We start from the raw sequence: 57671 nt of genomic DNA, 5'->3' as shown, positions 1-57671 counted from the left end.
GGGCGGGCCATTGATTCACGGCAGTTTTACTTAAAACTGGTGCAGCGGGTGCTGCATCTGTGTACTACCCGTACTAACAGTGGCGTGTTGTATGAAATAGATACCCGGCTGCGGCCATCCGGCAACTCGGGGTTGTTGGCAATCCATATTCAGACATACGCTGAGTATATGCAGCAGGAAGCCTGGACCTGGGAGCATCAGGCATTGGTTCGGGCACGGGCTATTTATGGCGGTAGCGCAATACAGCAAAAGTTTGAACATATCCGCCAGCAGATATTAAGCCAACCACGTGATTTGGCCAAATTGCGTGAAGACGTGTTGCAAATGCGCGAAAAGTTGCGCCAGCACCATGGTGTAGAAGCTGCAGATCCGAAACACAGTATGGGTGGGATTGTTGATCTGGAGTTTATCAGCCAGTATCTGGTGCTGGCTTATGCTGCTGAACATGCGCAATTATATCGCTACAGTGACAATATCCGTATTCTGGATGCTGCGGCAGAGTGTGGGTTATTACCGCCACAACAAGTGCAGGCGCTGCAACAGGCTTATCAGTTGTTGCGTGGTGTGGGCCATCGCCAGACGCTGGCTCCGGCAACATTGCCAGCACAAGACAGCCTGACGCAGGCAAAACAGACGGTAGAACAATGCTGGCGGCAGCTGTTTAATCAGCTTTAGGTTTGGTATTGGCAGGGATGCAATGTTCGCTAAGATGTTCGTTGGTTTTGTCTGTGATTACCGCGGCCCGTTCACGCGGGCAGTAAAAGCTGATGACCGGTGAATGAAAATCCGGTGCTATAGCCTGTGCCACCTGATATACGGTGTCAATCAGGCTGCTGTCTACCTGAAAATACTGTTTCACTACGTAATCGCGGGGCAAGGTCCAAAACAGCTCTATGTTTTCTGCTCTGGCATATTCGGACAGTTTGGTTTTAACGGTATCACCTTCACGAAACCGGCGGTCAATAACCTGACCACGCCAGTTTGGTGCGCCCGGTACCACCACTTTAGCCCGTTGCTGTAATTGCAACGTCAGCTTATCGCTGGTGTCGGGCAGATCTAATTTGAATCTGGATAACTCTCTGGCACCATCGGCAATAGAGCCGCGGATTCTGCTGTAAAACTGGCTGAAACCGTCAGCAGCCTGGTTGACGGAATCTTTACGGATCAAAAAATCTGGTTTGGTCATGAGCAAATAGCCGAAACCACCCAACACCAGCAGCAACACTATGCTACGAAACCAGAACCACATAATTCAGCTTCCTTTGTACAATGACGGTGCATCAGGATCCGGCCGGGTTTTAAAGCGCCGGTGTAACCACATATATTGCTCAGGTGCGCGCAGTACAACCTGCTCTACCCATTGGTTTACCCGGGTAACATCTGCTTTATCGTCTCCGGTAGGAAACGGCTCCAGTGCAGGCTGCACTTCTATTTCATAACCCTGACTACCTGGCAGGCGTTGGGTAATAACCGGTATTACAGCACAATTGGCGGCATTGGCAAATAGCAAAGTACCAGTGGTTGAGGCGGTATCCTTTACTGCAAAAAACGGCACAAATTCGGCCTTGGTACGGCCATAATCCTGATCCGGCAGATAAAAACACACTTCGCCCTGATTCAGCGCCCGGATCAGGCCTTTTACATCGCGCTTGCCAATCATGTATTTATTGCTTTTGCTGCGACCATGGTAAGTCAGGTAATCCAGTAACAGGTTATTGTGGGGCCGGTAAAAACCAATACTGGGATGCGTCAAACCAAAAGCCCGGCATACGCCTTCCAGATGTAATACGTGCGGGGCAAGTAACAGCACACCTTTACCTTCAGCCCGGGCAGCGGCAATGTGTTCGTAACCTTTAAAGTGGGCAATGCGGCGTATCCGCCATTGCGGCCACCACCAGCCAATCACGGTATCAAACAGTGCTCTGCCGGTTTCAGCAAAATTGCGTTTTACCAGCGCTACCTGCTCATTTGCCGGCATCTGCGGAAAACATAATTCAATATTACGCAACGCCACCTTGCGGCGGGATTTCAGCACTTTATACAACAAGCTGCCAAAGCCTGCACCCAGTATCATCAGTACGCGGTAAGGTAACCAGCTAAGCAGCCATAGCAAAGTGGCACCGAACCAAATCAGCCAATATTGCGGTAATAAAAAACGCCAGTTGAATCGCGGAGCTTGAACCACGCCATATCCTCAACAAAAAATAATGGGCTATTGTAACGAAAATTGACGGCGGGAATAGTGAAAACTGGTAAGAGGTTCACCGCGGGGAGCGGTGAACCTGATTTAAATCAGTTCGTCAGAGCCTGATTAACTGCTGCTAAATCTTGCTCAGACAAGCTGCCAGCAGCTTGTTTTAATTGCAGCATAGTAACGATGTAAGCATAGCGTGCACTGGATAAATTACGGCGCGCTTCAAACAGGTTACGGGTGCTTTGTAGTACGTCAACTATGGTACGTGTACCTACCTCAAAACCTGCTTCAGTGGCATTTAATGCACTTTCTGCAGATACTACAGCCTGCTCTAATGCGCGGATGGAGGATATCTGTGCATTTACGCCATTAAACGACACGCGAACCTGGCGGATAACTGCGCGATGATTTAATTCCAGAGTCTGGCCAACTTCAACATAATTAGCTTTAGCGACTTCAACCCCGGCTGTTACACCACCACCGCTGTAAATAGGTACGTTCAGGTTAATACCGACAGAGCTGTTGTCTCCGCGATCAAAGCCTGAGGTTTTACTTGCACCTAACGTTGCATTTAGTCCCAGCGTTGGATAGTGGCCTGCTCTGGCCAGATCAATGTCTTTATCAGCAATATCCAGTAGCACACGTTGGCTTTTCAGTATCAGGTTATAATCTTGTGCCTGTTTGACCCAATCCTGTACTGATGCAGGAGACGGTGTGCCCGGGGCGAACTTATCAGTATTTAGCTGAGATAAAGTGTCATGGTACTGGCCGGTAATCTCACGTAAAAATTCACGTGCATTTTCCAGCTCGTTTTCTGCGGCTATTTCACGTGCTACTGCGCTGTCGTACTGCGCCTGAGCTTCATGTACGTCGGTAATAGCGGTTAAGCCCACAGCAAAACGTTGTTTAGTTTGCTCTAACTGGCGCTCAATAGCGCGCTTTTCTGCCTGCGCAAAGCCCAGATCGTCAGAGGCACCTAAAACGTTAAAGTAAGCATTGGTTACCCGTACAATCAGGTTTTGCATTTCGCTGTCGTATACTGTCTGAACCTGCAAGGCAACTTGCTCAGCACGGGATAAGCGCTTCCAGTCGCCCCAGTTAAAAAGGGTCTGCTGTAAGGTAATTTCTGCTGTAGTGGTGTTCGGACCATCAAAATTACGACTTGCTTGATCGCGACGGCCAAAACCGGCAGTGGCTGTAACGCTTGGCAGTAAAGCAGCACGCGAGACATCAATGCTTAATGCTGCTGCATCACGGGTAGCTGCGGCACGTAATACAGTGGGGTCTTTCTGTACAGCTAACTGATAAATTTCCTGCAGATCTGCTGCAGTGGCTTGCAGGCTTAGCAAACCGAAAGTGGAGGCTAACAAGGTGCTTATTAAGGTTTTTTTCATTTTTACCAATCCTGGCCAACTAAAAGGAAACTGCACGAATAATACTCTGTTACTGTAAACTAAGTAATCATTAAACGGTAAAGTTACACGCAAGAGTGTAACAGAATGTGAGTGCAGTTATGTCTAAATTCAACTTTGGTCAGTATCCTTCATTTGGCCAGCAGGATCTGGAGATTCTCGACAAAACCACGGTTTTTCAGGGTTTCTTCCGCTTAGAGCGTTATACCTTACGCCATAGATTGTTTAACGGTAGTTGGAGCGGGCCTATTCAGCGCGAAATTTTTGAGCGTGGTCATGCGGTAGTGGTGCTGCCTTACAATGCTCAAACAGATGAACTGGTGCTGATTGAGCAAATTCGTGCCGGCGCCGCAGCTACCAGCCATAGCCCCTGGTTGCTGGAAGCGGTTGCCGGTATGATTGAACCCGGCGAGAGTGCTGAGCAGGTAGCAAAACGTGAAGCCCATGAGGAAGCAGGGTTAACAATCGACGAACTTTGGCCTATGCTTAGCTACTTATCCAGCCCGGGGGGCACTACTGAACGTATTCAGCTGTTTTTAGGCCGGATAACGCAACCGGCGCAAACCGGAGTATTTGGCCTGGCAGAAGAGCATGAAGATATTAAAGTGCATGTGGTGCCGCGCACTGCTGCGATGCAATTGCTGGCTGAGCAAAAAATTGATAATGCTGCCAGTGTCATTGCACTGCAATGGCTGGCGCTTAATCTGGACAAAGTAAAGCAAACCTGGGGAGGCTAGGGTGTGGTTTAAACGCCAGAAATATGTACCAAAATTACCGGATTTTCTGGCACTGTGCGAACGTAACTATGCGCAGTTAAACCGCTATCTGGCTGAAGATACAAAAGCAGGCCAGGCTACGGTAATTCAGGTATCGGATCTGCATTGCTATCGCATTAGTGTTATTGATGTAGCGCGCTTTACTATCACTTTACACATTGAACTGACAGACGAGCGTGACGTTTATTTCCGCCCCAGTTTTGTTGTGCGGTTATACCATGACGCCCGGGTGGCTGAAGTGCTGGCCTGCCAGCAGATAAGCGGCTTTAAAGCCCGTTATGATTACCCTAATCTGGACATGCTGTTACCAGATGAAAAACGCCAGATTAACCTGCTGCTACGTGACTGGCTAAAATTATGTGCCGGCCAGGGCTATATAAACCGCGAGTTAGCATTCGCCTGATGCAGTACCGTTTTAACCCGAAACCAGCATACCGTATTGCCCAACTGAGTGACTGCCATTTGCTTGCAGCGTTTAATGATACCTACCAGCAAATACAACCAGCCATGCACCTGGCAGCTATTATCGATACGCTAATAGCGGAACAACCCGATGCGGTATTACTAACCGGCGATGTTACCCAGGATCACAGTGCAGAATCTTATCAGTTGCTGGCCCGGTTGCTGGCGCCGCTTAGCTGCCCGGTGTTTTGTTTGCCCGGTAATCATGATGATATTACCCAGCTTGAGGTATTATGCCAGCAAGCGCCGTTCCGGCCAGAGTGCAGCCTGCAACTGGCGCACTGGCAGTTGTTGCTACTTGATACCAAGGGGCCGACGCCTGCCGGTGTTTTCCCGCCAGCTCAGCAACAATGGCTGGCAGAGCAATGCAAGCAAAGTACTGCGCAGGCACTGTGGTTGTTTTGTCATCATCACCCGCGGCCACTTAATTGCTTTATTGATAAACACGGCCAACTGGATCAAGCCGGTCTGTGGCAGACTATAGCTGTCGAGCCACGTATTCGTGGTATTGCCCACGGCCATGCGCACTATGCCTATCACCGGCGTGAGCATAATATTGATATTGTTGGTTGCCCGGCCAGCTCAGTGCAGTTTTTGCCAACGCCTGATTGGCAAACCGTCAATGGCGGGCCGCAGTGGTGTGACTGGTTTTTTTCTGCCTCGGGCAAGGTAAGCTGGCAGTTCCGCCAACTTGATTTAACCGCGAAGAAGTACGAATGAATAGAAAAGTAGTGTATTTACATGGTTTTGCCAGCTCTTCGCTGTCAGACAAAGCAGTGCAGACCAAAACATTTTTTCAGCAACATTACCCGCATACCGATTTTAGCGCGCTGGATTTGCCCTATGAGCCGACAGCTGCGCTGGCGCTTATTCAGCAACACATAGGCCTGCGGCGTGATGTGGCATTAATTGGCAGTTCGCTGGGGGGCTTTCTGGCTACCTGCATAGCCGAACAAATTAACTGCCGCGCCTGCCTGATTAACCCTGCGGTGGCACCACACACTGTATTAAATCAGCATTTGGGTCGCTATTATCATCCGGTACTGCAACAGCACTATGATGTAACTGCAGCGCATATGGCGGCATTGCAGCAACTGATGCCTGTGCGGTTACAACAACCACAGAATTATCTGGTGCTGTTGCAAAGCGGTGATGAAGTGTTAGATTACCGCTTAGCGCTTGATTACTATCAGGGCGCAGAAATAAAACTGAGCGAAGGTGGCGATCACAGTTATGTCGGCTATGCCGCGCAACTTGCGACTATTGCCAATTTTTGCCAACTCGCGTAAAACGCGCTTAATCCTATCAGCCAGTGACCGAGACTATGACATCACAACAGTATAACGCCGATTCGATTGAAGTACTGACCGGGCTTGAACCTGTGCAGCGTCGCCCCGGAATGTATACCGACACCACCAGGCCCAATCATCTCGGCCAGGAAGTTATTGATAACAGTGTCGATGAAGCATTAGCAGGCCATGCCGATACCGTGCAGGTAATATTGCATGACGATCAGTCGCTGGAAGTCATAGATAATGGCCGTGGTATGCCGGTAGATATTCACCCGGAAGAGGGGGTTACCGGCGTAGAACTAATTTTCTGCCGCCTGCACGCCGGCGGTAAGTTTTCTAATAAAAACTATCAGTTCTCCGGTGGTTTACACGGTGTGGGTATTTCGGTAGTAAATGCGCTATCCAGCCGGGTTGATGTAACTGTACGCCGTGACGGTAATATTTATGAAATGGCGTTTGAGCATGGTAATAAAGTATCTGAGCTGAGCATTACCGGTACCGTAGGCAAGCGCAATACCGGCAGCCGGGTGCGGTTTTGGCCAACAGCATCGTATTTTGATTCACCAAAGTTTTCAGTCAGCCGTATGCTGCATGTGCTAAAAGCCAAGGCGGTATTGTGCCCGGGCTTAACGGTGAGCTTTGACGACAAAGTAAACCAGCAGCAGTATCAGTGGTGTTATCAGAATGGTATTAAAGATTATCTGGCTGAATCGGTAAAAGATTATATCTGCCTGCCCGAACAGCCGTTTACCGGCAATTTCAGTGCCAGCACCGAAGCGGTGGAATGGGCACTGTTATGGTTGCCGGAAGGCGGCGAACTGGTAACCGAAAGCTATGTAAACCTTATTCCTACAGCTCAGGGTGGTACCCACGTTAACGGTTTACGCCAGGGTTTACTGGAAGCACTACGCGAGTTTTGCGAGTTTCGTAACCTGTTGCCGCGTGGTATTAAGCTGTCGCCGGAAGATATCTGGGATCGCTGCGCTTATATTTTGTCATTGAAAATGCAGGATCCGCAGTTTGCCGGCCAAACCAAAGAGCGTTTGTCTTCGCGCCAGTCGGTGGCTTTTGTTTCAGGCATTGTTAAAGATGCCTTTAGCCTATGGCTGAACGAACATACTGATATTGCTGAAAGCCTGGCTGATTTTTGTATTAATAATGCGCAAAAACGGCTGAAAGCGGCAAAAAAGGTGGTACGCAAAAAAATTACCTCAGGCCCGGCCTTGCCCGGCAAGCTGGCAGATTGTTCAGCACAGGATCTTAACCGCACCGAGTTGTTTCTGGTTGAGGGTGATTCTGCAGGCGGTAGTGCCAAGCAGGCACGGGATCGTCAGTTTCAGGCAGTAATGCCTTTACGCGGCAAAATTCTTAATACCTGGGAAGTAGAGTCGGGCCAGATCCTGGCTTCGCAGGAAGTACATGATATCTCTGTTGCCATAGGCATGGACCCGGACAGTGCCGATTTAACCGCATTGCGTTATGGCAAGATTTGTATCTTAGCCGACGCTGACTCCGATGGTTTACACATTGCCACTTTATTATGCGCGCTGTTTATGCGCCACTTTAGCAGCCTGGTGGCTGCAGGCCATGTTTACGTTGCCATGCCGCCGCTTTACCGTATTGATATTGGTAAAGATGTGTACTACGCACTGGACGAAGATGAGAAAAATGGTGTGCTGGATCGGATAGAAGCCGAGAAAAAGCGTGGCAAGGTTAACGTGCAGCGGTTTAAAGGGTTGGGTGAAATGAACCCGTTGCAACTGCGTGAAACTACTATGGACCCCAATACCCGGCGTTTAGTGCAGCTTACGGTAGATGATGTCACGCAAACGATGGAATTGATGGATATGCTGCTGGCGAAAAAACGTGCCACAGACCGGCGCGACTGGCTGGAATTAAAAGGCGATAAAGCCGCCATTACTGTATAGGCTGCTGTAACAATAATAAGGCGCTATAACGGTGACAAAACACATTACAGTAATACTTCTGGGCAGTGCTCTGTTGTTTAGTCAGGGCTTGTATAGTGCACCACTACCAGGCTGGTTGCAGCAGGTGGTTGAACAGAAACGCCAGCAGCCAGAACAAATGCTGGCATTACTACAGCAACACCAGGCCGATTTGCCAGGCTTACCTGAGCCGGTGCAGGCGCAGTGGTATGCCGAACAAGCTGCACTGTTTGCCGCACTGGGGCGGCATCAGGAGCAGCAGCAAGCGGCAGAGCAGGGGCTGGCCTTGTTAGGCGAGTTGCAATCATTAGCCAAAGTAGAGCTGTTATATATGCTGGGCTTTGCCAGAGAAATGCAGGCTGATGATACCAGCGCTTTGCAGCATTATGAACAGGGTATAGCACTGGCAACTTTGCTGGATGATGAAAAACTTATCTTGCTCGGCCAGATTAATCAGGCCGCAGTGTTTAGCAACCGGAACCAGAACCAGCAGGCGCTGGCGTTGTTAAAAGATACCTATCAGCGTGCACAGCGGCTGGATGATACCGAGGTGCTGGCCGAAGCTAACGCCGAACTGGGGTTACTTTATGCGTCACTGGCTTACGAGGAAGACGGTATACCCTTGCTGCAAACCGCGCTGACATTATATGAACAGCTGGGCTGGCAGAAAAACCAAATCACCGTATTGTTTAATCTGGCCCGTACCTACGGCTTTTTAGAACAGTATGAATTATCGCTGCAACACTACAATACAATGCTGCAAAGAAGTCAGCAGTCGCAAGACAAGGTGAATTTGTATCATGCCTATCTTGGCCTGGCGATCACCAGTAGCCAGAGTAGTGGCGGTGACGTAGCACTAAGCTATATCGCCAAAGCGGAGGAGTATCTGCCGCAGTTGCAGTCTAAAGCACATATTTCTACTCATTATTACGAAAAAGCGCTTATTTATCAGAAGCTAAAGCAAAGCTCGCTGGCTATGCAGCAATTAATGTTATCTGAACAAAGCCTGAGGAATGATGGGGTTGAAGATGATAGCCCAATCCGGCTGGGCATTATGTATTTAAAAGCCGAGCTGCAGGCTGAACAGGGCCAGTTTGACCGGGCTTACCGGCAACTGCATGATTTTGTTTTACTGTTTCAGGAAGTACGTAACAAAGAGAATGAGCTGGCGATAGAGCAGATGCGGCTTAACTTTGATCACGAACAACAACAGCAACGCAACCGCTTGCTGGTACAGGATAATGAACTAAAAGCGCTGCGGTTAAACCAGGCTGAGCGCGAACGCCAGGTGCAGCTGTTGTGGCTTAGCATTCTGGGTTGTTCAACATTAATATTACTGATTTTATTGCTGTGGCAACTTAACCGGCATAAAGCGAAAAACCGCTCTGCAGCCAGTAATGCCGCAGAGCAGACAGGATAAGCTATGACAGAAACCGTAATTTCACAAGATGGTGTAGAGCAGTTACCACTGCGTCGTTTTACCGAAGAAGCTTACTTAAATTACTCCATGTACGTCATTATGGACCGTGCCTTGCCACATATAGGTGATGGGCTTAAACCGGTACAGCGGCGTATTGTTTATGCCATGTCTGAGCTGGGTTTGTCGCATCTGGCTAAATATAAAAAGTCTGCCCGTACTGTCGGTGACGTACTGGGTAAATTTCACCCACACGGCGACAGTGCCTGCTACGAAGCTATGGTATTGATGGCTCAGCCGTTCTCTTACCGTTATCCGCTGGTTGACGGTCAGGGTAACTGGGGGGCGCCGGATGATCCGAAATCTTTCGCGGCAATGCGTTACACCGAAGCCAAGTTATCGCGCTTCTCCGAAGTGCTGTTGTCTGAGCTTGGCGCAGGTACTACTGACTGGCTACCGAACTTTGACGGCACACTGGAAGAGCCAAAAGTGCTGCCGGCACGCCTGCCACACATATTGCTGAACGGTATTACCGGTATTGCCGTGGGTATGGCTACAGATATACCGCCGCACAACGCGCGTGAAATAGCCCATGCCTGTGCTGCTTTGCTGGATAACCCGCACAGCAGCGTAACGGACTTAATGCAATATGTAAAAGGCCCGGATTACCCGACTGATGCCGAAATTATCAGCCCGGCAGCTGATCTGGCCGCCATTTATGAAACCGGCCGCGGCAGTGTAAAAATGCGCGCAGTGTACAGCCAGGAAGACGGCGATATTGTGATCACAGCATTGCCGCATCAAACGTCGGGTTCTAAGGTGCTGGAGCAGATAGCCGCGCAGATGCAGGCAAAAAAACTGCCCATGGTCAGCGACTTACGCGACGAGTCGGATCACGAAAACCCAACCCGTATTGTCATAGTGCCGCGTTCTAACCGCATTGATGTTGAACAGTTAATGCAGCATCTGTTTGCTACCACCGACCTGGAAAAAAGCTACCGGGTTAATATTAATATTCTTGGCCTGGACCAACGACCACGGGTAAAAAACCTGCTGGAAATTCTGACCGAATGGTTAACTTTCCGCCGTGACATCGTGCGTCGGCGTTTGCAGCACCGGCTGGATAAAGTGCTGGATCGCATGCACGTGCTGGAAGGCTTATTAATTGCCTTTCTAAATATTGACGATGTGATCCGTATTATCCGTACCTTTGACGATCCTAAAGCCGAGTTGATAGCCTTTTTTGGCGTTACCGAACGCCAGGCTGAAGCTATTTTAGAGCTGAAGTTACGCCATTTAGCCAAACTGGAAGAAATGAAGATCCGTGGCGAGCAGGATGAACTGGCCAAAGAGCGGGACAAATTGCAAAGCATTTTAGGTTCAGAGAAAAAGCTGACCAAACTCATTCGTGACGAGCTGTTAGCCGATGCTGAAAAATACGGTGATGAGCGCCGCAGCCCGATAGTGATGCGCGGTGAAGCCAAAGCCTTAAGTGAAAAAGAGCTGCTGCCCAGTGAACCGGTTACCGTAGTGTTGTCGGAAAAAGGTTGGGTACGCTGTGCCAAAGGCCATGATGTTGATGGCAATGCATTAAGTTACAAGGCCGGTGATGCTTTCAAGGCCCTGGCAACAGGGCGGTCAAACCAGCTGGCGGTATTTATTGACTCTTCCGGGCGCAGTTTTGCCACCGAAGCACACGAACTGCCTTCTGCCCGTGGCCAGGGCGAGCCATTAAGTGGTCGCTTTGCTGTGGTGGCAGGAGAGAGCTTCGATCATGTGTTACTGGGCGACGAAAAACAGGTATTGTTGCTGGCGTCTGACGCCGGTTATGGTTTTGTAGCCGAATACAGTGATTTACTCAGCCGTAATAAAGCCGGTAAAGCGGTGTTAAGTTTACCGGTGGGGGCTAAAGTGCTGCCGCCGTTAGTGGTAAAGCAGCCTGAAACAGATCTGGTGCTGTGTATTTCCAATGAAGGCCGCATGCTGGTATTCCCGGTTGCCGACCTGCCCAAACTCAGTAAAGGTAAAGGCAATAAGCTGATGTCTATACCGTCGGCCCGTGCAGCCAGCCGTGAAGAGTATGTTTGTCAGTTGGCGATAGTGCCGGCAGATGGCAGCGTTACCTTAGTGGCGGGTAAGCGTAAATTAGGCTTAAAAGCAGACGATTTAGCGCATTACCATGGCGAGCGTGGCCGGCGCGGCAATAAATTACCGCGGGGCTTACAGCGTATTGATGAAGTACTGGTTAACCATGGGGCTGAAGCCAGCAGTGATCAAACCAGCAGTACCGAATAAAGCCGCTATACTGGGCGCCTTTTTACGGCGCCTTTTTTGTGCCGGTGACAACAACTGCCTGTGGCGGTGAAGCGGAGATAGCAGTGATAGCGGTAGTAAGGTTAATTTTATTGGTGCTGTTTTTTATTATCAGTACCCTGGCGGGGTTACTTATTTGTCTGGTGCGTCCATTTCATCCAAATAATGTCTATGTATTTTCCCATTGGTACGGCTGGATGTCGCGTATTTGCGGTATTAGCGTTGAAGTTCGCCGCCATGAAGCTATCGAACCCGGTAAACCTTATGTTTATATTGCTAACCACCAGAATAATCTCGATTTATTTACCATAAGCAATGGTGTGCAACCACGCACTGTCACTATTGGTAAAAAAAGCCTGAAGTACATCCCGTTTTTTGGCCAGTTGTACTGGCTTAGCGGCAATATACTGATAGACCGGCAAAATAAAAGCCGCGCTTTGGGTGCTATGCTTGGCGCAGCCGAACGTATCAGTCGTGATAATATCTCGGTATGGATGTTCCCTGAAGGTACGCGCAGTTACGGCCGCGGTTTATTGCCGTTTAAAGCAGGCGCTTTTCATATTGCGCTGGAAGCAAAGGTGCCATTGGTGCCGGTATGTATGAGTAGCACCCACAGCCAGTTTAAGCTAAACCGCTGGAACAATGGCAAAGTGATTGTAGAGTTGATGGCACCTCTGGAACTGCCGGCAGAGCAACTTAATATCCGCCAGTTTGCCGAAAATACCCACCAACAGATGCTACAGAAAATCGCTTTACTTGATAGCGAACTGGGCAACGACTACACTGCCAGAAATATTGCAGCTAAAGAGTAATTTTATGGAAAACTGGCAGGAATTTACCGAAGACACTATCGCCGCCTTATTAGAAGATGGCAGCGATCCGGATGCGCTTTACACTATTGAGCATCACTTTTACGACAAAGACTTCGCCAAGCTGGAAAAACTGGCGGTAGAGCTGTTTAAGCTGGGCTATGAAGTAACTGACGCCGAAGAAGTCGAATTTGAAGAAGGCGGTAGTGCCTGGGTGTTTGATGCTATTCGTGAGCAGTCACTGGATGCTGATAGCATTGTTGCTGACGCTATTAAATTAGAAGAGCTGGCGCACAAGCATAAAGTTGAGTACGACGGCTGGGGCACCTACTTTGAAGGTGACGAAGACGAAATGGATTTGGATGACGAAGAGTAAACTTTGTATATCAGCAAAAAGCCGCTGCCAAGCGGCTTTTTGCTTTTTGTCTGTCAGCGAGTAGCGTACTTAGGCATGCTCTTTTGTGATAAAAGGGCAGGGCAATGTTTGCCATTGTTGCTCGTCCAATGCCAGCTCGTCAGCGGTTAGCAGGCAGGCTTCAAGCTGGGCCAACATAGCGGTTTTGTCCAACTGCTGGCCGATAAATACCAGTTCCTGACGCCGGTCGCCGTAGGGTTCAGCCCAGCTTTGTATAATAGCCTCTTGTAACTCAGGTTCTTGTGGCCACTGCTCTGCCGGTACTGCCTGCCAGAACAGCCCGGCCATATTATAACGGGCAATGCCGCCAGCCTGATGCCACAGCCAGGCGTATTCGGGGGAGCTTGCCAGCCAAAAGTATCCTTTAGAGCGCAGTAGACGGCCGCTGGGCCAGTTCTGGTGTAAAAAGGCATGAAAGCGTTGTGGGTGAAACGGTTTGCGGGCAGTAAAGGCAAAGCTGCTGATGCCGTACTCTTCGGTTTCCGGTTTGTGCTCGCCGCGTAGCTCCTGCAACCAGCCTGGGGCCTGTTGCGCCTGCTCAAAATTAAATAGCCCGGTATTAAGTATTTGCGTTGGTTCAACCTTGCCCTGTTGCGCCTGAATAATACGGGCGCGGCTGTTTAAACTGCGCAGAATGGCTTTAAGACGTTGCAACTGTAACTCTGTCACCAGATCGGTTTTGCTGATCACTAACACATCGCAAAATTCGACCTGCTCGATCAGTAAATCAGCTACACTGCGCTCATCGTTTTCGCCCAGGCTTTCGCCGCGCTCGACTAAATCCTGGGCTGCCTCGAAATCGGCCATAAAGTTAACCGCATCAACCACTGTTACCAGTGTGTCTAACCTGGCAATGTCGGCCAGGCTCTGGCCGTCTTCATGTTCAAAGGTGAAGGTTTCAGCAATTGGCAGTGGCTCAGAAATTCCGGTTGATTCAATCAGCAAATAGTCAAAGCGGCCGGCTTTGGCCAGTTTGCCCACTTCTAACAGCAGATCTTCACGCAAGGTGCAGCAGATACAGCCATTGCTCATTTCTACCAGTTTTTCTTCGGAACGGTTTAAGCTGACATCAGTGTTCAGCTCTCTGGCATCAATATTCACGTCGCTCATATCGTTAACAATAACTGCTACACGCAAGCCATCGCGGTTATGCAAAATATGATTGAGCAAAGTGGTTTTACCGGCACCGAGAAAGCCGGATAACACGGTAACCGGCAGGCGTTTATCTGTTGTGGGGTTAATGTGCTGCATGTTCAGCCACCTGCAGGTTATGGAGCAATTTTCTGTTGTACAGATGGGCGCCAATAAGTAGCAGGCCACCGCAAATAGCCAGCGCTGCTTCGGCATCATGGCCGGCAAACAGTGAGACAATTAATAATAAAAAGCCGCTAAGCCCCAGCGCAAAAGGGGCTTTACGGCGGTGTACACACCAACCTCCGGGCAGGCTCCATGCCAGCAAAGCGCTGATAGGTAGCAACATAAAGTAATGAAACCACTCTGAACTAAATACACCCAGCAATAAGCCCGAGCTGCCCAGCGCAAGTAACAGCGGCGTGGCGATACAGTGCACCACGCACAAGCCCGATAAGGCGGCGGCAATAAGATCTTTCATAAGCGTCCTTTGGTAAGTCGTTGTGGCGAAGTGATGTTATTTGCCCGCGAGCGTTGCAATGATGACTAATAATGTTATAACATCACAAAAGTTGAAATATGTTATAACATAACAATTGAGCCGTCAAATGCAGCAACAAGTTGTTGCTGTTGCGATGCGTGTGTATTTATGGGGAATAAGATGTTTAAGAAAACGATATTGGCCTGCCTGGTGGCTGGTAGCCTGTTATCCGGCCAGGCAGGTGCTGAGTCTATTTCTGGTGTGGTTACTGACAGCGCAGGCAAACCGGTAGCCGGTGCCAAAGTTACGGTCGTGGGCGAAAACCAGCATACACTTACTGACGAAGCTGGCCGTTTTAATGTAAGCCAATTATTAATGCAAAACGCTGAGCTGCATATTGAAGCGCCGCGTTATGCTCATCGCAATTTCCGGTTTGCTGTACCGCAGCAAGGGTTAACCGATGTTAGTCTGGTGCTGCTTAACAGCGCAATTGAAGTGATAGATGTAAAAGCCAGCCCGTTTCACGCATCTGCCACCGAATCGGCCTTACCGGTTAGCGTGCTGGCCGGTGATGCTCTGAAAATGCGCCAGGCTTCTACGCTTGGCGATACACTGAAAAACGAAGTAGGTGTACATTCTAATTTTTATGGTGGCGTTGCCAGTAGCCCGATCATCCGTGGCCTTGATGGCCCGCGGGTATTAATTACCCAAAACGGCTTAGATGCCGGTGATGCATCACGTGTTGGCCCTGATCACAGTGTAGCAAGCGAGGCCAGCACCGCTACCCAGATTGAAGTATTACGTGGCCCGGCCACACTGTTTTATGGCAGCGGTGCTATTGGCGGCGTGGTTAACGTAGTAGATGAGCGGATCCCCACCGACAACAGCACCCGCGCTGAATGGATGTTGCAACGTGAGTCAGTAAATAATGAAAAGCTGGCCGCAGGCTCATTGGTTACCGGCGTTGACAATATTGGCCTCTATGTTGACGGTTTTTGGCGCGACAGTGACGATTACCGTATTCCGGGCTTTGCTGAAGCACAACCGGACGATGACGCCGTAAAAGGCCGGGTAGGTAGCAGTGCGGCAACAGCTAAAGGTTTTACCCTGGGTGGCAGTTATTTACTGGACAATGGCTATGTGGGGGTTTCTTACGGCCGTTTAGAACGTGAATATGGTATTCCCGGTCATTCGCATGGTGGTCACGAAGAAAGTGATGCTCACACCGCTGAAGAGCGGGTTTATGCTGACTTAACGCAAAATCGTTATCAGTTGCTAAGCGAGCTGAATTTTTCCTCCGGCCTTATCCGTACAGTAAATACCCGGTTGGCATTTACTGATTACGGGCACAGTGAAATTGAAGCCGGTGTTGTGGGCACTACTTTTCAGAATCAAAGCCGTGAAGCACGGCTTGAAATATTGCACCGACCTTATCAGGACTGGCGCGGCGGCTTAAGCCTGCATTACAAGTTCAGCGATTTTGAAGCCGTGGGCGAAGAAGCGTTTACGCCACCTTCAGAAACGCAAATGCTGGCGCTGGGCTGGATGGAAGAGCGGCATTTTGGCCCCTGGTTAGTGCAGTTAGGTGCACGGGTAGAGCGGGTAACGATTGACGCGGCCGATGTGTTGTTGCCTGATATTGGCGCTCATGGCCATGATGGCGATGATCACGGGCATGACCACGGGCACAGCAATGCTGCTGAGTTTATCCGCGTGTTTGATGTTAACCAGCGTTTTACGCCTTACAGTGTGTCGGCTGGCACAGTGTGGGATTTTACCGAAGGCTATAACCTTGGTTTGTCGGTGTCACGTTCACAGCGTGCGCCTGCCGCGTCAGAATTGTTATCGTTTGGTGCACATATCGGCACTGCTTCATATGAAGTTGGGGCACTGTTTGTGCTGGACGACGACGAGTTTGTGCTGAACACCCTGCCAATTGAAATGGAAGTAGCGAACAACCTGGATATTACGCTGCGTAAATTCAGCGGTAATACCGGTTTTGTACTAAATGCCTTTTACAACCGCATAGACAACTACTATTACCAGCAAAATACCGGCCTGTTTGCTGAATCTGGTCATGATCACGACCACGGCGAGGATGACCACGGCCACAGCCACGATGCCGAGTTACCGGTGTATCTGTTTACCACCGCCGATGTCACCTTACATGGTCTGGAAGCGCAGTTTAGCTGGCAGATTAATGATCCGTTCAAACTCACTTTACAGGGCGATTATATCCGGGCCCGGATCCAGGGTGGCGGCGATTTACCGCGCACACCACCACTGCGGCTGGCCGCAGAATTGGCTTACGAGCTGGATGCACTAAGCGCTGATCTGCGCGCTACCCGTTACTTTAAACAAGACAAAGTGTCTGAACTGGAGCAGGCCACAGCAGGTTATACCTTGCTCGATGCCAGTGTCAGTTACCGCTTTGACCTGGGTGCTCAGCAGTTAACGGCTTATATCAAAGGCCAGAACCTGACTGACGAAGAAGCACGGGTACACACCTCATTTTTAAAAGACTTAACCCCTTTGCCCGGCCGCTCGGTAGCTGTGGGCATACGCGGTAGTTTTTGATTTTTTGTGCAGCAGGTTAACTCTGGTTCCTGGCCTGTTGCACCTTTTACTTATAACAAGGAGTGGTAATGTTACAAACAAAATTAAGCCTGGCAGCCTTGCTGATCGGTACATCCTTACTTAGTGCCTGTGGTGACAGCACAACCAATATTGTGGAAAAAGATCCCATTCCGGTGGAAGACGACCACGATCATGGCCATGATGACGTTAGCGCAGCTGGTCGTTTGGTTATTTCTGCCAAAGATTCAAACCTGTTGTCAGTTTACGAGTTGAGTGATGGTAGCCTGCTGGATAGTTTTGCTGTGGCCGATATTCCGTCAGCGCTGGCCGCATCGCCTGCACACCGTTATGCGCTGGCGATACAGCGCACTACAGACAGAGTCGAATTTATCGATGGTGGCCTGTATCAGGAAGATCATGTTGATCACCTGCATGACTACCAGCAAGACCCTGAGTTAGTCAGCTTTGTCTTAAGCAATAGCCGGCCAACACATATCACCGCCAGTGACAGTCAGTTAGCAGTGTTTTTTGACGGCGATGCCGCCAGTAGCACACCCGCTGCGGTAGCGGTAATTACCGACGCAGATATTACGACCGACAGCAACGGTTATCCGGTATTAAACTACAGTCTGAATATGCACGGTGCAGCTCAGCCGCGCGGCGACTACCTGTTATCTACAGTTCGCGATGCCAACAGCGCAACCACCTTGCCCGACAAAGTCGCGGTATACGAGCAACATGGCGATCATTACCATGAAGAGCTGGTGTTTGACGAACTATGCCCAGGCTTACATGGCAGCGCGCAAAACGAGCATTTTATCAGCTTTGGCTGTACCGACGGAGTGTTGCTGATAGAGCAGGAAGGCACAACCTTTACCGCCAGCAAACTGGCTAATACTGCAGATATTACCGGCACCATGCGCATAGGCACTTTAGTGGGTGATATGCATGCCGAACACTTTGTTGGTTTTGCCGGTACCAGTGTTTTTGCTATTCATGCCCACGACGGCGAAATGGACCTGATAGACTGGCAGGCAACACAAGGTGCAACACTAACCGGTTATGGCTTTGCTGACAAAGGCAGCAAGTTTGTGCTGCTGGACAGCCTGGGTTATTTAACCATTCTGCACTATCTCGGACATGAGCACGGCCACGGGCATGAAGGCACAGACGAAGCCGCGTTTGAGTTTGCCGCCAAAGTGCAGCTAACCACTGCAGATGTGAGCACTATGCCGCAAGGCAGCCGGTTTGAGCTGGCTATTTCTGCCAGTGATGACAAAGTTTATGTTATTAACCCCATCGACCAGACACTGCTGACAGTAGACACGGCTGATGCTGAGGTTGTGGCAACCAAACAACTTAATTTTATGCCGCATAAGCTGGTTTGGTTGGGTATTGCTGAGCCTGCCGAAGCGCATAATCACTAATACTGCCAGACGTTAGTCCGTCGTAATGTTATAGCAAAGGCCGTTAAAGCAAATTTAACGGCCTTTTTTGTTTGTCTGCCCCTTATCTCATTGAGAATAATTCGTATTTATGCTTATATAGCCTGTCTTTTCTACCTCAACACTTTTTGGGAGTGGCAGTATGAAACCAGCTTATGCACTAACTTTACTTGGCGCAGGTATTGCCAGCGCATTTATGAACCTGGCAGCGGCGCAGGCGGCTGAAGTTAATATCTATTCAGCCCGGCAGGAAGAGCTGATTAAACCGTTGTTGGATAAATTTACTGCCGATACCGGCATTAAAGTAAACCTGATCACCGGCAAACCGGATGAGCTGATTAGCCGTATGCTCAGCGAAGGCCGCAACAGCCCGGCTGATGTACTGATTAGCACCGATGTTGGCCGTTTACACCGCGCCAAGCAGCAGGGCGTGCTGCAAAGCGTGCAGTCGGATGTATTAAGCAGTGCAATCCCAGAGGCACTGCGTGACCCTACCGGTTTATGGTATGGCCTTACCATGCGTGCCCGGCCCATTATGTATGTTCCTGGCAAAGTAAAGCCGGAGCAATTGTCTACCTATGAAGATTTAGCCGACCCGAAATGGAAAGGCCGTATTTGTATCCGTTCGTCTGACAACATTTACAATCAGTCAATGACAGCCAGTGTAATTGCCCATGATGGCGCTGCTGTGGCAGAAAGCTGGGCTAAAGGCCTGGTAGCCAACTTTGCCATGCCACCAAAAGGTGGTGATCGTGATCAGATCAAAGCAGCTGCAGCAGGCGTATGTGATATTGCCATTGCCAACACTTACTACTTAGGCGGTATGCTGGCCGATCCGGCAGAAAAAGCTGCAGCAGAGAAAGTAAAAGTATTCTGGCCAAATCAGGATGGCCGTGGCGCTCATGTGAATATTTCCGGTGCGGGCGTAGCTAAATATGCGCCGAATAAGGCACAGGCTGTTAAATTGCTGGAATATATGACAACGGCAGAATCGCAGCAATGGTATGCCGAGGCAAACCATGAATATCCTGTACGCCAGGGCGTTAAAGCCAGCGCTATTTTACAAGGTTTTGGTGAATTTAAAGCAGACCAGTTACAATTGGACAAATTAGGGGAATTAAACGCTGAAGCCATTCGTGTAATGGATCGCGCTGGCTGGAAATAATCTTTGAATTCAATTTTTTATAATGTAGTAAGCGCCGGATGATAGCAGGTTTGCGTGACATCTGGCGTTGGTCGGTATTGCTGCCAGCCTTAGTGCTGGCGCTGCCGGTACTGGTCATTTTTGCCAGTATTTTTAACCCGCAACCCGAAGTTTGGCAGCATTTACGTCAGACCGTACTGGCTGACTATGTCATCAATTCGTTGGTGCTGGCCGGTGGTACAGGCTTAGGGGCCTTATTGCTGGGCACGGCATCTGCCTGGATCATCAGCCAGTATCAGTTTGTCGGCAGGCGAGTGCTGGAGTGGTTGTTACTGCTGCCACTGGCTATGCCTGCCTATATTATCGCTTACACCTACACCGGTATGCTCGACTTTGCCGGCCCTGTGCAAACTGCGCTACGGGCTCAGTTCGACTGGCGCTATGGCGACTACTGGTTTCCGCAAATACGCTCGCTCAGTGGCGCCATTATTATGCTGTCGCTGGTGTTGTATCCTTATGTGTATATGCTGGCGCGCAGTGCCTTTCGTGAACAATCAGCCTCCTTATTTGAAGCCAGCCGTACCCTGGGGCTAACACCACGGCAGCACTTCTGGAAAGTTGCATTACCGTTGGCGCGCCCGGCTATTTTAACCGGTACTGCGCTGGCGATGATGGAAGCTTTTGCTGACTACGGCACAGTACAGTATTTTGGGGTTACTACATTCACCACCGGTATTTTCCGTACCTGGTTTGGTATGGGAAATCAGGTGGCTGCTGCACAACTGGCGGCTATGTTAACTGGTTTTGTTTTATTGCTGCTGCTGCTGGAGCGCTGGTCGCGGCGTAAAATCCGTTACTATCATCAGGGCCAGCGCAGTAACGCTGCACCAAGGCGTAACATTAGCGTTGGGCGCCAGGTATTACTGCTACTGTTATGTCTGCTGCCGGTATTGTTTGGTTTTGTTATTCCTGCGCTACAGTTGGTTAGCTGGGCATTTAGCAATTATGTGCAAGCCCTTACGCCGCAGTTTGGGCAACTGGTATGGAATAGCTTTTCGCTGGCAGCGATGGCGGCGGTTATTTCTGTGCTGCTGGCTTTACTGTTTGCCTATGGCAAGCGGCTGCGTGCTGATGTATTGGTGCAGGCGCCGGTGCGTGTTGCTGCGCTGGGTTATGCTGTGCCCGGTACCGTTATCGCCATTGGCGTAATGTTACCGCTGGCCTATCTGGATGGCCGAATCGATTTACTGGCTGAGCAATGGTTTGGCATCCGTACCGGGCTTATTTTTTCCGGTACCTTGTTTGCGCTGTTGCTGGCGTACAGTGTGCGCTTTTTAGCGGTGTCGCTGCACAGTGTGGAAGCCGGGCTGGAGCGGATTAAACCCAGTATGGATAACGCTGCGCGTTCGTTAGGTTATACGCCGTTACAGGTATTACAAAAGGTGCATGTACCGCTGCTGCGTTCCAGCGTGCTGGCGGCATTACTGCTGGTGTTTGTTGATGTATTAAAAGAACTGCCTGCCACGCTTATCTTACGGCCTTTTAACTTTAATACGCTGGCGGTACGTACTTATGAACTGGCATCAGATGAGCGTTTAGCTGATGCAGCGCTGCCTGCACTGGCCATTGTGCTGGTAAGTTTATTACCGGTGATCCTGCTGGCGCGCTCAGTAGATTCGAGTTTAAAAGGAAAGCTTTAATGCTGGATTTACAAAAGGTAGCGGTAGCTTACGCTGGCCATACTGTGGTGAAAGACATCAGCCTGTCATTAGCACAGGGCCAGATAGGCTGCTTAGTTGGCCCGTCTGGTTGCGGCAAAACCACTTTGTTGCGTGCCATTGCCGGTTTTGAGCCGGTAGCTGAGGGCAGTATCAGCCTGCAACAGCAAACGGTTAGCAGCGCAACCGTGCAACTGGCACCCGAGCAGCGCCATGTGGGGATGGTATTTCAGGACTTTGCGTTATTTCCCCATCTTAGCGTGGCCGACAATATCAGCTTTGGTTTACTGAAAACATCAAAGGCAACTAAAGCGGCTAAGGTAAAGCAGCTGTTACAACTGGTGGGCTTACCAGATTTGGGCCAGCGTTATATTCATCAGTTATCCGGCGGGCAACAACAGCGGGTGGCACTGGCAAGAGCATTGGCTCCTGAGCCAAAAGTATTACTGCTGGACGAGCCTTTCTCCAGCCTGGATACCGAGCTGCGTGAAGGCCTGGCACGTGAAATACGGCAAATTTTACAACAGCTGCATATTACTGCAGTAATGGTAACGCATGATCAAAACGAAGCTTTTGCCATGGCCGATATGATAGGCGTAATGCAACATGGCCGCCTGCAACAGTGGGCTACGCCGTATGAGCTATACCACAAGCCACAAAACCGCTTTGTGGCCGACTTTATCGGCCGTGGCGTGCTGTTACCCGGCACCATGCTCGATGCACAGCAGGTGCAAACCAGTCTGGGGCTGTTTCGTCAGCGTTATGCCAGTACAGCAAAGCCGGGTGATAAAGTAGATGTGCTGATCCGGCCGGATGACATAGTGCATGATGACAATAGTGGTATTACTGCCCAGGTAACAGATAAAGCCTTTCGCGGCTCGCACATTATGTATCAGCTAAAACTGCAAAGTGGCGAGCCGGTGCAATGCTTAGCATTAAGCCACCATAACCACGCTATTGGCGAGCAAATTGGCATCCGGCTTGATTTGGATCACCTGGTATTATTTCCACGCAATTAAGGTGGCTGTAATTTAGCTGTAACTATTTTATACCCTGCTGGGCTTTAACTTCTTTGGGGGTAGGAGGGGGGAAAGTAACGCCCTTTGCTTCAAGCATTTTTTTCGCGGTATACACGTTTTCGCTTATTTTAAAATTTGAATTTCTGCGGTTGTCTTCAAATATAGTCTCTATAGCGTGAGCCAGAGTAACACCGCTCTTGTTGGGCTCTTTGAAGTCGATACCAAGTTCAAGCAGTTTAACGACGAAATCGTATTTCAGTAAGGTGGCCGCATACAATGCAGCATTACGATTGGTGTTATCCCGTGCGTTAATGTCTGCACCGGCTTTTAGCAACAGCTGAAACTGCTCCCAGTTGTCGTGCCCTAGAATGTTAAATAATGCCGGGCGGCCGGTTGATTCATCTCTTGAGTCAGGATCTGCGCCATATTTTAACAACAGGCTAAATAACTTGTTGTCACCATCACCGGCTAAAATGGCCAGCGGCTGGGCTGGTTTGGGGCCTTCACGGTTAATTTTTACCATCGCCGGAAAGTTGGCATCGGCGCCCAATTGCAGTGCTAGCTCCACCGCTGCAGGGTCTTTTTGCATAATCAGCCATAGCAGGGGGGTGATACCTTCATCACCGTGAACATTCAGGTTAACACCTCGCTCTATAAGCGACGTTGCTGTTTTTTCGTCTTTGCGCTGAATTGCGTGCAGTAAATTAACCATTTCAGCAGAGAAAAATAGTTCGGCTTTCATATCCTTTCCTTCTGACTTGCAGCTGCTAAGCAGGCCAACAAGCATCATAATTAAAACGGGAAGCAGCTTATGCCCGGCTGACAATAATATTTTTAAACTAGCCATACTAAGCCTTTTTAAATACCGCCGAGTGTTTGAATGTCTTCATCTTTTTGCGCTTCAATACCTTCAACCACCTGATCCATACCGTGGCGAGTGATTGGGTTACCGCCCTGTACGCTAGGTAAATCTAACATAGTACCGCTTGCTTTAGGCAATGTACTAAAGGCAGCTAATCCAATTGCTGTAAGCATACCTGCTACCGGCCCCCCCATAGCTGTTGCAGCTCCGGCCAATACGGCTTTTGTGCCAAGGCTTTGAGCCATCGTTAATACCTCGCCTTTTACCGCTTGCGTAGTGATGAGCTTAGATACCTCCGCCAAAGAAAGGCCATTCTGCCTACCGGCGGTTTTAGGATGTAACCCTGCCGAATTAAAGGTATATCCCGGTTGTCCGGTTACGGCTACTCCTGAAGAGGCCAGGCCTCCCCCCAAAGAGTGGCCGACGATTGAAAAGTCATTCCCAATAGTTTGTCGTATGCCACGGGCTAAATCCATCGCCTGATTATATTGTTCGGTCTGCAGTCCATTGCCTTGCTTAAGGTTAGTTAGCCAATCTTCTTTACCTGTTACCGCATTATTAGTGCCCCGGTAAGTCAGCATGGTTTCGCCGCTGATCTCAGATCTGAATAAGGCTGCGCCAAATCCGGTTTGTGTATTGGTAAAATCGGCTTGAGTCAGACCTATCTCTTCCGGGCTGACAATTGTTAGACCAACCGGTGGGCTTGGTAATACATCCAAAGCGCCGCGATTAAACTCATCCACCTTATAAACGTACTGCGCAGCCTCTGCACGCAAAATATTGTCGTTATTAAGGCTAAGCCTGTCATGAGCCTGTTTTAACGATGGAATACCAGCGGTGTTGCCCAATAACAATTGCCGTTGTTGATAGCGTAACTGACGGGCTTGAACGTCACTTAGCTCGGCCAGCGCTAAGGCAGCAGGGCTATGACTGGCAATTTTTGCTGCAGTTGATCCTTCCGCTGCGACACCACCACCGGGTTTATTGCCTTTACCTGCCGGTGTTGCATTGCTACTGGCAGCCGGGGCTGAGCCTCCGTCGCCTATACCGTTGTCTGCTGGTGGTTTGCTCCAGCCCTCGGTCAGTTGCCATACCCACATTTTGCGTTCAGCAAACAGGCTTAGCAGGCTGTCGCGCAGCTGAAAGTCGGTATATTTGGTTAAGTTATGTTCCCATGGCCTGGCATGCTGGTACATCTCGCCCCATACACGGCGTAAGTCCCAGTGGGGGGCTAAGTCATGTAAAAAGTAGCTGCCGTATATCCTGTCCTGTACTTTCCACAGGTAATCCTGCCCTAAATCTGAATAGGCCAGCAAGCTGTTGCTGCATAAATAGGTATTACCCCATTTATCTTCCAATACTACGCCGCTGTATTGTTTGTCCAGCATCCTGCCACCTTACTTTGCTGTGAAAACAGCAGATTATATAAACAATAAATTTACAATTGATTAATTGTTTCAAATTGATGCAAAAATGTCAATTAAAGTTTATTTTTTGCTGTCAGGGAGAGGGAGCAGGTTATCAATAATTTGCTGATACTGGCCCGATTGGCGTAACTGCTGCAAGCCGTTATTAAACCGTTGTATCAGCATTTCTGAGCGTGGGTCTTTTTTCGATAACAGCAGGTACATGGGCCGTTGCTCCAGCGCTGGTGTCATCCAGTCCAATTGCCCGGCGTATTGTGGTAATTTTTCGTCAACTAGATAAAGGCCGTTAAGTTTGTCTGCCGGCACTAAATCAACCCGGCCGCGCGCCAGCATTTGAAGCGCCTGCTCGTCGGTTGCTACCTGCACAGCGGTAATACCGCTTTCCAGTAAACCTGGCAAATGCAGGTAGCCCTGCACTACAGCTATACGTAATTTTTGCTGCGCCAAGTCTGCATAATCACGGTAGCTGACTGTGATATCCTTATGTTTAAAAAATACTATTTGGTTTGCATACAAAGGCTGGGAGTAATAAAAGTGCTCAGCGCGTTTATCGTCATACCAGGCCGCTATCAAGCCAATATAATTTGCCTGCTGGCTTTCGCGGTAGGCGCGGGCAAATGGCATAAAATCAATCTCTATACCGATCCCCTGCAGTAAAAATGCCTGGCGGATTATTTCACTTACTGCACCTTGTTGCGGCAGATCTTCCGCATAATGCGGGTAATAATTGCTACTCGACAACCACACTGTGTCAGTCTGGGCTGGCAGGGGGTTACAAAATACTGCAACCAATAGCAGTAATGTAATATAACACCGGTTCATCGGGCACCTGGATACGCATTTGAGTAAACAAGTGTGGCACAGAGTGATAAAAATGCTAACAGAAGTTGCGCAGTAGCTACTGTGAATACAGAACTGATAAGTGTATAAATGAGGTAAGCTATTGATATATTTGGTGCCTAGGGTCGGACTCGAACCGACACGGAGTTTCCCCCGGCGGATTTTGAATCCGCTGCGTCTACCGATTTCGCCACCCAGGCATTGAGGGATATTTTGAGGTAAACGCCTGCATTATACGATCCGTTTCTGGTAGCGCAAGCGAATTTATCCGTCTGGCTTTCAGTTGGACAAAAATGCAGCAATGGTCATATCTTACCGCTACTGGTTATGGTCCGGCGTATTTCTTTTACTAGGCTATATCTGTTAGCTGCAACCTGTTACCTCCAGAGTTTCAACTATTACCTCTTCGTCTTTGCAGGATAACCTCTGCGGCATAAGTGATTCAGCAGATAAACAACCTAAACCCATACCGGTAAAGTTATACTGTGTACTTCGTAAACCGGCCCCGCGTGGCGTGCCGGGGCAACGGGCTTCGTATTGAACTGAAATACACGAAGAATAGTGAGAGATTATTTTTGGTAATGGGTTAGGCGGGCGATCACCAATTAATCGGTAAGGTTGTTCTTTGCCGTCGCATTGTTTAGCACCTAAACGAATACTGCGCTTATATGCGGCTAAATAACCGGCCCATGCTTGCTTTTTCTCCTGTTCGGCACGTTCCGCTGCAAGCCGCTGCTCCTCGGCTCGTTGTTTAGCCTCCTGTTCACGCTGCATACGGGCCTGATCGGCTAACCGTTGCTGCTCTGCACGGGCAGCTTCTGCCTGCTGCTTAACTTCCTGTTCGCGTCGGACACGGGCTTGTTCAGCAATCTTTTGCTGGTCAGCCTGCGCCTGTGCTGTGCGCTCAGCCCGTGCTTGATCAAAACCCGCCTGGGTTGACTGCGTTGCCATACCAGACACATAGCTATGCATACCAATTTGCTGTGCTGCCTGCAGTGCTGCTTCATTATCACGATGCAGGCGTTGCAACGTGGCTGCATCATTAGTATTGGCTATTTGCAGGTTGCGGTAGGCAATACCATCTGCAAGTTGCCGTGCTAAGGCTTCACGCCCGGCCTGATCTTGCGCTGCTTTTGCTTTCTGTTGGGCTTCTTGTTGCTGGCGTGCGATTTCAGCCTGTGAATTTGCCTGAGCATTCAGCTCATTGATATATGCTTGTTGCTCTACCTGCTGCGCATTGTAATTCGCCATTTCTGCATTTAATGTATTGTGAAACTCCGGGCTCGCCGCAACTTCCAGTGCAGCGCCAGCAACCTCACCTACGCCTTTGAATACGGCGATAGTTCCTTCTACTGTTGCCACAAAACCGTTTGCAAGTGCAACGCCAACTGTGCAGCCTAAATTGGAACCGCCTCCCAGAGTTTGCTGAATGTCATTTGCCATAGTGGTGGCTTGGGCGGCAAATGCGGCTTCTCCGTGCATTTTACGGAGTTCCAGCAGCAAATATTTTAAATTACCGGCCATAGCGGCATCAAAATTGTTGTTACTGCCACTAACTGGCGCTTGAGTAGTAATTTCAATCCGGTTAACTTCGCGCTCGCCATCAAGAAAATGATAGGTTAGTGCTAACGTGCCGGGCGTTGTTTTGCAACCGTCACTGTTGGTTTCACCACTCAGATAAGTGCGTTCAATTTGTAGCCGTAATCGCGGTGCACTGGTGGTCTGGAAGTAGTTTGCAGCTCTCAGGGTGGCTCGCAGATCAGCCATATATTCTAGCCATTCGTCGCCGGTGCTGTCTTTAAATTCAACAACACCTAAGCGATACTGCAGAAATGGCTCGGCCGTTCTTACGCTTTGAGTCCACTTATCTGCCGGTTGATAACGGCCTGCATAAACCTGTGCCGGTATACTCAACAGGGCAAGGCAGGTTGTAATGCGCAGTAAATTAACGGTGAGGTGGCTCATTCAAACGACCCTTGTTCAATCCATAAGCTGAGCACGCTGTCATGGGCTTCTGTCCGGGCTTTAAGTCTGGCAGCATCGGCACGACTTAGTGTAGATGAGATTGACACCAACCCCATTGCTTCATCCCATTGTGCTGGAGTATCAATGGCATGCAGGCGTTCCTGCCCTTGCCATAGCTCGTAGTGCATTCTGGAGCGATAGGTAAAAATAGCTGGCACTATACCCAGCGTAAATATGACTGCGTTAACGCCTAATGCACCTGCCCAGTCGCCGGTAATATCTTCGGCAGCACTTTCAGTTATGGTGATACGAAAGTTGGCAGTATTGTTAGTAACAGGCGTGAAACCATAACTTTGTAGCATTTCGTTGATTTCGCGCAGGCGCTCATTATGCAGTTTTGCCGATTCCTCAGCAGTCAGCTCTGTATCAGGAGGTAGAGTGTATTCAACAAAGATTGTCGCGTTGGCGCCATGAAACCCTGACGTATCTGCTTTACCTAATTTCGCCGGAGAGGCACAGCCAAATAACAAAACGACTATTAATAGCCATAATGATGTCGTTTTGATCAGCGAAGCCATATTTCCACCTCTGAGTTTAAGAGTACAAAACCTGATTCAATGAAATCTTACCTAGATGTTGAAAGATAAGAAAGGATGCCAGCGAAAAATATCAATTAATATTATGAGGGTTTCTATAGAGCTACGCTGGCTTCCTAATGAAATAGAAGGGGGGAGTGTGCTTGCTATCCTTTTAATGTTTAACCGTTTCCGTTTCAATATTGTGCCCAATAAAGATAATTCTTATATAAAACAGGTAAATTCGTATTGAAGCAATGTATACCACTCCTGGTAGAAAAGCCGCCAGAGTTGGCTGCGGCTTCGAAAAATAGCTGCTGCATGGTATACTTGCGCAGTTTTAATTATCGGACGACGTTATGTTTGCTAATGCACCCCGCGCGGGCTTAATTCGCCGTATGGCGGCTATTATGTATGACTGGCTAATTCTGGCTGCACTGTGGATGGCGGCCATGGCGTTGGCGTTGTTGCTGGTGGCACTGTTAAACAGCGTTGGCGTAATTTCGCTGGCTAACTATACCGATCATGCCGATTTTATTACCCGGCATAAAATCTGGTTTCAGTTGTACTCGGTATTCTGGTTTTTCTGGTTTTATCTGTATTTCTGGTACAAAGGTGGCCAAACTCTGGGGATGCGGGCCTGGCGTTTGTTTCTGGTACAACAGGATGGTGCAGCTATCAGTTTTAAACAGGGGCTGGTACGTGCTGTTACGGCGTTGTTGGGGCTGGGTAATTTCTGGCTTTGGTTGCGCTGGGGTAAAGGCCTGGCGTTGCAGGATCAGCTTAGTAATACCCAGGTAATAGTACTGACCAAAGAGCAAAGTAAACTGCTAAACCTGCATAAGGCAGCGAGGTAAAACATAACAACCAGATTGTACACGCCAACACGCCGTAAATATGTCCCTATAGGCTCGATTATAAACTTCATCCATGAAGTTTATCCTACGGACCAGCACAGCTGTTCAAATTCGCTCCCGGTGAATTTGTCAGCATCCATGCCTTCAACGGTTGGCTTAGCACAATCTGGTTTATTTCTGCGCGTTAGACTTTCTTTCGCATAAAATACACCGATAGCCCGATAAACAGCAGGCTGGGCACCATGGCGCCGGCCAGTGGTGGCAACTGATACACCAGCGCTACCGGCCCAAACACTTCGTTGCTCATATAAAACGCAAAGCCGGTAAGAATACCCATCAACACTCTTGCTGCCATGGTTACGCTTCTTAACGGGCCGAAAATAAACGACAACGCCATTAGTAACATTGCGGCTATGGTCAGGGGTTGCAGAGCTTTACGCCAGAATGCCAGTTCATAGCGGCTGGATTCCTGCGCGTTTTGCTGCAGATAGTCTACGTAATCATTCAAACCGGTTAGTGAGAGCATTTCCGGTTTTATGGTAACTACGCTGAGTTTGTCCGGGGTTAATGATGAGCGCCAGCTTTGCTGTGCTGCCAGCTGCTTTAATATTCTGTCGGCAGTAAAATCCTGCCGTACTACGTGTTGTAACTGCCAGGCATCACTACGATATACCGCACTATCTGCGCTAACGATAGACACCAGCTTAAGATCGGTATCAAACTGATAAATTATTACATCGGTCAGGTTGCCAAGATCATCTACCTTGCCGATATTGACAAACTGATCACCGTCTTTGGCCCATATCCCTTGTTGTGCAGCAAACAGATTACCGTCTGAAATCGCTTTAGTGCGCAGTTCACGGGCGGCGCGATCGCTTATTGGTGCCCCCCATTCGGCTACTGCCATTACAATAAGCATCATGATAACAGCGGTTTTCATTACCGAACTAATAATATTAAAACGCGATAAACCGGCGGCTTGCATAACCACCAGCTCGCTGTTGCTAGCCAGCATGCCAAGGCCAATTAAACCGCCTATTAGCGCTGCCATCGGAAAAAAAGTGACCAAATCACCAGGCACACTGTAAAGCGTATACAGCGCGGCGTGTACCATGTCGTAGTACCCCCGGCCGACAGAGCGCATCTGATCGATAAACTTAAACATGGCCGAAATAACCAACAACACACTTAATGCCAGCATTGTGGTGGTTAAAATAGTACGGCCGATATAGATATCAATAATTTTCAGCATGTTAAGTTCTACCCGCTAACCAGGCTTGAAAACGTTGTGCGCTGGAACGGTGGCGCATAATCAACACTACCCCTACTAGCAGGGCACTGAAGTGCAGCCACCACATACCCAAGGCAGGCGGGATTTTGCCATCTTCCAGTGCTGAGCGGGCGATAATCAGTAAAGAGTAATACCCCAGATACAGCAGCAAGGCCGGTAGTAAGCGGCCAAACTTACCCTGACGCGGGTTAACCCGGCTTAACGGTACTGCGATTAACGCCAGCAGCGGAATAGATAACGGAATGGCAATACGCCAGTGCCACTCAGCGAGGGCTTCGTTGCTGTCCATGCCATATAGCTCGGAGGTTGGCAGGCTGCCAAGTTTGCGTCTGCGTTGTTCTACTTCCTGCTCGCGGATCTGTATCAGGTAGCGGTCAAATTCAGTAATTTCAAAGGCCGGGGATTTCACGTCACCGGCATAACGGCGGCCTTGTTCAAGCTGCATTGTCTGGGCACCACTGATATCTTCCTTAACATTACCTGACATGGCATACACAATAGAATGACCGCCCTGAGTGTCGCGGGCATTATTTTGCGCCACAAATACTTTTTGCAATTCGCCATTGTCACGGCTGATGCTTTGGACAAAGATCACCGCATTTTCGTTTGAGGTATGCTGAAACCGTCCGGGAACCAAAGAGATAAGCCCGGCATTGGCATCAGCTTTTTCTAACAAGCGGTATTCCTGCTCGGTAGCCCAGGGGCTTAGATATAACGTCACTGAGCCTGCGGCTATGGCCAGTATCAGCGACAATAATAATGTAAGGCGGGTAACATACCATTCGCTTACGCCGGTGGCGTGCAGCACGGTCATTTCACTGTCAGCATATACGCGGCCATAGGCTACCAATATGCCAACAAAGGCACTGAGTGGCAGAATAATCACGGCCAGTTGCGGCAACTTCAGCGCAACGATGCTCATAACCAGTTGCCCGGGAAGTTCACCTTCAGAAGCATCGGCCAGAATTTTGACAAAGCGCTGGCTAATGATAATGGTCATCAGAATGACAAATACCGCCAGCTGTGACTTAAATACCTCAGCTAACAGGTAACGAAAAATGATCAAAACGCCCCCTAAAAACCTGCCTTTTTGCTGGAACCCTAGCGATTTTTCAGTAAACTTGATATTTATAGCAATTATTATCGACCAAACGGCTTAGAAAACCGAGCTTTTTTATAAATTCACGGTAGAATTTGGCCATATATGTGCAGGTTATGTTAGCACAGTCTATTAGAATCAGGAGTTAGTATGGAGTTCAGCGTAAAAAGCGGAAGTCCGGAAAAACAACGCAGTGCATGCATTGTGGTTGGCGTGTATGAGCCTCGCCGTCTTTCCGCCGTAGCAGAACAACTGGATAAAATCAGTGAAGGATATATCAGCAACTTACTGCGCCGCGGCGATTTGGAAGGTAAACCAGGCCAGATGTTGTTACTGCACCATGTGCCTAACGTACTGAGCGAGCGCGTATTATTAGTTGGCTGCGGTAAAGAGCGTGAGCTGGACGAGCGCCAGTACCGGCAGATTATTGCCAAAACCATCAGCACGCTGAACGAAACCGGTTCAATGGAAGCGGTGTGCTTTTTATCTGAATTGCATGTAAAGGGCCGCGACACATACTGGAAAGTGCGTCATGCGGTAGAAACCACGCAAGACTGCCTGTACGTATTTGATCGCTTAAAAAGCAAAAAAGATGAAACCCGCCGCCCACTGCGTAAAATTGTGTTTAATGTGCCGACCCGGCGCGACTTAACCATCGGCGAAAAAGCAGTAGAGCATGGCTTAGCCATCGCTGCTGGTATCAAACAATGTAAAGACGTTGGCAATATGCCGCCGAATATCTGCACGCCGCAATATCTGGCCGATCAGGCGCTGTTGCTGGCTGAAAGTTCAGCCAAAATCAGCGTTGACGTATTAGGCCCCGAAGAGCTGGCGGCACATGGTATGAACTCTTACCTGGCCGTTGGTCGTGGTTCAGTGAATGGCCCGCGTATGGCGGTTATTAAGTACAACGGCGCCGGCAATGACAGCGCGCCGGTAGTACTGGTAGGTAAAGGCTTAACTTTCGACTCCGGCGGCATTAGCTTAAAGCCTGGCGATGGTATGGACGAAATGAAATACGACATGTGTGGCGCCGCCTCTGTACTGGGTACCATGCATGCGGTGGTCAATTTAAACCTGCCGATTAATATCGTCGCTGTGTTGGCTGGCGCCGAGAACATGCCGGACGCCAACGCCTACCGGCCGGGTGATATTTTAACCACGATGTCGGGCCAAACGGTGGAAGTATTAAACACCGATGCTGAGGGCCGCTTAGTGTTGTGCGATGCGTTAACCTATGTTGAGCGTTTTGATCCGGAGCTGGTAATCGACGTAGCCACTTTAACCGGCGCTTGCGTTATCGCGTTGGGTAAACATGCTACCGGCTTGCTGAGTAACCATAACCCGCTGGCGCATGAAATTTTAAATGCCTCAGAGCAAAGTGGTGACCGCGCCTGGCGCCTGCCGCTGTGGGATGATTACCAGGACCAACTGGAAAGCCCCTTTGCCGATTTCAGTAACTTAGGTGGCCGCGCCGCTGGCACTATTACTGCCGCCTGCTTTTTATCGCGCTTTACCCGCAAATATAACTGGGCACACCTGGATATTGCCGGTACCGCCTGGCGCAGTGGTGGCAAAGATAAAGGCAGCACCGGCCGGCCAGTGCCTTTGCTCACTCAGTTTTTAATTAACCGGGTTGGCCAGCAACAGGATCATTAATGCAAGTTAGCTTTTATCTGCTAAGCGACACGCCAGCAGAAGATCAAGCAAGACAAAATGAGCTGAGCACCACGCCAGCTCATTTTACTTTAGCTTGCCAGCTTTGTGCCGACTTGTACCGCGCCAAGCAACGGGTTTTCGTTTATACTGCCAGCCAGCAACAGGCCGAAGCATTTGACGAACTGCTGTGGCAGTTTGATGCCGAGCGTTTTGTGCCGCATAACTTAAGCGGCGAAGGCCCGAAATACGGCGCGCCGGTAGAAATAAGCTGGCAGGCGCCACGGCAAAACCGCCAGGTGCTGATTAATTTAGCCACAGAAATTCCGGCTTTTGCCAACCGCTTTAGCCAAATCATCGAATTTGTTCCCGCCGCTGAGCAACTCAAAGCCCAGGCGCGGGAGCGTTTTAAGCAATATCGTCAGTTGGGCGTTAACCCGCAAACCGTTAATGCCAACTGAGCACAGGTACTATCATGGAAAAAACGTTTAACCCCAGTGAAATAGAACAGGCAATGTATAACGCCTGGCAGGCTAAAGGCTACTTTGCGCCGCATGGTGACGAGAGCAACGGTAACTACTGCATTATGATCCCGCCGCCAAATGTTACCGGCAGCCTGCATATGGGCCATGCCTTTCAGCAAACCATTATGGATGCCTTAACCCGTTACCAGCGCATGCAGGGTAAAAACACCCTGTGGCAGGTAGGTACCGACCATGCCGGTATTGCTACCCAAATGGTAGTAGAGCGTAAACTGGCCGCTGAAGGCTTACCTGGCCGCCATCAACTGGGGCGCGAGGCTTTTATTGAAAAAGTCTGGCAGTGGAAAGAAGAATCCGGCGGTACTATTACCTCGCAAATGCGCCGTTTAGGTAACTCGGTAGACTGGCAGCGCGAACGTTTTACCATGGATGCAGGCTTATCCAATGCGGTGCAGGAAGTGTTCGTTCGCCTGTATGAAGATGATTTAATTTACCGTGGCAAACGTCTGGTAAACTGGGATCCGAAACTACACACCGCCATCTCCGACCTGGAAGTGGAAAACAAAGAGCAAAAAGGCCAGATGTGGCACCTGCGCTATCCGTTGGCCGATGGTGCAGTAACGGCCGACGGAAAAAATTATCTGGTTGTCGCCACCACCAGGCCGGAAACTATGCTGGGTGATACCGGTGTAGCGGTAAACCCGGAAGATGAACGCTATAAAGCGCTGATTGGCAAAGAAATCCTTCTGCCACTGGTAAACCGCCGTATTCCTGTGGTGGCCGATGAACACGCCGATATGGAGAAAGGCACCGGCTGCGTCAAAATTACCCCGGCCCATGATTTTAACGACTATGAGGTAGGCAAGCGCCATCAGCTGCCAATGATTAACGTGATGACACCAGACGCCACTATCCGCAGCGAGGGGGAAGGCTTTCATGCCAATGGCGAATTAAACCCGGCGCTGATTGGTGTTATTCCGGCTGAGTATCAGGGGCTGGACCGCTATGCCGCACGTAAAGCTATTGTCGCTGCCTTTGATGCGGCCGGTTTGCTGGAAAAAGTAGAAGATCACAACAACACCCTGCCATACGGTGACCGTAGCGGCGTGGTAATTGAACCCTTGCTCACCGATCAATGGTATGTACGGGTTGCACCACTAGCGAAAACTGCTACTGAAGCAGTAGAAAGCGGCCAGATTGAATTTGTGCCCAAGCAGTACGAAAACATGTACTACAGCTGGATGCGCGACATTCAGGATTGGTGTATATCGCGTCAGCTATGGTGGGGCCACCGTATTCCGGCCTGGTACGATCAAAACGGCAAAGTATACGTTGGCCGCGATGAAGCCGAAGTGCGCGCCAAACATCAGTTAGCCGACAGCATTACGCTAAAGCAGGATGATGACGTATTAGACACTTGGTTCAGCTCGGCGTTGTGGACCTTTTCTACCCTGGGCTGGCCGGACGATACCGAGGCACTGCGCACTTTCCACCCTACCAATGTGCTGGTAACCGGCTTTGACATTATTTTCTTCTGGGTAGCCAGAATGATCATGATGACCATGCACTTTATTAAAGATAAAGACGGCAAGCCGCAGGTACCGTTTAAAACTGTCTATGTTACCGGGCTTATCCGCGATGAAAACGGGGATAAGATGTCAAAATCCAAGGGCAACGTGGTTGACCCGCTGGATATGATCGACGGCATCACGCTGGACGAGTTACTGGCCAAACGTACCAGTAATATGATGCAGCCCAAAGATGCTGAGAAAATTGCCGAGCGTACCCGCAAGCAATTCCCTGAAGGTATCAGCGCCAGCGGTACCGATGCGCTGCGCTTTACCTTAGCCGCACTGGCCTCTACCGGCCGGGATATTAACTGGGATATGAAGCGCTTAGAGGGCTACCGCAACTTCTGCAATAAACTGTGGAACGCCAGCCGCTATGTGTTGATGAATACTGAAGGCCAGGACTGCGGCTTTAACGGCGGCGACATGCAGTTATCGCTGGCCGACAAGTGGATATTGGCGCAGTACCAGCAAACGGTTAAACAAGTGCGGCAGTATTTTGATACCTATCGCTTCGATTTAGCTGCCACCGCCTTGTACGAATTTACCTGGAATCAATTCTGTGACTGGTATTTAGAGCTGACCAAGCCGGTACTGTTTAAAGGCAACGCCGCCCAGCAACGCGCAACACGCCATACACTGGTTACTGTGTTAGAAAGCCTGCTGCGCTTAATGCACCCAATCATACCGTTTATTACCGAAACCATCTGGCAATCGGTAAAACCGCTGGCCAATATCACCGCTGACAGCATTATGCTGCAAGCTTATCCGCAGGTAGATGACAGCCTGGTGGATGCTACGGCAACGAATGATCTGGAATGGTTAAAAGCCGTGATCACCGCCATTCGTAACGTGCGCGGTGAGATGAATATTGCACCGGGTAAGCCGCTTAGCATATTGCTGCGTAACCTAAACAGCGAAGAGCAGCGCCGTTTAACTGAAAACGAAAGCTTTCTGATGAACCTGGCCAAGCTGGAGCAAATCACTGTGCTGTCTGCAGATGCGCCAGCCCCAACCTGCGCCACGCAGTTAATAGGTAGCATGGACTTACTTATTCCAATGGCCGGTTTAATTGATAAAGACGCCGAACTAAGCCGCATTGCCAAACAGCTGGAGAAAACTCAACAAGAGTTGGCCCGTGTGGCTGGCAAGCTTAGCAATGAAGGCTTTGTGGCGAAAGCACCGGAAGTGGTACTGGAAAAAGAGCGCGCCAAACAAGCGGAGCTGGAGCAGGCAGTGGTTAAGCTGCAGGCCCAACAAGCCGAGATTGCGGCGCTTTAAGCTAAGCGAGTTTTTGTAGTGCAGGCGGCCTGATGGCCGCCTTTTTTATTAATATCACATACCAGCACTATAGCTGCGGAACTAGCCAGTCTGGCGCTATCTGCTGCAAAAACGGCCGGGTGATACGTGCTGCCTGCCCGGCAAAATCACAGTAGTTTTCTTTTACTGTATTAGCGTTCATCGCAACCACTAGTTGTAGTTCCGGATACAGTACCAGCCAGCTTTGGGCACCATCAGACACGCCACCATGATGGACAAAACTAATGGTTCTACTCAGTGGGTCCTGCTTGTTACAGAATAAGTAATCCTGTGAGAAGTGTCGCCAGCCCAAGGCATAAAATTGTTGATTAACTTCGCCGTTGCTGAGTTTTTGCGGCGTCCAGAATTCTTGTTGTATTGCTGCAGGAATGAAATCCGCATCAAACCAGGCAGAGCCCAATCGGGCCAGATCAGCAGAGCTGGCGATTAAGCCGCCACCAGCCCATTTCTGGCTTAAGTTTACTGGCCAATGTAGTTTGGCATAACCATCGTGGTTAAAATAAAAACTTACCCGGTTCGGTAAAAGCTGGCCAGTGTAATCAGCAGACAATGAACTCAGTTGTAGTGGCTCACTAACTTCTTGTTGCAGATATTGCAAAAATGGCTGTTGTACAGCACTTTGTAGCACAGCACTGGCCAGATTAACGTCAAAAGAGCTGTAGTGAAAGTTTGTACCGGGACTAAACAGCAACTCACTTTCGTCAAACAGTGCCAGAGAATCTGTTACATCAGAGAAATGACGTTGCTTCAGTAGTGTCCTGATAGCACCGATTCTGTCAGTATTTTCCTCATAACCCGGCAACCCTGCGGTATGCGACATCAGCTGTCGTAAGGTAAAGTTTTGCCATGCCGGATTAGGTAGCTCCGGCATGTAGCGGCTAATTGGACTATCAAGATCAATGTCTCCGGCAGCGACCGCTATGGCTAATGCTGTTGCTGTAACCGCTTTTGACGTACTGCCGATGCGAAACTGACTTTGCACAGTCACCGCAGTTTGGCTGGCTAGATCGGCATAACCTGCAGCACCAGCCCAAACCAACTGTCCACGCCAGGCAACTGCTGCCGTTACTGCCGGTAACTGCTGCTGTTGCTGGGCCTGCACCAGTTCAGCCATAGCTTGCTCAGCGGCAGTACGAAAGTCTTGCTGATACACCTCACTTTGTTGCGGCACTGTTTCAGGCAAGGCTAGCCAGCCTGAAAACCAGTAACCCGCGATCGCTAATCCGGCAACGAGTAGCAGGCCGAAGAAACTTATCAGTATTTTTTTCATCATTGAAGCTCCAAAATTATGCTGTGATCCCTGATTGCAGGCAAAGCTTCGCCTGCAGGCCTAAACGGCCCGGGTTATCAATTAATGTGCTGGAAGTGTTTTTTAGGGTTGTCGTTCTCTCATCAGAGGCTGGCTCCCTGTTGTCGCAAATAGGTTCGGATCTCTTCGGTTGCAGCCCGATTAAGCGCTGACCTGAGTTCCCTGCCATCCATCAGCGTAGCCTCGACTTTAAGATTAACGTTGGCACCAACACTCACCAGGTATTGCACCATTTGCAGATCCCCAAGATAGCTGGCGTTGATCAACGGAGTTTCATCTGCCAGCACCACAGTATTAACATCAGCACCGGCCTGAATTAACTGCTGCGCCAGTTTAAGGTTGCGCCGCTGCACTGCAATAATCAGAGCATTACCATCGCCTCTGCTACTGGCATTAACATCCGCTCCGGCGAGCAGTAAAGTGTCTACCAGTGCTGTGTTTTCATAGCGTACTGCTACCATCAGAGGAGTTCCTTCACCCGGCATTGGCTGGTTTAGTGGATAACCTTTTGCAATCAACTGCTGCACTTTGGCTATGTCCTGCTGCTTAATACTTTCGAGTAATTCAGCTAATTGTCCCAACTGGCTTAGCTTAATCTGGCCGTACTGCTTTGGTAGTTGGGCAACCTGCCATTGCTGCGCGAAACTGAAAGTAATTAACAGTGTCACAGATATCGCAGTAATCATAGCTATAGCCAAAGGGGTTATTTGGCGGCCAGTATCTTGCAATATACTGTTAATACGCTGGGCTAACAGCGGCTGTTGCTGCCACGACATGGCCAGTACTACAGTGGTAGGGCTGGCCATTTTCTTATTACAGTCGAGTAACGTCTGGGCATAACGGTGGGGTTGGTTTAACCCGGCAACTACAGCAGCATCACAGCTAAGTTCCCGGTAGCGATTTAACTGTCGACATAACAGCCGCCAGAATGGGCTCCAACAGCATAGCGCCCCTGCCAGTTGCTGCAGATAAAACGCCAGTAAATCGTGGCGCTGCCAGTGCATTTTCTCGTGTGCTATGACATGCTGCAACTGCTCTGCAGACAGGCTGCTAAGCCAACTGGCAGGTAACACAATACGTGGCTGGCGTAAGCCCAGTAACATTGCACTGCTAATGCCTGCGTGCTGATATAACGCAGGGTAGTGTGCTGCATAACCCGGCAAAGACAACGGCTCGGCCTGGCGCCATAAATTGCGGCTAAGCCGGTAACTTTGATAAAAACGATAGCACTGTAGCAAACAAGTTAAAGGTAATAGCAACAGCAGCCATACCGGCGGTGACAATAAATACAGCAATTGCGGTGTTAACGCCCAGCGCTGGGTTAATTCTGTTGCTGATGCAGCCGGAGCCACCTCAACTGGCTGTGATTGCGCGATTTGTCCGGCCTCTAGCTGTAGTGTTAGCAAATCCGTACTAAACAGGCGTGGCTCTGTTTTATTATCCGGGCCTGGTATTAAGAGTAGTAAAGGCACTATAAACAGCAGCACCGTAAGTGCTGTCCACAGGCGCAGCATTAGCTGTGGTTTGCTCTGCCACTTGCTTCGGCTAAGCCAGTACAACCAGGGGATAGTCACGGTCGCCAGCCCCAGATGGATCAACAGATAAAACAACAGCCAGCTGAATTCAAACATGCTCAGGACTCCTGTTTATTTTTGTTGGATGCCAAAAGGGCTTTGGCATCAATTTGCGCCTGTAAATCTTGCTGTAAAGCCTCTGGCAATGCTTGTTGTTCTAATAAATGCTGCGCCAGTAAAGCCGGAGAACCGGCAAAAAAGCGCTGCAACAGTGTACTTAACGCCTGACTACGAGCTTCTTGTTGCACCGTTACCGCTTGATATACAAAAGCCTTGCCTTGTTTTTCGCAGTGCACATGACCTTTGTCGAGCAAAATACGGCATAAGGTTTGTACAGTGGTGTAAGCCACCGCAGACTGCTTGTTTAACTCAGCAGCAATAGCTTTAACAGAGCAAGGCCCATGCTGCCATAACACCTGCATAATTTTTTGCTCTGCGCCGGTTAACTCTGCTGATTTTTCTCTGGCCATAATTAAAACCTACTAAATGTTTAGTTTTAAATTAGCGTACTAAAATTCCACTTGCAACTAATTAATTAGTTTTAAATATTTTAGCCATTTTTTATAATGCCAGAAACCAATGCCTGCCAAGGGCTGGAAGAAAGATTCCATTTGTAGAAAAAATAATTTTTGCTATGATTGCGCGGTATTTCGGCAACTGGCTGTAAATACACTTGCACTGCTTATTTATGCAGTAAAGTCTGGTGTTTAGCGCTTACTTTTTCAGCGCAGCACGGCTGATATAGCAAGTAAACGCTCCGTTGAGTTTGGTTATCTGCTGCAACGGTTCACTTAACTTTATCCGGCCTGCCGGACTTTTTCAGAGAATAATAAATGATGTCAGCAGATACCCTGGTCGAGAGCCTCGCCGAACCTGTTGCAGCGGCGGCCGAAGCGGCCGCCGACGTTGTTACTATCGAACCTTCCATCATAAGTTTAATACCCCCTGTTGTAGTACTGGCTATTGCTATCTGGCTGAAGCGGCCAATATTGGCGCTGATCATGGGTGCCATTGCCGGTATGTTAATGCTGTCGCCCGCAGGTGCTTTAAGCAATATGGCCGACACGTCGCTGCGGGTAATGCAGGACGAAACCATTGGCTGGTTAATTCTGGTGTGTGGTGGTTTTGGCTCACTTATCGCCTTGCTGGTGCACACCGGCGGGGCTTTTGCTTTTGGTCGCGCCGCACAACGCGTGGCTACCGGGCGTAAGTCTTCCATGCTGATGACGTGCTTTTTGGGTATCGTTATTTTTGTTGATGATTACTTAAATGCGCTAACCGTGGGTGAAACCATGAAGCGCATTACCGACAAGTACAAAGTATCACGCGAGATGCTGGCTTATATTGTCGACTCCACCGCCGCGCCCATTTGTGTGCTTATTCCTATTTCAACCTGGGCGGTGTTCTTTGGTGGTTTGCTGGTAGCCAACGATGTAGCACCGGCAGGCGATGCCAGCGGTATTCAAACTTATATTTCAGCCATTCCTTATATGTTATACGCCTGGCTGGCAATGATTATGGTTATTCTGGTTATTATTGGCGTAGTGCCAATATTTGGCCCGATGAAAAAGGCTGAACTGGCAGCGCAGCAGTCACTGGTTGCAGCAGAAGATGCACCTAATTCGGCAACTACTGCACAAGACACGCATTCAGCTGATGATTTTGCTGTGCAGTCGTTTGATGAAGAGTTTGAACAAAGCAACCGCAACACCGGCAAGTTACATAACTTTTTGTTGCCAATGATTATGCTGGTTGGCTTTACCATCTGGTTTGAAATTGATGTATGGAAAGGCCTGTTAATGACCTTCCTGCTGACATTACCGCTGTATTTAGTGCAACGGCTGATGAGTATTTCAGAGATGATGGATGTAATGATCCATGGTTTTAAAACCATGCTGCCTGCCATTTGCACCGTTATCGCCGCTTTTGTTTTTAAAGATGTTTGCGATCAATTGGGCCTGCCACAGTATGTTATTGATAACCTGGCACCTTATATGAGCGCCCAAATGCTACCGGCGCTGGTGTTTTTGTCCATGGCAGTGCTGGCGTTTGCTACCGGTTCGTCCTGGGGTATTTTTGCGGTGTCTATTCCAATTGTAATGCCATTGGCGTTTGCGGTTGAAGCCAATATCCCACTGGTAATTGGTGCACTGTTATCTGCCAGCTCATTTGGCAGCCAGGCCTGTTTTTACAGTGATTCTACCGTGCTGGCCGCTCAGGGTTCAGGTTGTAACCTGATGAGCCATGCGTTAACCCAGTTTCCGTATGCGTTTGCGGCAGCAGTGCTGGCATTCTTTGGCTTTATTGCTCTGGCATAATACTCAGCCACACACGGGTTTGATAAAGGCGCTTATTACAGCGCCTTTATTTTTCAGCAGGTTATTTTAAGCATTGCGCCACTTTTTTACGCCTGACAAAACGCTGTCAGGCTGTTACCTTATATAGCAACCCTCTATAACAACCTTATACAGCCTGTTTACCGGAGTGTTTATGCTTACCATACTGGCTAAAATTCTTAAAGTACTGAACTCACAAGCCTCGCCCTGGCAAATTGCCTGGGCTATTGCGCTGGGCCTGTTTGCCGGCATACTGCCGTTTGGTTTACTGACATTGCTTATCGTGCTTATTGTGTGTCTGCTAACCATTAACCTGTCCACTTTTATTGTGGTGTGGGGCCTAACCGAAGGCTTAATGTTGCTGTTTGCCACACCGCTGGAAAACTTGACCTGGCAATATGCGCAAAACGAAAGCCTGCTTAACCTGTTGGCCAACACCGAAACGCTGCAACTGCTGCATTTGCATCACACCTTAACTCTGGGTGCTTTTGTGCTGGGTGCAATATCACTGCTGCCGGTCGCCTGGCTTAGCAAAGTGTTGGTGGTGCAATACCGCAGCCGTGTGATGAGCAGTGTACAAAAATGGAAGCTCACCCAAATGTTAAAAGCCAGCAAGCTATTCACGCTGTATGAAAAATTGAATTAAGGAGCTGAGCATGATCCGTAAATCCGGTTGGTTAGTATTTATTGTTTTCTTTGCCGCTCTGCTGGCGTTGGTCTATCTGGTCGCTGGCCCGGCGATTCGCCTGGGTATGGTATACAGCCTGGAAAAAGCTGTTGGGGCTGAGGTAAATATCAGCAAGGTATCGCTTGAACTGGCACCACTGGCGCTACGCATTAATAACCTGCAAATAACCGATGCTGCAAAACCTACCCACAATAGCCTCAGTTTTGACCATGCCCGCGCGGCATTGGAAGTATGGCCGGCGCTGCTAGGCTATTACGTTATTGATGAACTGACGGTAGATGGCCTGCAATATGGTGCTGAACGTAGCCGTGAAGGCAAGGTATACCGTGTGCCAGGCGTTGAGGGTGAAAAAGTCGATATTGCCCAGTTGCTGCAGGTAGACTTACCAGACGCCGATGAGCTTATCGCCCGTGCTAACCTGCAAACGCCAGCCAAAGCTGAAGCACTAAAACAACTGGCAGTTACTGAGCAGCAGCAACTTAAAACGCTGCAAACCCAGTTGCCTACTAAAGACTCACTGGCGCAGTACCAAACCGATATTAAAGCGTTAACCGACAGTAAAATCAGCAACGCTGCCGATTTAGCGGCAAAGGCCCAGCAGCTACAGCAGTTAAAAGACAAGCTTAACAGCGAAAAAGCCAAAGTAGAGCAGGTAAAGCAGCAATTAACGCACAGTAAAGACAGCCTGCAGCGCGCGGTAGAAGAGCTAAAAGCCGCGAGCTTGGCCGACTACGCCAAAGTGCAGCAACTGGCTAACCTGAGCGATGGCGGCCTGGCCGGTATCAGCCAGATTTTACTTGGTGATGTCTGGGGCGAGCGTGTAGCGCAGCTACAAACGCTGTACGAGTTGGCTAAACCTTATATACCGGAAGGCGGCATATCAGCAGGGCAGGATAGTGCAACCACCGAGCCTGAAGTGGTGTTACCAAACCGTATTTTGCCATTACCGGGCCAGCCCTATCCGGATTTCTGGGTAAAAACGGCCAGGGTTAATTGGCTGATTGGCGGCGGCGAGGCCACCATAGCGCTGCAGGATATTACCGCCCAACATGAACTGATTAACAGTGCCACCAAGTTTTCACTGGACGTAAAACAACTGCCGCAACTGGCCGCGTTTCACCTCAGTGGCGATTTTGCAGTGCTGCAGCAAATGGTGACTAACCTGAACTGGCAACTGGACGGCTTAAACCTGCAACCGCTTACCTTAGGTAAAGGTGATACCGCGCTCGATTTAGCGGCCGGTTTACTCAGCTCCAGCGGTAAGTTAAACCTTACCGACAACCAAATCACCCAGCAGGCCAGCGTGGTATTAAACGCCGCTAACTTTAACAGCACCGGCAATAAGTACCTGCAACAACTGGCAAACTTGCTTAACCAGCAACAGCAAATACCGCTTAATATCGCCACCACCGGCCTTATCAGTGCGCCAGAGGTGAGTATCCGCTCATCGTTAGATAAAATACTCGGCGATGCGCTGCTGGGCGAAGCCAAACAAAAAGTCGCGGCTTATCAGGCTGAGTTACAGGCAAAGCTAAACAGCCAGCTGCAAACCGGCCTGGCCGGCCAGCAAGACTGGGCAGCACTGTTAACCCAGCAAGATGGCGAAGTGGCCGACATCAGCGGCAGCATTGAAACTATGCTGAGCGCTAAAATGGCGGATGTAAAAGATCAGGCCAAAGATAAGTTAAAAGACAAACTGCTGGATAAACTCGGCGGCGGTTAAGCACCAGTGTTTTACATCTGGCGTTAAGTATCGCAAAATAACGCCAGCTGTACCCACTTAAGGCCTTTGAGCAGTATTAAAGGCCTAACCAACCAAGGACAGGATATGACATTAGGCTGGACCATCTTCGCCTGCATCGCCACCTTTTTTGCCGCTTATATCGTGTTCGCTATTGGCTTTTATACGTCGATGGGTATACAGCAACGTAACCGTTTACTACACGCCTACATGTTAAGCGCCTGGGTATGGTTACCCGGCTCGGGCATAGTGGGTATAATTTTAGGTATTATTAACTACCAAAATGAAGCAGACACCAGCGGCTACTGGATCTTCACCCTGCCGCTTATAGCACTGGCTGTGTACTTCGCCGGCTTTGTGTTGTTAAGCAAAAAGCCTTAGTACGAAAACTATCTGGCTGCGTTATCTGGATATACTTTGATGAAAACACCATGCAACTTGTGGATCCTTTCTGTTTTTTGGTGCATCAGCCGATGAACCTTTATGAGATATAACCGGCTTTAAAGTGGCTAAGCATACCAAGGGCAATAACGACGGTGTGAAAGCTGAACGCCCTGAAATAAAAAAATACCGAAGAGTAAATTCACTGTGTATTACAGCGTTGAAGCGCTGTAAAGTATTCTGTTTAATCCCATTGCTATTTCATAATAAGAATTGAGTTGTAGATGACATTAATTAACTTGAAGGATCTGGAAGCACATCTATGGCATGCCGCGCACATTATTACCGGCCCCATCGATGCATCAGACTACAAGACTTATATATTTCCGGTACTGTTCTTTAAGCGTATTTGCGATGTGTATGACGAAGAATTTGCTGATGCCATGAAGCAGGTAGAGGATGAAGAGTTAGCCCGTGGCGACATGTTCCACCGCATTAAAATTCCAGCCGAAGCACACTGGAGCAAGGTATTCGCTAGAACCAAAGATATTGGTCAGGCACTTAAAGATGCCTTTCGCGCTATCGAAGTAGCCAACCCACATTTATACGGCATTTTCGGTGATGCCAGTTGGACTAACAAAGAACGCTTGTCAGACGAGCTGCTGTCAACCTTACTGAACCACTTTAATAAGGTGAATTTAGGCGTGGCTAGCGTGCGTGATGATGACATGGGCCGTGCCTATGAATATCTGATCAAACGTTTTGCCGACAAAGCCAATAAAAAAGCCGGTGAGTTCTATACGCCCCGCACTATTGTCCGCCTAATGGTAAACGTGCTAGATCCGGTTGTCGGTGAAAGCGTATACGACCCGGCCTGTGGTACGGGCGGTATGTTGCTGGAGACCATTCACCATGTTCAAGAAAACGGCGGTGATCCACGCCTGCTAAAAATCAAAGGCCAGGAAAAAAACCTGACAACCGAGGCTATTGCTCGGATGAACCTGTTCTTACACGGCCAGGAAGATTTTCAGATTTTGCGGGGCGATACACTGCGTGACCCTAAATTTGTCGTCAATGATCAACTGGAAACCTTTGACTGTGTTATTGCCAATCCGCCCTTTAGCTTAAAAGAGTGGGGTTATGACAAATGGCAAAATGACCAATATGGTAGAAAGCAATATGGCCTGGCTCCACAAACTAATGGCGATTTTGCCTGGGTGCAGCATATGTTGGTCTCACTTAATAGCAAAGGGCGGATGGCCGTAGTGCTGCCGCATGGTGTGTTATTTCGTGGCGGTGCAGAAGGAGCTATTAGAACCGCATTATTAAAACAAAATAAGATTGAAGCCATTATTGGCCTGGCCAGCAACTTGTTCTACGGCACAGGCATTCCGGCCTGTATTCTGGTACTGCGGCAAAACCGGCCTGCAGAACATAACAATCATGTGCTTATTATTAACGCCGAAGAGATCTACACCAAAGGCCGTGCGCAAAATACTCTTAGCAATGACCAGTCTGATGAAATTTACCGCATCTATCATCAGCAATATTTGACCGGCACCAAGGCAGATGAAATTGAAGGCGTTGCCCGCTGGGTAAGCCTTAATGAAATTGCCGAAAACGACTTTAACCTGAATATTGCGCGCTACGTGCAAAAGCCATTGGAAGAAGAAAGCATTACCGTAGAAGAGGCATTGAAAGATTTTCAGAAAAAGCTCGCTGCGCTGGAAAGAGCTGAAGAAGAGCTTGAAGCCCTTCTTATAGAAGAGGGTTTCGAAATATGAAGTTAGAGAAGGCATATGCAGAAGATATCAAGTTAAATATCACTGCAGAAGAAGCTGATCGACAGTTTTCAGCTGGCGTTGTTAAATCCAAATTTAGTTTTCAGTGTCCGGATGAACACTGTAGCGCGCCAGTCACATGTGCTAATTTAGAACGCCCCAAAGATAAGAGAAAGCGCGATCCGTATTATAAAGTCGTTGGCGAACATAGTCCTAATTGCGACATAGCAAAGGATATTGAGAAGCAGAAAAAACGAACAAATTCGAAAACGGACATTTATAGTGATAGCGATGAATACATTGATAATGCTATTCGTCTTAATTTACAGCCCCCCAGCACCAAAAGACCTGTGTCTATGGGAGATACACGAGTTACTTCGGACACTGACGGAAAAGCAAGACAAGGCAACACCGAAGAGTCAGGTAAGCGAAAAATTCAACGTTCAAAAACGCTATCATCACTAATAGATGCTTTTTTAGCGCATGAATCACACACGATACAGCTTCCGGAGGTCGGCGTAATTAACATCAGAGACTTCTTTGTTGAAATTAATGGTCAGGACTTATCTGAGTTAGAAGATGAATTTCGAATTTATTACGGTAAAGCTTGGTTTAATAAAAAAGAAAATGGATATTCCATAGTCTTTGATAAAACACTTACTTCTGCAGAAATTACTAAGAGACCATCAATTTACATGCCGCTCGATAAGCTTGTAGAGTCTGGCTTTAAACGCTTTAAGGTTAATGAACTGGAAAGACTGGCCGACAAGAAACCCAAAACGGTCTTCATCCTTTCGCAGGCAGGCCCCCAGTTAAGAAATGGCTATATAAACATCTGGTGTGATGGTCCTGAATATTTGGATTACCGTCTATGAACAGAAAAAATCTAGAAGATTTACTTTGGGGCGCTGCCGAATTTCTCCGCGGCCAAATAGACGCTTCAGATTACAAGCAATTCATCTTCCCGCTGCTGTTTTACAAGCGTTTGTCAGACGTTTATTTAGAAGAGTATGTTGAGGCATTCGAAGCGCATGATGGTGATGCCGACTACGCTGTGCTGCCCATGTATCACCGTTTTGATATCCCGGAGGAAGCCCGCTGGGAGAAGGTGCGCCATACCAGTAAAAACATCGGTGAGGCTATCCAAATCGCACTTAGGTTAATAGAAGCCAACAACCCGCGTTTACATGGCGTATTTGGTGATGCGCAGTGGACGAATAAAGAGCGCCTGCCTGATCATCTATTGGCCGATTTAATTGAGCACTTCAGCAAAATCCCATTAGGTATTAAATCGGTTAAACAGGATGACCTGGGCGAAGCCTACGAATACCTGATTAAGAAGTTTGCTGACGATTCTGGCCACACAGCTGCGGAGTTTTACACCAACCGCACTGTTGTGCATTTAATGACGCGTATTATGCAGCTTAAGCCAGGTGAAACTGCCTACGACCCAACCTGTGGTACAGGAGGCATGCTACTAAATGCAGTGATGGATTTACGCTCAGACTTAAAAGAGTGGCGTAGCGTTAAGTTGTTCGGCCAGGAAGTAAACTTACTAACTTCAGCTATCGCCCGCATGAACATGTTTTTGCACGATATCGAAGAGTTTGAAGTGTTGCGAGGCGATACGCTGGCAGAGCCTAAGTTTATTGAGAACGACCAGCTTAAGCAGTTTGACGTTATCTTTGCTAACCCACCGTATTCCATTAAAAAATGGAACCGCGATAAGTTTGCTGCGGACCCTTATGGCCGCAACTTATTTGGCGTACCACCGCAAGGCTGTGCCGACTATGCGTTTTACACCCATATCATTAAAAGCCTCAAGCCCGATACCGGCCGTGCTGCCATGTTATGGCCACACGGCGTGTTGTTCCGTGACTCTGAGCAAACTATTCGCAAGCAAGTCATTGAGTCTGACATTATCGAAGCAGTAATTGGCCTTGGGCCAAACCTGTTCTATAACTCACCGATGGAATCTTGTGTAGTAGTGCTTAACTGCAACAAGCTAGCCGAGCGTAAAAACAATGTGCTGTTTATCAACGGCGTTGAGCATGTTACCCGCGAACGGGCGCATAGCCGCTTATCTGATGATGACCTGGCAGTGCTGTGCGAAGCCTATTTCGAGCCGGAAAAGCAAAGCGATATTACCGCACTGGTTGATATCGATACTATTAAAGAAAACCTCTATAACCTGTCGATTCCGCTTTATGTGCAAACCAAAGACGATGAGGAAGTGCATGATATTGAGCATGCGGTAGAGACTTGGAAAATTAGCAGGGTGCTGTTGAAGAAACAGACCAATAAACTACTCCAAAGCCTCGCGCAGTTGGGTTACGAGGTAGAAAAAAATGATTGATAAACAAACTGTTAAATTCGGTGATATTTATCGCGAAGTAAAATTAACCACCAAAGATCCAGTTGCTGATGGTTACGAGCGTTATATTGGCCTAGAGCATTTGGATACTGGCTCGCTAAAAATAAAGCGGTGGGGAAGCATTGCAGAAGACAATCCAAGCTTTAATCGTGTTTTCAAAAAGGGACAAATATTATTCGGTAAACGACGTCCTTACTTAAAAAAAGCTGCGATAGCCGAATTCGACGGAATTTGTTCTGGTGACATCATTGTTATGGAGCCTAGAAAAAATACGACAATTTCACATGGCATTATAAAGCATATAATTCAGTCTGAAGTTGTATGGAATTGGGCTGTTTTAAATTCTTCTGGTTCTCTTTCACCAAGAACAAATTTCTCTGTGCTCTCGAAGCTGAATATATCTATTCCACATTTCCCTCAAGAAGTTTGCATATCTGTTTTGGATGCAGCAGAGGATTCTTTGCATAAGTCTGAAAATCTATTAGAAGAGTTAAGTAAGGCAAAAATTCGCACGGCTTACGCGCTAATGCTTGAAGGTAATTGGTATCGACAATTATTTGGACCATTAAGGGTTAATGTTCCCCAAGGATGGCAGATACTGAGAGTGGGCGACGTTCTTAAAGATACTCAATATGGGCTATCTGACTCGCTGGAGGCAACTGGGCGCTATCCGGTGCTTCGTATGATGAATATTACAAATGGATACGTAGATCCGAATGATCTAAAGTATTTAGATTATTCTATCGAGGAAGCAAGAAAGTACTTGTTAAATTATGGAGACATAGTTTTCAATAGAACCAACAGCATGGAGTGGGTTGGAAGAACAGGAATATTCGAGCTGAAAGAGGACTATCTATTTGCTTCCTACTTAATCCGTTTAGTCGCTGATACTGAAAAGTTAACTCCATATTATCTGACTCAGTATTTAAATCTTCCGTTAGTTCAATATAGGTTAAAAGCTTTTGCTACTCATGGGGTTAGCCAAGCAAACATAAATCCTGGTAGTTTGAAAAGTTTGCCAATCCTTGTTCCTCCTCCTGAGAGAATAATAGAGATAGAAAAAGTTCTTCGCGAATTTGATAGGCAAATTGATGTTTTGAAAGAGCATTATAAAAAGATGTTTAATTTATTTGCAGGTGTTAAATCGAAATACTTCGAGTAGGCAACTTAATGTTTAACGAACAAACTGTCACGGAAAATGGAATTATCGACCGCTTAAAGGGTTTAAGCGGGATAAATTGGGCTTACTGCCACGGTGATAGCCTGCCAAAGCAAGCGCAGGATATCTTTGTTGATGAGTGGCTAAAAGACGCGCTTTGTTCGTTAAACCCTGATATTGCAAAACAGCCGGACCTGGCGGACGAGGTTATTTATAAACTTCGTGGCGTTATTCTGGAAGCCAAGTTTACCGGCCTGGTTAAAGCCAACGAGAATTTTCAGGAGTGGCTGCTGGCAGAGAAAAGCCTGCCTTTTGGTAAAAATGGCGACCATATCACCATTAACCTGATTGATTTTGATGATATCAAAAACAACCATTTTGTCGTGTCGCAGCAGGTGCATTATATCGCTGCTACAGAAGTGTATTTTGATATTGTGCTGTACGTTAACGGCATACCCTTGGTAGTAGGTGAAGTTAAAACCGCCACCCGGCCAAGCGTTAGCTGGCAAGACGGTGCCGCTGATTTTATGGGCGGTAAAAAGCACTACTGGCAAAATGTTGCGCCATTTTTTGTACCTAACCTGCTGTGCTTTGCCAGTGAAGGTAAAACCTTTGCTTATGGTGCCATTAACGCTGGCCCTAAAGACTGGGGGCCGTGGCATAACACCGATTTACGTGATGACATTTTACCCGGCCTGCAAACTGTAATTAACAGTGCTGAGGGTTTACTAAACCCTGTTACCTTATTGCAGCTGCTGGAATCTTTCGCGTTATTTTCGACGGTGAAAACCGGCAAAAACACACCGCCAAAACGGATAAAAATATTACCCCGTTATCCGCAGTTTGAAGCCGCCAAGCAAATTGTTGAGCGGGTGCGCCGTGGCTACCCGAAAAAAGGCCTTATCTGGCATTTTCAGGGCTCTGGTAAGTCATTATTAATGCTGTATGCAGCTAAGATGTTGCGGGCTGATAATGAACTTAAAAACCCGACTGTATTGGTCGTGGTAGACCGACGTGATTTAGATAGCCAAATTAGTGAAACCTTTGGCGGTACCGACGTTAAAAACCTGATTAAAGTGCAAAGCTGCAAAAAGCTTGGTGAGTATATCGAGCAAGATAGCCGGGGTATTTTAATTACCACCATCTTCAAATTTAAAGATGTTGAAATCGACGAACCCAATAAAAAAGGCCTGAACGATCGCGACAATATCATTGTGCTGGTCGATGAAGCGCACCGCACCCAAGAAGGGGGTTTAGGTGACAAAATGCGCTGGGTGCTGCCTAATGCCCATTTTTACGGTTTAACCGGTACACCTATTTCAGGTATAGATCGCAATACCTTTAAGTTATTTGGTGCCGAAGACGACCCTGGTCGTTACATGAACCGTTATAGCTATAAGCAGTCTATCCGTGACGGTGCTACTAACCCGGTAAAGTTTGAACCACGCCTGGCAGAGCTTCGGGTAGACCGTGAAGCAATAGACAAAGAGTTTGAAGCCTTAGCCGCCGCCAACAACCTGGACGAAGAAGAAAAAGCTGAGCTGTCTAAACGTGCTGGCAAACTGGCTATTATGCTAAAAGCGCCTAAACGTATGGCTGCAGTTAGCGCCGATATTGCCGAGCACTTTACCAGCCACGTTAAGCCGAAAAAGATGAAGGCTATGGTGGTGGTGTACGACCGTGATGCCTGTGTTCAGATGTATTACTTGCTGGGTGAAAGGCTCGGGTTTGATGCTGTTGAAGTGGTGATGAATATTGACCAAGCCCCAGTTAAAGTGCCAGCAGGTGGTAAAAAGGGCAAGGTTAATAAAGACTGGCGCAAGTGGCATGACGATTTAAAGCTGCCGGTTAAACAGAGTGACTTTGAACGCTGGCAAAGCATCGATGACGATGAGCAAAAGCAAAAAGATCTGATAGAAACCTACAAAGACCCAAAACAGCCGCTGCAGTTACTTATCGTAACAGCCAAGCTACTAACCGGCTTTGATGCACCTATCTGCTATTGCATGTACTTAGATAAACCATTACGTGACCATACCCTGTTACAGGCTATGTGCCGCACTAACCGGCTGTATCAGAACGATGAAGCCCGCAAACAAATGGGCCTTATCATCGACTACCTTGGCGTATTTGAAAACCTGCGCACGGCACTGGCGTACAACCCGGAAGAAATTGAAGGCGTAGTGGAAGGCATTGAAGCCTTTAAAGCCATATTGCCAATGCAGTTGGAAAAGTGTCTTGCCTTCTTTCCAAATGTGGACCGAAGCCTGGAAGGCTTTGAAGGCATTATGACCGCGCAAGAGTGCCTGCCTACCAATGAAAAACGCGACGAATTTGCTGCAGCCTTTGGCGTAGTCGCCAAACTATGGTCGGCAATTAACCCTGACCCATTCTTAAACACCTACCGCAAAGATTACAAATGGCTGGCGCAGATTTATGAATCAGTGCGCCCAGTCGGCCAAACCGGCGCATTAGTTTGGGCAGCATTAGGCCCAGAAACCATTAAGCTTATACACCAGCATACCGATATTAATCGCATCCGGGATGATATCGACGAGCTGGTAATGGATGAGCACGCCATCTTTACCCTGACAGATAAAGAGCAAGAACAGCGGGCGCGTAAATTAGAAATCGACCTGATGGGTCGCCTACGTGGCAGTCACGACCCTAAATTCTTTGCGTTGGGCGAACGGTTAGAGAAACTACGTCAAGACTACGAAGCCGGAGTTATCAAAGCCATAGAATGGCTAAAAGGCCTTTTAGACGCAGCCAAAGACACCGTGCAGGCCGAGCGCGAAAGTGGCGATAAAGTTGTCACCCAGGAAGATAACAAGCAAGCGTTAACCAAACTCTTCCTGGAAACCCGGCCAGAAACCACGCCAAAGTTAATTGGGGACGTGGTAGAGCAAATCGACAAGATAGTTAAAGCAACCCGATTTGACGGCTGGCAAAACTCCAACAGCGGCCCGCGTGAAATACAAAAAGCACTATTACTCACGCTTGCACAGTTCGGCCTGGGCAAAGACAAAGACTTGTTTGCCAAGGCCTATGCGTATATTGAAGAGCATTATTAATGTTTACTTTTCACGTAATACAAAGCAAAGGCTTATTTCCAAAGTAGGGTTATCGGGGACAGAACAAAATTAACCTGCTTTGCTACTTTTCGTTTAGCCTTGCCCTTGTGGCGTATCCTCTTGCTGTTGACGCTGAGATAACCAGAACAGAGCATTTTAATTATTATAAAACAATGATCTAATCGGCGTTTTAAAATTTCTGTAGGCAGCTTGTCGATCTCTTCCCTCCCCACCCGACTAAGCACTGTGAATCAATCACTGCTATCTTTACTGCTGCATCAGCTGGCTGTGCAGGGGATTGCCAATTTTAGGAGCAACGCGATGAAATTTAACCCGGTAGTGCACTTTGAAATTTACGTAGACGATATGCCGCGTGCCGAAGCTAATGGCGGCAGTATACAGCAGCCGAAAATGTCTATTGGCACGCATGGTTTTTGCGCTGTAGTGCGCGACTGTGAAGGCAATTTAATTGGCCTGCACTTGATGACATAAGTTAGTGTCCGGGTTCGGAGGGTAACTTCTGCATACCTCTACTGTTACTGCTCAATACAAAAATTTTCGCAAAGCGGTTTAACTTACTTTTGCACCGTGTAAAAAAAACCGAGTGAGTAACTTTACCGATTCAGCATTAGCTAAACGGCCACGTCGCTCTGCATCCACAGTGCTGTAAATCAATGACACAAAATATTCTGTCAATGCCGCCGCATTGATATCAATACGAAACAACCCAACTTGTTGCCCAGCTAAAAAATAGCGATCAACAGCATTACTATAATGTACCCACAGTGTATTTTCTGCCGTGCAAGCTTCTGGTGTGTAATTAAACATTTGATAAATCAATACTTCTCGATGCTCGAGATGCATACTGATTAGTGATGATATTGAAGCCTCAGTCGGTTCGGCACTCTTGGCTGAAATGGTATCTGCAATATGATTAAGTACCGCTGTGCCATATTCGTTAATTTTTTCAACAATCGATTCTCTTGAACCAAAAGTTCTATGTAAGGTGGCACGGCTCACACCAATGGCTTCTGCTAACTCTTTAACCGTTGCTCGCGGCTGTTCTACCATGGCTTTTGCTAACTTTCTTAATAAGTTATCGTCTAGTTGCATGATAACCCCACAATTAGTAATTCTATTGCGGTATTCTGCGCTTAATTCATTAAAGTGTCAAATGAGACAATATTGTCTCATTTGGTTTTCGGGTGTATCATAGCCGCGTTTTATACTCTAACTTGTAAGGTGAATCATGAATAAGCCGTTTACTCGTCGCAACACCGTCGCTGTTGTGCTTTTTTCCAGTGCGTTGTTACTTGCGGGATGCTCTGACTCTGCACCTACTGCACAACCAGAGGCGAGCGCGCTGCCAGTAACTACTCTTAATGTTACAACTGAACAATTAATGCTTATTAGTGATCTGCCAGGCCGGGTGGAACCTATGCGAGTTGCACAAGTACGTGCTCGTGTCGCAGGTATTATCTTGCAACGTAATTTTACTGAAGGTGCCGATGTTGCCGCTGGCGATGTGCTATTTCAAATTGATCCAGCACCGTTAAAAGCCGCCTTAGCACGAGCCGAAGGCGAGCAAGCAAAAGCCGATGCAGAATTATTAAATGCGCAAGCAAAAGTAACACGTTACGAGCCCCTTGCCAAAATAGAAGCAATTAGCCAGCAAGATTTAGACAATGCCTTGGCTGAGCTTCGCACGGCACAAGCGGCTGTAAGCTCAGCAAGAGCCACCGTAGTCAGTGCCAAATTAGATTTAAGTTATGCCACCGTAACAGCCCCAATCTCCGGACGCATTGGCCGAGCATTAGCAACCGAAGGGGCACTGGTTGGGCAGGGCGAAACAACATTGTTAGCCACAATACAACAGCTTAACCCCGTTTATATTGATTTTACGCAGCCGGTGGCAAAAGCACTGGAATTACAGCAATTGCTAAAAAGCGGCCAGCTTGCTGATAGTACAGATAAAAAATTAACAGCAACCATCGAAGGCACGCGGTATGAAGCCAAAGGCGATTTGCTCTTTAGCGATATTGCCGTTGAACGCAGTACTGGGCAGATCACGCTACGCGGCGAATTTGACAATGCCGAACATATATTACTACCTGGGATGTATGTGCGTGTAAAAGTGCCGCAAGCACAGGTGGCGGATGCCATTTTGATCCCGCAACGCGCCGTGCAGTTTGATGCCAATGGTAAAAGTAGTGTGTGGGTTGTTGATGCCAATAACACTGTGCAACCAGTCGCGGTTGAGCTAGGAATTATGCAAGGTAAAAACTGGCAAATCACTCAAGGACTAAGCGCCGGTGACAAAGTCATTACCGGTGGTATTTCAGCCTTAATGCCAGGTAGTGCAGTATTTGATACGGCAGCCGCCCAGTAATTGATGCTTTAGTAGCAGAGGAAACACCATGTCTCAATTTTTTATCGGGCGCCCCAATTTTGCCTGGGTAGTTGCCTTGTTTATTACACTAGGTGGATTACTGGCGCTGCCGAATCTACCTGTTTCACAATATCCAACAGTGGCACCACCGCAGGTCACCATTTATGCAACATACCCTGGTGCTTCTGCGCAAGTATTAACGGATTCCGTTACCAGTATTATTGAGCAAGAACTTAATGGCGCCAAAAATTTACTGTATTTTGAATCATCAAGTAATGCCAACGGCATAGCCGAAATCACCGTAACCTTTGAACCCGGTACGGATCCTGATTTAGCACAGGTTGATGTACAAAATCGTTTGAAAAAAGCCGAATCACGCTTACCGCAAGTAGTGCTTGATCTTGGTGTGCAGGTTGAACAGGCCAGCTCTGGTTTTTTAATGATTTATTCGTTGAGTTATGCTGACGGTACTGCAGCAGGTGCAGATATCGTACAGCTGGCAGATTATGCGGTACGTAATGTCAATAATGAAATTTTACGAGTGCCTGGCGTAGGTAAAATTCAGTTTTTTGCCTCAGAAGCCGCCATGCGAATTTGGGTAGACCCACAAAAGTTACTGGCTTACGACTTATCTATTGCGGATGTTAATAATGCCATTAGTGCACAAAATATTCAGATTGCCGCCGGCAGTTTTGGTAGCAGCCCGTCGTTAAAAGAGCAGGAGCTGGCCATTACTTTACAAGTAAAAGGCTTGATGGAAAATGCAGAAGAGTTTGGCAATATTTTGCTACGTTCTACCGCCAATGGCGCCACCGTTAAATTATCTGATGTGGCCAGAATTGAAGTGGGAAATCAAGATTATGGCTTTATGTCTAGGCAAGATGGTAAACCTACCGTTGGTACTGCAATTCAGTTATCACCGGGTGCTAATGCCATCGCTACCGCTAAAGCCGTTAAAGATCGCTTGCAGGAATTATCGACATCATTTCCAGATAATGTCGAATATTCTGTACCTTACGATACCTCACGCTTTGTTGATGTAGCCATCAAAAAGGTTATTTATACGCTAGTTGAAGCGATGATCTTAGTGTTTATTGTCATGTATTTGTTTTTACAAAACGTGCGTTACACGTTAATTCCTTCTATCGTTGTACCCGTTTGTTTGATGGGAACCATGGTGTTTATGTATTGGCTGGGGTTCTCAGTTAATATGATGACGATGTTTGGTATGGTACTCGCCATCGGTATTTTGGTGGATGATGCCATCGTTGTGGTAGAAAACGTCGAACGTATCATGGCAGAAGAAGGATTACCGCCATTAGCCGCCACAATAAAAGCGATGCAGCAAGTATCTGGCGCTATTGTCGGTATAACGATGGTACTTACTGCGGTATTTTTACCGTTGGCCTTTATGTCCGGCTCTGTTGGTGTTATTTATCAGCAGTTCTCATTATCGCTTGCGGTGTCTATTTTATTCTCCGGCTTTTTAGCCTTAACCTTTACTCCGGCATTGTGTGCCACCTTGCTTAAGCCAATACCAGCAGGGCATCACGAGAAAAAAGGCTTTTTTGGTGCTTTTAACCGCGGCTTTAATCGTTTAACGGGTCGTTATGTCAATTTAACCAGCAGTACCGTGGGTAAAACCGGCCGTTATATGTTGATTTATGCGGGTATTGTGGCGTTACTGGCTTTTGTTTATTTACGTTTGCCGGAGTCTTTTGTACCAGAAGAAGACCAAGGTTTTATGATCGTTGATATTCAATTACCAGCAGGTGCCAGCCGTGGTAGAACCGATGCCGCTAGCACACAACTGGAAAACTTTTTGGCTGAGCGCGAAAGTGTCGAATCCACGTTTTTAGTCATGGGTTTTAGCTTTTCAGGCATGGGGGAAAATGCGGCCTTAGCATTTCCAACACTAAAAGATTGGTCTGAGCGTGGCAAAGGGCAATCAGCCGCTGATGAGGTACAAGCCGTTAATGCCCATTTTTATGGTCATAGCGATGCCGCAGTTATGGCGGTTTCTCCACCACCGATTGAAGGCTTAGGCAATTCTGGTGGCTTTTCGTTACGCTTACAAGATCGCGGTGGTGTAGGGCGCGAAGCGCTTGTTGCAGCCAGAGATCAGTTATTGGCAGAAGTGTTCTCCAATCCTGCCTTTGCTTATGCGTATATGGAAGGTTTAGCCGATGCACCACAATTGAGCCTGCATATTGACCGTGAAAAAGCCAGTGCTTTAGGTGTGCGCTTTGATGCTATTAGCAATGCACTTTCTACGTCCTTTGGCTCAATGGTAGTAGGGGATTACTCCAATACTGGCAGACAACAACGGGTGATTGTACAAGCAGAAGCCAATAGCCGCGCAACAGCAGAAA

At 48.3% G+C, this 57671-nt stretch carries 47 protein-coding genes and 1 tRNA gene (2 of these 48 running past the window's edge); 31 read left to right on the top strand and 17 right to left on the bottom strand.

Going from position 1 to position 57671, the window contains the following annotated elements:
* A protein-coding gene (glnE, locus tag M2404_RS02860; protein WP_259238195.1) for a bifunctional [glutamate--ammonia ligase]-adenylyl-L-tyrosine phosphorylase/[glutamate--ammonia-ligase] adenylyltransferase crosses the window boundary here: on the top strand, window positions 1-675 show its 3' portion. 2133 nt of this gene lie to the left of the window's left edge; only the last 675 of its 2808 coding nucleotides appear in the window; the start codon falls outside the window, past its left edge; its stop codon occupies window positions 673-675.
* Here glnE and M2404_RS02855 read toward each other — a convergent pair.
* From M2404_RS02855 to tolC, 3 genes are all read right to left on the bottom strand, one after another.
* Window positions 662-1249 (bottom strand): toxin co-regulated pilus biosynthesis Q family protein, encoded by a 588-nt coding sequence (locus M2404_RS02855; protein WP_259238194.1) that lies wholly within the window; start codon window positions 1247-1249, stop codon window positions 662-664. The two genes, glnE and M2404_RS02855, sit on opposite strands and share 14 nt — an antisense overlap.
* Before the next feature lie 3 nt (window positions 1250-1252).
* Window positions 1253-2185: an LpxL/LpxP family Kdo(2)-lipid IV(A) lauroyl/palmitoleoyl acyltransferase gene (lpxL, locus tag M2404_RS02850; protein ID WP_259238193.1), complete on the bottom strand. Its 933-nt coding sequence runs from the start codon at window positions 2183-2185 to the stop codon at window positions 1253-1255.
* A 107-nt stretch (window positions 2186-2292) separates the two neighbouring features.
* Window positions 2293-3588, bottom strand: coding sequence for an outer membrane channel protein TolC (tolC, locus tag M2404_RS02845; RefSeq protein ID WP_259238192.1), 1296 nt, complete (start codon window positions 3586-3588; stop codon window positions 2293-2295).
* Between the two features lie 119 nt (window positions 3589-3707).
* On the opposite strand from tolC, the gene nudF reads away from it, so the two are divergent.
* The 9 genes from nudF to rraB are packed head-to-tail and all read left to right on the top strand — an operon-like array spanning window position 3708 to window position 12997.
* Complete coding sequence (gene nudF / locus M2404_RS02840) at window positions 3708-4343, top strand: ADP-ribose diphosphatase (protein ID WP_259238191.1); 636 nt, start codon at window positions 3708-3710, stop codon at window positions 4341-4343.
* A 1-nt stretch (window position 4344) separates the two neighbouring features.
* Window positions 4345-4785, top strand: a complete 441-nt coding sequence (locus M2404_RS02835) for a DUF1249 domain-containing protein (protein ID WP_259238190.1) — start codon at window positions 4345-4347, stop codon at window positions 4783-4785.
* A complete protein-coding gene (locus M2404_RS02830; protein WP_259238187.1) occupies window positions 4785-5564 on the top strand; it encodes a metallophosphoesterase family protein in 780 nt (259 codons plus the stop codon). The genes M2404_RS02835 and M2404_RS02830 overlap by 1 nt, the downstream gene beginning before the upstream one ends.
* Entirely contained in the window at window positions 5561-6133 is a 573-nt protein-coding gene (locus M2404_RS02825) for a YqiA/YcfP family alpha/beta fold hydrolase (RefSeq protein ID WP_259238186.1), read from the top strand. The genes M2404_RS02830 and M2404_RS02825 overlap by 4 nt, the downstream gene beginning before the upstream one ends.
* Before the next feature lie 35 nt (window positions 6134-6168).
* On the top strand, window positions 6169-8064 hold the full coding sequence (gene parE, locus M2404_RS02820) for a DNA topoisomerase IV subunit B (RefSeq protein WP_259238185.1): 1896 nt from the start codon (window positions 6169-6171) through the stop codon (window positions 8062-8064).
* A gap of 31 nt (window positions 8065-8095) precedes the next feature.
* Window positions 8096-9502, top strand: coding sequence for a tetratricopeptide repeat protein (locus M2404_RS02815; RefSeq protein WP_259238184.1), 1407 nt, complete (start codon window positions 8096-8098; stop codon window positions 9500-9502).
* Window positions 9503-9505: 3 nt separating this feature from the next.
* Window positions 9506-11794 (top strand): DNA topoisomerase IV subunit A, encoded by a 2289-nt coding sequence (gene parC / locus M2404_RS02810; protein ID WP_259238183.1) that lies wholly within the window; start codon window positions 9506-9508, stop codon window positions 11792-11794.
* Between the two features lie 38 nt (window positions 11795-11832).
* Window positions 11833-12624 carry a 1-acylglycerol-3-phosphate O-acyltransferase gene (locus M2404_RS02805; protein WP_259238182.1) on the top strand — a complete coding sequence of 264 codons (792 nt, stop codon included), beginning with the start codon at window positions 11833-11835 and terminating at the stop codon, window positions 12622-12624.
* 4 nt (window positions 12625-12628) lie between these two features.
* Complete coding sequence (gene rraB, locus M2404_RS02800) at window positions 12629-12997, top strand: ribonuclease E inhibitor RraB (protein ID WP_259238180.1); 369 nt, start codon at window positions 12629-12631, stop codon at window positions 12995-12997.
* 69 nt (window positions 12998-13066) lie between these two features.
* On the opposite strand, the gene zigA is transcribed toward rraB, so the two are convergent.
* Window positions 13067-14287, bottom strand: coding sequence for a zinc metallochaperone GTPase ZigA (gene zigA / locus M2404_RS02795; protein WP_259238179.1), 1221 nt, complete (start codon window positions 14285-14287; stop codon window positions 13067-13069).
* Entirely contained in the window at window positions 14274-14648 is a 375-nt protein-coding gene (locus M2404_RS02790; protein ID WP_259238177.1) for a MerC domain-containing protein, read from the bottom strand. The genes zigA and M2404_RS02790 overlap by 14 nt, the downstream gene beginning before the upstream one ends.
* Window positions 14649-14828: 180 nt before the next feature.
* Between M2404_RS02790 and M2404_RS02785 the strand changes: the two genes are divergently transcribed.
* The 5 genes from M2404_RS02785 to M2404_RS02765 all read left to right on the top strand — a co-directional run bounded on the left by M2404_RS02785 (window position 14829) and on the right by M2404_RS02765 (window position 22551).
* Entirely contained in the window at window positions 14829-17225 is a 2397-nt protein-coding gene (locus tag M2404_RS02785; protein WP_259238176.1) for a TonB-dependent receptor, read from the top strand.
* Between the two features lie 68 nt (window positions 17226-17293).
* Entirely contained in the window at window positions 17294-18652 is a 1359-nt protein-coding gene (locus M2404_RS02780) for a 5-methyltetrahydrofolate--homocysteine methyltransferase (RefSeq protein ID WP_259238175.1), read from the top strand.
* Window positions 18653-18812: 160 nt separating this feature from the next.
* On the top strand, window positions 18813-19835 hold the full coding sequence (locus M2404_RS02775; protein ID WP_405047768.1) for a Fe(3+) ABC transporter substrate-binding protein: 1023 nt from the start codon (window positions 18813-18815) through the stop codon (window positions 19833-19835).
* A 38-nt stretch (window positions 19836-19873) separates the two neighbouring features.
* Window positions 19874-21514 carry an ABC transporter permease gene (locus M2404_RS02770; protein WP_259238173.1) on the top strand — a complete coding sequence of 547 codons (1641 nt, stop codon included), beginning with the start codon at window positions 19874-19876 and terminating at the stop codon, window positions 21512-21514.
* Entirely contained in the window at window positions 21514-22551 is a 1038-nt protein-coding gene (locus M2404_RS02765) for an ABC transporter ATP-binding protein (RefSeq protein ID WP_259238172.1), read from the top strand. Before M2404_RS02770 ends, M2404_RS02765 begins: the two co-directional genes overlap by 1 nt.
* A 22-nt stretch (window positions 22552-22573) precedes the next feature.
* Here the strand turns inward: M2404_RS02765 and M2404_RS02760 are convergent, their stop codons facing one another.
* From M2404_RS02760 to M2404_RS02735, 6 genes are all read right to left on the bottom strand, one after another.
* Entirely contained in the window at window positions 22574-23293 is a 720-nt protein-coding gene (locus M2404_RS02760; protein ID WP_259238171.1) for an ankyrin repeat domain-containing protein, read from the bottom strand.
* 116 nt (window positions 23294-23409) lie between these two features.
* Window positions 23410-24801 (bottom strand): Tle-like phospholipase domain-containing protein, encoded by a 1392-nt coding sequence (locus M2404_RS02755; RefSeq protein ID WP_259238169.1) that lies wholly within the window; start codon window positions 24799-24801, stop codon window positions 23410-23412.
* A gap of 99 nt (window positions 24802-24900) precedes the next feature.
* Entirely contained in the window at window positions 24901-25662 is a 762-nt protein-coding gene (locus tag M2404_RS02750; protein ID WP_259238167.1) for a substrate-binding periplasmic protein, read from the bottom strand.
* Between the two features lie 131 nt (window positions 25663-25793).
* Window positions 25794-25880, bottom strand: a tRNA-Leu gene (locus tag M2404_RS02745).
* Window positions 25881-26043: 163 nt separating this feature from the next.
* Window positions 26044-27645: a cell envelope integrity protein TolA gene (locus M2404_RS02740; RefSeq protein WP_259238165.1), complete on the bottom strand. Its 1602-nt coding sequence runs from the start codon at window positions 27643-27645 to the stop codon at window positions 26044-26046.
* Window positions 27642-28223, bottom strand: a complete 582-nt coding sequence (locus tag M2404_RS02735; RefSeq protein ID WP_259238164.1) for a hypothetical protein — start codon at window positions 28221-28223, stop codon at window positions 27642-27644. Before M2404_RS02735 ends, M2404_RS02740 begins: the two co-directional genes overlap by 4 nt.
* 356 nt (window positions 28224-28579) lie before the next feature.
* On the opposite strand from M2404_RS02735, the gene M2404_RS02730 reads away from it, so the two are divergent.
* The gene (locus M2404_RS02730; RefSeq protein WP_259238163.1) at window positions 28580-29077 is read left to right on the top strand and encodes an RDD family protein; all 498 of its coding nucleotides are present in this window, start codon (window positions 28580-28582) and stop codon (window positions 29075-29077) included.
* A 184-nt stretch (window positions 29078-29261) separates the two neighbouring features.
* Here M2404_RS02730 and lptG read toward each other — a convergent pair whose 3' ends face one another.
* Entirely contained in the window at window positions 29262-30329 is a 1068-nt protein-coding gene (lptG, locus tag M2404_RS02725; protein WP_259238162.1) for an LPS export ABC transporter permease LptG, read from the bottom strand.
* 1 nt (window position 30330) lies between these two features.
* Window positions 30331-31434: an LPS export ABC transporter permease LptF gene (gene lptF / locus M2404_RS02720; protein WP_259238161.1), complete on the bottom strand. Its 1104-nt coding sequence runs from the start codon at window positions 31432-31434 to the stop codon at window positions 30331-30333.
* Between the two features lie 183 nt (window positions 31435-31617).
* Here lptF and pepA point away from each other — a divergent pair, with 183 nt between their 5' ends.
* Genes pepA through M2404_RS02705 form a run of 3 tightly spaced genes read left to right on the top strand, consistent with a single transcriptional unit; the run spans window position 31618 to window position 36454 of the window.
* Complete coding sequence (gene pepA / locus M2404_RS02715; RefSeq protein WP_068233569.1) at window positions 31618-33126, top strand: leucyl aminopeptidase; 1509 nt, start codon at window positions 31618-31620, stop codon at window positions 33124-33126.
* Window positions 33126-33584, top strand: coding sequence for a DNA polymerase III subunit chi (locus M2404_RS02710; RefSeq protein WP_259238158.1), 459 nt, complete (start codon window positions 33126-33128; stop codon window positions 33582-33584). The genes pepA and M2404_RS02710 overlap by 1 nt, the downstream gene beginning before the upstream one ends.
* Before the next feature lie 14 nt (window positions 33585-33598).
* Window positions 33599-36454: a valine--tRNA ligase gene (locus M2404_RS02705; RefSeq protein ID WP_259238157.1), complete on the top strand. Its 2856-nt coding sequence runs from the start codon at window positions 33599-33601 to the stop codon at window positions 36452-36454.
* Between the two features lie 67 nt (window positions 36455-36521).
* Here M2404_RS02705 and M2404_RS02700 read toward each other — a convergent pair whose 3' ends face one another.
* The 3 genes from M2404_RS02700 to M2404_RS02690 form a co-directional block, all read right to left on the bottom strand.
* Entirely contained in the window at window positions 36522-37766 is a 1245-nt protein-coding gene (locus M2404_RS02700) for a serine hydrolase domain-containing protein (protein WP_259238156.1), read from the bottom strand.
* 119 nt (window positions 37767-37885) lie between these two features.
* Entirely contained in the window at window positions 37886-39433 is a 1548-nt protein-coding gene (locus M2404_RS02695; RefSeq protein WP_259238155.1) for a M56 family metallopeptidase, read from the bottom strand.
* 2 nt (window positions 39434-39435) lie between these two features.
* The gene (locus tag M2404_RS02690; RefSeq protein WP_259238154.1) at window positions 39436-39846 is read right to left on the bottom strand and encodes a BlaI/MecI/CopY family transcriptional regulator; all 411 of its coding nucleotides are present in this window, start codon (window positions 39844-39846) and stop codon (window positions 39436-39438) included.
* A 363-nt stretch (window positions 39847-40209) separates the two neighbouring features.
* Here M2404_RS02690 and M2404_RS02685 point away from each other — a divergent pair, with 363 nt between their 5' ends.
* The 10 genes from M2404_RS02685 (at window position 40210) to M2404_RS02640 (ending at window position 53402) form a co-directional block, all read left to right on the top strand.
* Window positions 40210-41694 carry a Na+/H+ antiporter NhaC family protein gene (locus M2404_RS02685; RefSeq protein WP_259238152.1) on the top strand — a complete coding sequence of 495 codons (1485 nt, stop codon included), beginning with the start codon at window positions 40210-40212 and terminating at the stop codon, window positions 41692-41694.
* A gap of 172 nt (window positions 41695-41866) precedes the next feature.
* Window positions 41867-42358, top strand: a complete 492-nt coding sequence (locus tag M2404_RS02680) for a TIGR03546 family protein (protein WP_259238151.1) — start codon at window positions 41867-41869, stop codon at window positions 42356-42358.
* A 10-nt stretch (window positions 42359-42368) separates the two neighbouring features.
* A complete protein-coding gene (locus tag M2404_RS02675) occupies window positions 42369-44123 on the top strand; it encodes a TIGR03545 family protein (protein WP_259238150.1) in 1755 nt (584 codons plus the stop codon).
* Between the two features lie 105 nt (window positions 44124-44228).
* Entirely contained in the window at window positions 44229-44522 is a 294-nt protein-coding gene (locus M2404_RS02670) for a hypothetical protein (protein WP_259238148.1), read from the top strand.
* Window positions 44523-44806: 284 nt separating this feature from the next.
* On the top strand, window positions 44807-46306 hold the full coding sequence (locus tag M2404_RS02665) for a type I restriction-modification system subunit M (protein WP_259238145.1): 1500 nt from the start codon (window positions 44807-44809) through the stop codon (window positions 46304-46306).
* Window positions 46303-47178, top strand: a complete 876-nt coding sequence (locus M2404_RS02660; RefSeq protein WP_068233539.1) for a hypothetical protein — start codon at window positions 46303-46305, stop codon at window positions 47176-47178. The genes M2404_RS02665 and M2404_RS02660 overlap by 4 nt, the downstream gene beginning before the upstream one ends.
* Window positions 47175-48659: a type I restriction-modification system subunit M gene (locus tag M2404_RS02655; protein WP_259238141.1), complete on the top strand. Its 1485-nt coding sequence runs from the start codon at window positions 47175-47177 to the stop codon at window positions 48657-48659. The genes M2404_RS02660 and M2404_RS02655 overlap by 4 nt, the downstream gene beginning before the upstream one ends.
* The gene (locus M2404_RS02650) at window positions 48652-49839 is read left to right on the top strand and encodes a restriction endonuclease subunit S (protein ID WP_259238140.1); all 1188 of its coding nucleotides are present in this window, start codon (window positions 48652-48654) and stop codon (window positions 49837-49839) included. Before M2404_RS02655 ends, M2404_RS02650 begins: the two co-directional genes overlap by 8 nt.
* A gap of 8 nt (window positions 49840-49847) precedes the next feature.
* A complete protein-coding gene (locus tag M2404_RS02645) occupies window positions 49848-52910 on the top strand; it encodes a type I restriction endonuclease subunit R (RefSeq protein WP_259238139.1) in 3063 nt (1020 codons plus the stop codon).
* A 321-nt stretch (window positions 52911-53231) separates the two neighbouring features.
* On the top strand, window positions 53232-53402 hold the full coding sequence (locus M2404_RS02640; RefSeq protein ID WP_259238137.1) for a VOC family protein: 171 nt from the start codon (window positions 53232-53234) through the stop codon (window positions 53400-53402).
* Between the two features lie 78 nt (window positions 53403-53480).
* On the opposite strand, the gene M2404_RS02635 is transcribed toward M2404_RS02640, so the two are convergent.
* On the bottom strand, window positions 53481-54023 hold the full coding sequence (locus M2404_RS02635) for a TetR/AcrR family transcriptional regulator (RefSeq protein ID WP_259238136.1): 543 nt from the start codon (window positions 54021-54023) through the stop codon (window positions 53481-53483).
* 136 nt (window positions 54024-54159) lie between these two features.
* Between M2404_RS02635 and M2404_RS02630 the strand changes: the two genes are divergently transcribed.
* Both M2404_RS02630 and M2404_RS02625 read left to right on the top strand, forming a co-directional pair.
* A complete protein-coding gene (locus M2404_RS02630; protein WP_310503055.1) occupies window positions 54160-55299 on the top strand; it encodes an efflux RND transporter periplasmic adaptor subunit in 1140 nt (379 codons plus the stop codon).
* Between the two features lie 28 nt (window positions 55300-55327).
* Window positions 55328-57671, top strand: the 5' portion of a protein-coding gene (locus M2404_RS02625; protein ID WP_259238134.1) for an efflux RND transporter permease subunit. It continues 797 nt past the right edge of the window; the window shows 2344 of its 3141 coding nt (coding positions 1-2344); the start codon lies at window positions 55328-55330; its stop codon lies beyond the right edge, outside the window.

It is taken from the genome of Rheinheimera pacifica, assembly GCF_024809855.1.
In the GTDB taxonomy this organism is placed as follows: domain Bacteria; phylum Pseudomonadota; class Gammaproteobacteria; order Enterobacterales; family Alteromonadaceae; genus Alishewanella; species Alishewanella pacifica_A.
The sequence above is the reverse complement of the archived record's forward strand: the minus strand, read 5'-3'. Positions and strand labels throughout refer to the sequence as shown.

Bases quoted from the DNA above. Each gene is read 5' to 3' on its own strand.
- M2404_RS02855 (WP_259238194.1), bottom strand. From the start codon at position 1,249: ATGTGGTTCTGGTTTCGTAGCATAGTGTTGCTGCTGGTGTTGGGTGGT.
- tolC (WP_259238192.1), bottom strand. From the start codon at position 3,588: ATGAAAAAAACCTTAATAAGCACCTTGTTAGCCTCCACTTTCGGTTTG.
- nudF (WP_259238191.1), top strand. From the start codon at position 3,708: ATGTCTAAATTCAACTTTGGTCAGTATCCTTCATTTGGCCAGCAGGAT.
- M2404_RS02830 (WP_259238187.1), top strand. From the start codon at position 4,785: ATGCAGTACCGTTTTAACCCGAAACCAGCATACCGTATTGCCCAACTG.
- M2404_RS02825 (WP_259238186.1), top strand. From the start codon at position 5,561: ATGAATAGAAAAGTAGTGTATTTACATGGTTTTGCCAGCTCTTCGCTG.
- parE (WP_259238185.1), top strand. From the start codon at position 6,169: ATGACATCACAACAGTATAACGCCGATTCGATTGAAGTACTGACCGGG.
- parC (WP_259238183.1), top strand. From the start codon at position 9,506: ATGACAGAAACCGTAATTTCACAAGATGGTGTAGAGCAGTTACCACTG.
- rraB (WP_259238180.1), top strand. From the start codon at position 12,629: ATGGAAAACTGGCAGGAATTTACCGAAGACACTATCGCCGCCTTATTA.
- zigA (WP_259238179.1), bottom strand. From the start codon at position 14,287: ATGCAGCACATTAACCCCACAACAGATAAACGCCTGCCGGTTACCGTG.
- M2404_RS02790 (WP_259238177.1), bottom strand. From the start codon at position 14,648: ATGAAAGATCTTATTGCCGCCGCCTTATCGGGCTTGTGCGTGGTGCAC.
- M2404_RS02785 (WP_259238176.1), top strand. From the start codon at position 14,829: ATGTTTAAGAAAACGATATTGGCCTGCCTGGTGGCTGGTAGCCTGTTA.
- M2404_RS02780 (WP_259238175.1), top strand. From the start codon at position 17,294: ATGTTACAAACAAAATTAAGCCTGGCAGCCTTGCTGATCGGTACATCC.
- M2404_RS02775 (WP_405047768.1), top strand. From the start codon at position 18,813: ATGAAACCAGCTTATGCACTAACTTTACTTGGCGCAGGTATTGCCAGC.
- M2404_RS02770 (WP_259238173.1), top strand. From the start codon at position 19,874: ATGATAGCAGGTTTGCGTGACATCTGGCGTTGGTCGGTATTGCTGCCA.
- M2404_RS02765 (WP_259238172.1), top strand. From the start codon at position 21,514: ATGCTGGATTTACAAAAGGTAGCGGTAGCTTACGCTGGCCATACTGTG.
- M2404_RS02760 (WP_259238171.1), bottom strand. From the start codon at position 23,293: ATGAAAGCCGAACTATTTTTCTCTGCTGAAATGGTTAATTTACTGCAC.
- M2404_RS02755 (WP_259238169.1), bottom strand. From the start codon at position 24,801: ATGCTGGACAAACAATACAGCGGCGTAGTATTGGAAGATAAATGGGGT.
- M2404_RS02750 (WP_259238167.1), bottom strand. From the start codon at position 25,662: ATGAACCGGTGTTATATTACATTACTGCTATTGGTTGCAGTATTTTGT.
- M2404_RS02740 (WP_259238165.1), bottom strand. From the start codon at position 27,645: ATGAGCCACCTCACCGTTAATTTACTGCGCATTACAACCTGCCTTGCC.
- M2404_RS02735 (WP_259238164.1), bottom strand. From the start codon at position 28,223: ATGGCTTCGCTGATCAAAACGACATCATTATGGCTATTAATAGTCGTT.
- M2404_RS02730 (WP_259238163.1), top strand. From the start codon at position 28,580: ATGTTTGCTAATGCACCCCGCGCGGGCTTAATTCGCCGTATGGCGGCT.
- lptG (WP_259238162.1), bottom strand. From the start codon at position 30,329: ATGCTGAAAATTATTGATATCTATATCGGCCGTACTATTTTAACCACC.
- pepA (WP_068233569.1), top strand. From the start codon at position 31,618: ATGGAGTTCAGCGTAAAAAGCGGAAGTCCGGAAAAACAACGCAGTGCA.
- M2404_RS02710 (WP_259238158.1), top strand. From the start codon at position 33,126: ATGCAAGTTAGCTTTTATCTGCTAAGCGACACGCCAGCAGAAGATCAA.
- M2404_RS02705 (WP_259238157.1), top strand. From the start codon at position 33,599: ATGGAAAAAACGTTTAACCCCAGTGAAATAGAACAGGCAATGTATAAC.
- M2404_RS02700 (WP_259238156.1), bottom strand. From the start codon at position 37,766: ATGATGAAAAAAATACTGATAAGTTTCTTCGGCCTGCTACTCGTTGCC.
- M2404_RS02695 (WP_259238155.1), bottom strand. From the start codon at position 39,433: ATGTTTGAATTCAGCTGGCTGTTGTTTTATCTGTTGATCCATCTGGGG.
- M2404_RS02690 (WP_259238154.1), bottom strand. From the start codon at position 39,846: ATGGCCAGAGAAAAATCAGCAGAGTTAACCGGCGCAGAGCAAAAAATT.
- M2404_RS02685 (WP_259238152.1), top strand. From the start codon at position 40,210: ATGATGTCAGCAGATACCCTGGTCGAGAGCCTCGCCGAACCTGTTGCA.
- M2404_RS02680 (WP_259238151.1), top strand. From the start codon at position 41,867: ATGCTTACCATACTGGCTAAAATTCTTAAAGTACTGAACTCACAAGCC.
- M2404_RS02675 (WP_259238150.1), top strand. From the start codon at position 42,369: ATGATCCGTAAATCCGGTTGGTTAGTATTTATTGTTTTCTTTGCCGCT.
- M2404_RS02670 (WP_259238148.1), top strand. From the start codon at position 44,229: ATGACATTAGGCTGGACCATCTTCGCCTGCATCGCCACCTTTTTTGCC.
- M2404_RS02665 (WP_259238145.1), top strand. From the start codon at position 44,807: ATGACATTAATTAACTTGAAGGATCTGGAAGCACATCTATGGCATGCC.
- M2404_RS02660 (WP_068233539.1), top strand. From the start codon at position 46,303: ATGAAGTTAGAGAAGGCATATGCAGAAGATATCAAGTTAAATATCACT.
- M2404_RS02655 (WP_259238141.1), top strand. From the start codon at position 47,175: ATGAACAGAAAAAATCTAGAAGATTTACTTTGGGGCGCTGCCGAATTT.
- M2404_RS02650 (WP_259238140.1), top strand. From the start codon at position 48,652: ATGATTGATAAACAAACTGTTAAATTCGGTGATATTTATCGCGAAGTA.
- M2404_RS02645 (WP_259238139.1), top strand. From the start codon at position 49,848: ATGTTTAACGAACAAACTGTCACGGAAAATGGAATTATCGACCGCTTA.
- M2404_RS02640 (WP_259238137.1), top strand. From the start codon at position 53,232: ATGAAATTTAACCCGGTAGTGCACTTTGAAATTTACGTAGACGATATG.
- M2404_RS02635 (WP_259238136.1), bottom strand. From the start codon at position 54,023: ATGCAACTAGACGATAACTTATTAAGAAAGTTAGCAAAAGCCATGGTA.
- M2404_RS02630 (WP_310503055.1), top strand. From the start codon at position 54,160: ATGAATAAGCCGTTTACTCGTCGCAACACCGTCGCTGTTGTGCTTTTT.